Consider the following 57,671-nt stretch of genomic DNA (forward strand, 5'->3'; position numbering starts at 1 on the left):
ATCCCAAAATCCGAAAACCCTGGGAACAAACCAGCCATAAAAGCCAATCTATCGTGATTTCTCCAAAACGAAGCAGTCCGTCGCTAGCAGCGCCGCCGCCCTCGTTCAGTGAGCGGACTTATAAATCCAACCCAACAAACAAGTCAACAGCCCTTTTTCATATTTATAATAAAATCATACAAACTACTGTTTTTATTAGATAAATGTATGCTTTTCGATCATTTCACACGCCACGATAGTTTTAGACCCTACTCACATGCACTACAAACAAAGGAACATACGAACTCTCTAATGTGTCTGCCTTTATTCTGCCCTGACTCCGCCACATCTCAATGGTCAAAGGAGCGTTAATTTCGTCCCGCGCTGATATGTATATATGTAAGAGCTTACGCATTTGACTCGCGGCACTGAAAGTTGCACACCTTCGGCAGTACCTTCTGGAGATTAAATGAAAGACTGGTCGCAACAAGCATGATAGCGGACCGCAACACGATCCGTTCGCTTGGCAATGAGCCTCCAATTCTGGCAGATGGGCGTCGTGCGCCTGATCGCCGGGAGATTTCACTGCGTTGGCTGTCCGGCACATTTCTCACCGGTATCACCTCTTCTATATTGATGGGCGTTGCCTTGTTTGCAGCTCTCGACGGACGCCAGCAATTGGCCATTCCTGCCGAAGCCTTTGCAAAAGCGGATATGAACAGCGCATCAGCAGACGTGACACGTCGCGGCGGCCGTATTCTTGAAAGCAATATTGCAGCGCGCCCGTCTGACCGTTCCGTATTGGAAGTATCCACCGTCATTCATGATGGCGACAAGGAAGTCGTCCGCCGCGTACCATTTGCGCATGTGAAGATCGCACTCGCCTCAAATTATGCGACGCAGGATGATTATCCAGCCTTTGATCCCCTAAATATCTTCGCAGCCAATGGCGCACCGCCGCCGGCGGCAAGCCGCACCGGCACTATTTATGGCTCTGATGTGGAGTCAGAAGTCAGCCTTCGTACCGTGGCATTTCCGTTGAAGAACCCGGATTTTGCTTATGCAGGCACAATGAGCATTGATGAGGTTGAGGAAGCGGTAAGATCAAACGGCTCTATTTTGACCGATGGCAATGAGCAACTCGCTGCGCTCTATTATATCGACCCACGCCGTTTCGACACGTCCGAAAGTGACGTGGACATTACCGCCGGCCTTTCGGCGCGTGTGGTTGAACAGAATATGTCTGTTTCCACACCTCAGACAATTGTCGCCAACCAGCTTGAATATGCCGACGATGTGATCCCGGTTCGTCAAGTCAGCAAAATCGCCGAACTTCTGGGAGCCAATGGCTACAGCAAGGAACAGGCCGACACCGCTGCAAGCAGCCTTGAGCCTTTGATGCGTTCTGCTGAACTGGCCCCTGGTGATGTATTGCGGGTTGGCATTCTGCAAGGTGAAGGCGAAAGTGCCGCCAAAATCGTCCGCGCCAGCGTCTATCGCAAAAATCGGCACGACGTAACCGTGGCGGTCAATGACAAAGGCCAGTTTGTAGAAGCAAGCGAGCCTCCTAAACTAGATGCCGTAGCGAGCGCTTTTGAGAGCAATCCGGCGGCCGCCATGGCAAACCGTGATTTGCCGCGTGTTTATGACGGCATTTACCGCGCCTCACTTGCCTACGGCATGAACAAAGACATGATCGGCCTGATGATCAAGCTGCTAGCCAGCAGCGTCGACTTTCAGGCACAACTGCGTCCAACCGACACGTTGGAAGCTTTCTTCTCCGTACAGGATAAAGAAGGCAAAGCCACCGACGATTCAGAACTGCTGTATGTGAATGCCAAGTTCGGTGACAACGAAACAAGATTCTATCGTTTCCAGAACCCGGAAGATAACAGCGTTGATTACTTCAATGAAGACGGCAAGAGCATCCGTCAGTTCCTGATCAGAAACCCGGTGCCAAACGGTCGTATGACCTCCGGTTTCGGCATGCGCCGTCACCCGGTTTTGCGCTTCAGCCGCATGCACACCGGTACGGACTGGGCAGCTCCGCGCGGCACGCCCATTATTGCCACCGGCAACGGCGTTATCGAGAAAGCCGGATGGGCAAATGGCTACGGTAACCAGACCCTCATTCGCCACGCCAATGGTTATGTCTCGTCTTATAATCACCAGAGCGCCATCGCCAAGGGTGTGAAAGAAGGCGCGCGCGTCACCCAAGGTCAGGTGATTGGTTATGTTGGTTCGACCGGCCTTTCGACTGGCGCCCATCTGCACTACGAACTGATCGTCAATGGCACCAAGGTAGATGCCATGAAGGTTCGTCTTCCCGGCGGAAAATCACTGAGCGGCGATGCACTTGCCAGATTTACCGATGAACGCCAGCGTATCGATGCCTTGCTCGATTCCGAGGGCAAGCCGGAACAGGTCGCCAGCCGCTGAGTTCACATTGTAATCGAACGACAAAACCGGCTGTTCAGCCGGTTTTTTTGTGCGTGGATTTCAAGACCCAAGCTACGGTCGATCTCTATAAACCTGGCCAGCAAAGCCCAATGAAAAAGGCGGCTACATCGCTGTGGCCGCCTTGGTTTCTAGTCAAACATTAAATGCTCGGGCGGCAACCTGGCATGCCGGGCATGCATGGTTCGCCCCGATCATTGGATCCGCCACGTTGGCGGTCCGGATCATATTGGCGACGTGGTTGATCGCCATTGTTGCCACCGGGCCGGCTGTCCTCGCTCCAGCGCGGAGGATCCCGACGATTATCATCTCTCCGGTTATCATCTCTGCGATTGTCGCTACGTTGGTCATCATCGCGCCGGTCATCACGGCGCGGCGGACGCTGACCACTATCCCACTCCTGACCGTAACGCTGTTCCCAACGGCCGTCATTGGGACCACGTGGAGGCGGCGGGCGGTTCCAGTTGCCATCACCGGGACGTGGTGGCGGGCGGTTCCAGTTGCTATCACCGGGACGTGGCGGTGGACGATTCCAGTCACCGTCACCCGGACGTGGCGGTGGTCGGTTCCAATCACCAGGGCGTGGTGGCGGAGGTCTGTTCCAGCCAGGAGGTGGTCCACCCCAATCATTACGAGGTGGGCGCGGACGGCTCCAACGATCGCGATCACGATAAAAATCACGGTCGCGATAATATCGATCCCAGTAAGTACCGACATCGAAGGTGATGATCGGAACGCCCAGATCGCGGTAATAACGTGGTTCGACATACACGCGGTTCTGGCGATATTCCGCCTGAACATAACGGCCCGCTACCCAGCCACGTCCACGGCTGAATGAAACATCGCACCATGGCGTGTCGGAAAGGCAGCCATAAATGACCAAGGGCGCGCCTTCCGGTATCACCACAACCGCGGGATATGCGGTGCTCGGGCCTGAGCGCATGTTGACGTTTGCGGTTGCAAAGCCTCGAGTGGCCGCCTCCGCAAGCGCCGGCATGGCGACAAGCGCCAGAAGCGCAATTGCACCATATAATTTCTTCTTCACGTTCGTTCTCTCCCTGGACAAGGCCCGCCTGCCGATTTCCGGCATCCTTCTTAATCATCGTTGGAACGCAATTTGGATTTTTTGATGATGATAAAATTCTGCTTCCAAACTGCGTGATATCATGCCGCATATGTCTGGAAAATGCCGACTTTTCAGTCTTTTATTACGGCGTTAACGAACTGGGCGTCAGGTTGTTCCAAAGGTATCTCTTGACTTCACTCGTCAATCATCGGACTCCAGTCCACAAACAGCTTGGAGCATTGCAGATGAACGAAACAGCAAAAACGACCATCGACCAGACGGAAGTTGACCGCTTTTCGGCCATGGCCGCAGAATGGTGGAGCCCGACCGGCAAATTCCGTCCGTTGCACAAGTTCAATCCCGTGCGCCTCGAATATATTCGCAACCACGTCTGCGAAGCATTTGGGCGTGACCCTAAATCCCATAAGCCACTCGAGGGACTTCGTATTCTTGATATCGGTTGCGGCGGCGGCCTGCTCTCAGAGCCCGTTGCCCGTATGGGTGCGGACGTTGTTGGCGCGGATCCATCGGAAAAGAATATAGGCATTGCATCGACCCATGCCCGTGAAAGTGGCGTCTCGGTCGACTATCGTGCCGTCACAGCCGAACAGCTTCACGAAGCAGGCGAGACGTTCGATGTGGTGTTGAACATGGAAGTGGTGGAGCATGTCGCGGATGTCGACTTCTTCGTGACAACATGTGCAAGCATGGTACGTCCCGGCGGCCTGATGTTTGCTGCCACCATCAACCGCACGCTCAAGGCGCGCGCCCTCGCCATCTTCGCGGCTGAAAATATTCTGCGTTGGCTGCCGCGCGGCACGCATCAATATGAGAAACTGGTTCGTCCGGAAGAGTTGGAAAAGCCGCTGACCGAAAGCGGCCTGCAGATCATTGACCGCACCGGTGTGTTTTACAATGTGCTGCAAGATCGCTGGAACCTGTCCAGCGATATGGACGTAAACTACATGCTGCTGGCAAAACGCCCCGCATAAGATTTACGAAGTTCAGTTCACATCATCCGGGATGAAGTTTAGTTCACATCATCCGGGATGACAGGCAACGGCGCAATGTCGATGCCTTCTTCGACCAGTGCCTGGGCTTCCTGCAAGGTCGCCTGCCCGATAATGCCGCGTTGGTCTGCCTCACCGTAATGGATTTTGCGGGCTTCCTCGGGGAACCGCTCGCCGACATCTTCCGTATTGGCACGAATTTCCGCCAACGTTTCTTTCACCTTGGCCAGCACCGCTTTTTGCGCTGTATCCATCGCCAGGGTGCGCATTTCATCCTGTTTGCGTGCAGTAGATACAGAAGGCGCCATCAGCGCCTTCGTAACCTGAAGAGAATTGCAAACCGGACATGATACGAGACCACGTTCGACCTGCTGGTCGAAATCGGCACTGCCTGCAAACCAACCTTCAAACTCATGCGCCTTTTCGCAACTAAGCGAGTAACGGATCAAGCCGCCTCACCTCCAGCTGAAGACGCTGCTTTAACTGTGTCCAGTTTGAAATCACGTGCGTTCTTGAGGTTCGGGATTTTTCCACGTGCAGCGGCGGCTGCCGAAGGATCGATCTCCGCATAGATGATTTCCGCACCTGCTCCACCGGCAACGGCCAGAACCTTGCCCCATGGGTCGACGATGATCGAATGACCGAAGGTTTCGCGCTCGTCTTCGTGAACACCGGCTTGTGCCGCGGCAATCACAAAAGCGCCATTTTCAATGGCACGGGCGCGCAAAAGCACTTCCCAATGCGCTTCACCGGTCTGGCGGGTAAAAGCGGCCGGAACCGTCAGCACCTCAGCGCCTGCAACGGCTTCCGTTCTGAACAGTGACGGGAAACGCACGTCGTAACAAATGGCAAAACCGAAGGATGCCAAAGGCAGCGTCGCAACGCGCGCATTAGTACCCGGCTCATAGGCTGCACTCTCACGCCAGCTCTCACCATTGTCGAGATCGACATCAAACATGTGGATCTTGTCATAGGTGCAGATCCTCTGACCATCAGGCGCAAACAGGAAACCACGATTGGCAATCTTGCCATCATCTCTGGCAATGGCCGTTGAGCCGACATGCACGTAAATACCAAGCTCCTTGGCAAGTCTTGCAGCAGTCGTTGCAATGATATCGGTGTCTTCATCTTTCAGGACAGCACGCAACGCAGCGCGATCCTTCTGTATTGCACCGGTCATTTCCGGCGTCTGAACGTAAACAGCGCCATTGGCCGCCGCTTCACGGATCAGCTTTTCCATCTCAACGGCATTTTTCTCCGGATCAACACCGGAGCACATCTGAATTGCGGCAGCCTTGAAAGTCATCTCGCTATCCCGTTCTCAGTTCGCAAGCATCGCGTCGAGTTTGCCATCCCGTTCAAGGGCATGCAAATCGTCACAACCACCGACATGCTGGCCAGCGATGAAGACCTGCGGGAACGTATTACGTCCGGATTTCTCTATCATTTCCTGCCGATATTCTGGCGTTACAGTCGCGTTATACTCCGCATAATCAACGCCCTTCTCATCAAGAAGAGCCTTTGCGCGGGCGCAATAACTGCAAAAATCGCGTGTGTAGATCGTGACAGATGCCATAGGTTTTCCCCAGGTTATGCAACATCATCAATGGAAGGCGTTTCAGCCTGTTCACCCCGTCATATAGGGCCGGAAATAGCCATTGCAAAGGTCAAAACGGTGACATCTGCGGCGCCCGCTTTCTTTAATAGTCGCGATACCGCTGAAACGGTCGCACCGGTGGTATAAACATCATCCACCAGCACCACTCTTTTCCCTGCAACATCCAGTTCGCGTCCCGGCGCAAAGGCAAATGCACCTCGCATATTGTCCTGTCGCCCCTTTGCAGTGAGGCCAACCTGTCGTTTGGTTGGTTTGGTCCTGATAACGGATGAAGACAGAAAAGGCTTTCCTGAAAGGTCCGCCAGATGGCGTGCCAGTTCTGCAGATTGATTGAAGCGCCGTGATATAAATCGTCTCCGGTGCAGTGGCACGGGTATGATGTAGTCACATTGTTCGATCATGCCGTCACTGGCGCGCAGCATCCAGACAGCCATCGTGCTGACAAGATCCAACCGATCGAGATATTTCAGTTGATGAACGAGCTTGCGCGCAGCGCCCTCGTGAATGACAGCTGATCGCAAACGGTCAAAAGGTGGTGGGTTGGCAATCGCTTCGGACGAGAGCATGCCTGGGCCCGGATCACTGGAAAACGGCAGTCCCAGAATTTCGCAGTAGGGACGTTCGATAAATCCAATGCCACTCCAGCACTCACTGCAAAATGCACCGCCTCGCGAGATAATAATGCCGCAACCGGCACATTGTGGAGGATAGACGATATCAACTACCGCCCTGCCCCATTGGCGTAGCAGCCCAAATGGTCCCGATGATAAAAAACGCAACCTGCCCGACCCCATGATGTTGACATTACCTTCGAACGGGTGCCTTTGCGAAGCAAATATTCTGAAGGCCATCCCATGGACATACTTTTCGACCAGCGGCTGATTGAAGCCAATCGCAAACGCGCCCTGCGCACACTGGATGAAAAGGCGCTTTTTCTGCTCGATATCGCCGCCGATGAAATTGCCGAACGGCTTGTTGTCGTTGAGCGGCAGTTTGAGACAGCGGTCGAACTTCATGGTGCGACCGGTATCACCGCACGACGGATCATACAAACCGGCAAGGTCGACACTTTGCGCCGCGTCGAAATCGATACCGCATTTGCCCAAAACGGGGAGACGATAGAGGTCGCGTCGCTGGAGCAGTTTCCTTTGGAAGAGGCCTCAGCCAATCTCATCGTGTCGCCGCTTGGCCTGCACCTTACCAATGACACCCCCGGCGCCTTTATCCAGATCAGACGCGCGTTGAAACCAGACGGCCTTTTCATGGGGGCAATTCCCGGCGCCGGTACCCTTGCCGAATTGCGCGACGTGCTGCTCAGCACAGAGGCCGAGCTAACCGGTGGTGCCAGCCCGCGTGTTATTCCTTTTGCGGATGTGCGTGATGTTGGCGCCCTCTTGCAACGCGCAGGTTTTGCCCTGCCGGTAACCGACACCGAAACCTACACGGTACGTTACGATTCCATCTTCCCGCTGATGCGTGATTTGCGTGCCATGGGCATGGCCAATCCGTTGATGGGCCGCAGCCGTGCGCCGCTCACTCGTCACTTCTTCATGCGGGCTGGCGAGATTTACGCCGAGCGATATTCCGATCCGGACGGTCGCATCCGCGCCACCTTCTCATTCATCTATGTGTCAGGCTGGGCACCCCATGACAGCCAGCAGAAACCGCTTAAGCCAGGCTCGGCAAAAATACGGTTGGCGGATGCCCTGAAAACCAAGGAAATAAAGCTTTGACCTCAGTCATGCCGAGCACGGCAGGGTGAACAAGTTGCAATAACGACAGGAAGAACGGCCTGAGATTTCAGGCCGTCGAACTTGCCAGTGCGTTATAGATGATATCGAATATCTTGCCCAGATTTTCGGTGATCGCCCCAAAGCCCAGAATAATGGCGATAGCGATCACCCCCCCGATCAAGCCGTATTCAATAGCGGTCGATCCCTTACAATCACGCAGCATCTTAAAAAGCTGGCGCATTGATTTTCCTTGTCCGGCAAGCCGAGCCTGCTGCTGCTTGAATGATGTCGTCATTTCGGCGCGCGCAATTGCGGCCGGAACATATGAACAGGGTCATTTCATGCCGATAATGTCGGCACCGGCCTCCCGGCCGCACTGCAGGTACAATCAGCAGCCGCTTTCGTTGCCATAGCCTTCAACAATACAAACCGAACCGGGTGTTTGCTGGAGAATACTGCGCCGAATGGAATAGGTTTTTTTGCCGTCTACCGGAGCAGCAGGCTTGATCGATCCGGTGGTAATCATGTCGAAATTATCAGGAACCTGCGCCAGACGCGGCTCTCTATTCTTGCCAGCCACCATCGGAGTGATGATCAAAGACAGCGCAATGGCTGCCGTACCGAACAGCAGGGCAATGTTCAAAATGCCAGTTTGGCGCGCCTTACGAGAATAAGGCCGACGGACCTCTACGGTCTTCCAGAAATCCTCGTTCATCGTTACGCCTCGTTTACCAATTCTACACAGTGGAATGTGCCAGATGGTGCTAAACGATCTATTAACGGACGATCAATTTTAGAAAGATCTAAAGCAAATCCTGAAGGTAAGGGATAAGCGGTTCGTCGGCGGGTGGCATCGGGTAATCACGCAGTGCATTGACCTTTACCCATTTGACCAGCTGACCTTCGCGACCGTAGGGGATTCCCTCATAACGACGGCATACGAAAAGTGGCATCAGCAGGTGAAATGTCTCGTAGGAATGGCTAGCAAAAGTCAGCGGCGCAAGGCAGGCAACCTTGGTGCGAATGCCCAGTTCCTCTTCCAACTCCCGCACCAGTGTTTCCTCAGGCGTTTCTCCTGCTTCCAGCTTGCCGCCGGGAAACTCCCAAAGGCCTGCAAGAGACTTTCCTTCAGGACGTTGTGCCAGAAGAATACGGTTGTCACTGTCAACGAGCGCGCAAGCCGCAACCAGTACGATCTTCTTTCCCGCTTCGCTCATTGCGCATCGCCTTTTCGCCAGTAAGCATAGGTATAGGCTTCGGTGAAACCGAACTTCTCGTAGAGTGCCAACGCCGGTTCGTTGGTTGAAACCACCTGCAACCAGGCGAGCTTCGCACCGCTCAACCGCGCCCAACGCAGCGCCGAAGTCAGCACCTGCGTCGCGATACCCAAACGACGGCTGTCCTCTGCCACATCCAGGGAGAGAATGCCGGCAAGATCGATGTCCTGTACGCAGATGACGGTCGCCTGCGGTTCGCCCTCGACGTCTTCCTTGATAAACAGACCAAGCGGCGGCACGATCGAGCTGACGATCTCGGCAATAGCCGGACGCAGACCGGCATCATCGCCTGACACCTTGAGGTGAGCCTCAACGAAACGCCCGACATCCTGGCTTGGCAGGTGTGAAATGGTTTCCGGCAATTCCGCGCTGGAAATGTCGGCGGTCATCACCTTGACCTCTTCAAAGGCAGACCAGCCGCTTTTGCTTAGATGTTCGCGCAATTGCGGTGGCATCAGTGGCGTTTCGCGCACCAGAAGCGGCCGTCCGTAATCTTCAAACCGCTTGCGCGCCTTTTCCAGCCGCATATCGGTATTGCCATAATCCGAAGGATCCAGCGGCACGACACAGTTGATCCGCTTGGAAGGATGCGAACCTGTCATGCGCACCTGCCAACTGCCATCGTAAACAACCGACGATGCTGGCCATGCACGGAAGCTGACCGCTTCTAAACGGCGAACCAAAGGAAAATTGACATTATTTTTAGGCTTATCGACAGTCACAAAATCAGCTCCGGTAGTCACCGTTGATCGCCACATATTCCTTGGTCAGATCACAGGTCCAAACCGTAGCGGTGCCATTGCCAAGACCGATATCCACCTTCACGGCAATATCTTCCAGCTTCATGACCGCTGTTGTTTCCGCTTCCGAATAAGCGGGATCACGCTCACCATTGACGGCAACACGAACATTGCCAAACCAGATGGCCAGAAGGTCGCGGTCAGCCATTTCACCGGACTTGCCAACGGCCATCACGACACGGCCCCAATTGGCGTCTTCGCCTGCCACAGCTGTCTTGACCAACGGCGAATTGGCAACCGAAAGTGCAATCTTTTTGGCAGCGGCATCATTTTCCGCGCCGGTGACCGTCACTTCAACCATCTTGCGTGCGCCTTCGCCATCGCGAACGACCTGCAGTGCCAGATCCTTGAGCAGATCATTCAGCGCTTCACGGAAGGACGCAAGGCGGGCATCGTCGCCCTTTTCAACACGAGCCTGGCCATCAGCGGCAGTGGCACCCGTGGCAAACAGCATCAATGTGTCGGACGTCGATGTATCGCTATCAACCGTAACCGAGTTGAAGGTCGGACCAACACCGGCGGACAACAGCGCCTGAAGCGCCTCGGGCGCAATATCGGCATCGGTCACCACAAAGGACAGCATGGTCGCCATGTCAGGCGCAATCATGCCCGCACCCTTAGCGATACCATTGATTGTCACCTTCACGCCGCCAATGTCGGCAGTGCGGGTTGCAACCTTGGGATAAGTGTCCGTGGTCATGATGGCTTCAGCAGCCTGCTTCCAGAAATCACCGGTCGCTTCACTGTGCATCTGGCCAAGAACGCCTGCAAACTTCGTTGCGTCAAGCGGCTCACCAATAACGCCGGTGGAAGCGAGATAAACTTCATTTTCGCCGCATCCAACAGCAGCGGCTGCAGATTGCGCCGTCAGCGTGGTGGCCTGCTTGCCCTTTACACCAGTGAAGGCGTTGGCATTACCGGAATTGACGACCACTGCACGGGCAACGCCATGTGCAAGGTTGGCGCGGCAGAAATCAACTGGCGCAGACGGGCACTTTGACTTGGTGAAAACACCGGCAACACTGGCCGGCTTGTCGAAGACCATCATCAAAACGTCTGTGCGGTTCTTGTATTTTATGCCAGCTGCCGCCGTTGCCATGCGCACACCGCGCAAGGAAGGCATTTCGGGATAGGATTTGGGAGCGAGCGGAGAAACGGCAACGGACATGACGGAACCTGACAGAAACGAGGTGGGACTATGGAAAACGGGGCGGTAATGACCGCCCCGCGAAATATGGATTATGGCTGCGGCTGCGGCTGTGCCGCCTCAGCGTCCTGCGCTTTGTTGACTTCGTCGTAGCCAGTCTTGAGCGCCGGATCCATGATGTCGATCTTCTGCTCGGTCTTAGCCTTTTCAATCAGCGCAACATATTTTTCGCGCATGACCATCTGGCGAACCTGCTGCTCGACCTGATCAAATGGTGGTGGCGGCGCAATACGCTTGTCTTCCAGCTTGATCACGTGGAAGCCGAACTGGCTCTTGACTGGGGTCTTGGTGTAAGCGCCCTTTTCGAGAGCGAAAGCAGCCTGTTCGAATTCTGGCACCATACGGCCCTTGCCGAACCAGCCGAGATCGCCACCCTCATCCTTGTTGGAATCGGTAGACTTTTCCTTGGCGATTTCAGCAAAATCCTTGCCTTCATCAAGTTGCTTGATGACATCCTTGGCCAGGTCTTCAGACTCAACCAGAATATGGCGGGCGTGAACTTCTTCTTCCTGCGGCATCGCTGCGACTTCCTTGTCGTAACGTGCTTTGACTTCTTCAGGCGTTACCGCATCGGAAACGTGCTTGAGGAAGTAAGCATTGTGAAGTTCGCGCTCAGTGATGAAATTGACGCGATTCTTGAAAGCGTCGGTGTCTCTAAGACCTTCCGCATCAGCATCCTTTACCAGCAGCTTCACATCGATGATGGACGACAGAGCTGCAACTTTTTTCTGCTCATCGGGAAACTGGGCAAATTGCGGGTCGAGATTGGCAATTGCCAGATCAAGTTCGGACTGGTGAATTTCCAGATCGCCCACTTTTGCAACAACGGCGTCTTCCTGCGCAAAAGCTGGAAGTTGAAGGCCAAGCGTCGCCACGATTACGGCGGCGGCAATTTTGTTATAGCGCAACATAATAAACCTTTCGGAGACTATGCCGGGTTCCACATGGCACTTCCGGCTGGAAAATGTTCCAAACATTGGATTGTGGCCATTCTGTAACCGGCAGAACCGTTGACATCATTTGCCCCCCCTCTTATCTGTCACGCAACCTCGCGTCCAGATACGTTTCCGGGCGAAAGCCGTCATTTGTTTGTGAAAAGCTCTGACGGTCGCAGCACGAAGCGGAAACGGCACTTCAGAAAGGGCCAGCAAGATGGTCAGTCTAGGCGGCATCGCCCGCAAGTTGTTCGGTTCGGCCAATGAACGCCGTGTCCGTTCGTTTAAAAGCAAGATCGCAGCCATCAACGCGCTGGAAGAAGCCACTAAGGCTCTCTCCGATGAGGCGCTCTCCGCAAAGACCGTCGAGTTCCGCCAGCAGCTTGAAGATGGCAAAAAACTGGAAGACCTGATTATTCCGGCCTTTGCCGTTTGCCGTGAAGCATCGCGCCGCATTCTGGGCATGCGCCCGTTCGATGTGCAGCTGACCGGTGGCATGATCCTCAATGAGGGCGCCATCTCGGAAATGAAGACCGGTGAAGGTAAAACGCTTGTGGCAACACTGGCAGTTTATCTGAACGCGCTTGAGGGCAAGGGCGTACACGTGGTGACGGTGAACGATTACCTCGCCTCACGCGACGCCACCATAATGGGCCGGCTCTATAGCTTCCTTGGACTGACCACCGGCATCGTCGTGCATGGTCTTTCCGACGAAGAGCGTCACGCGGCCTATGCCTGCGATATCACCTACGCGACCAACAACGAGCTTGGTTTCGACTATCTGCGCGACAACATGAAATATGATCGCGCCCAGATGGTTCAGCGCGGCCACCACTATGCCATCGTCGACGAAGTGGACTCGATCCTCGTCGATGAAGCGCGGACGCCGCTGATCATTTCCGGCCCGCTTGATGACCGTTCCGATCTTTACAACACGATCGACGCTTTCATCCCTCTGCTTGATGCTGCCGATTACGAAATCGACGAAAAGCAACGTTCCGCCAACTTCTCCGAAGAAGGCACCGAAAAGCTGGAAAACCTGCTGCGCGCTGCTGGCCTGCTGAAAGGTGAATCGCTTTACGATGTCGAAAACGTTGCAATCGTTCACCACATCAACAACGCGTTGAAGGCTCACAAGCTGTTCACACGCGACAAGGACTACATTGTCCGCAATGATGAGATCGTCATCATTGACGAATTTACCGGACGTATGATGCCAGGCCGCCGTTATTCGGAAGGCCAGCACCAGGCGCTTGAAGCCAAGGAAAAGGTTCAGATCCAGCCGGAAAACCAGACGCTTTCCTCGATCACCTTCCAGAATTACTTCCGTATGTACAAGAAGCTTGCCGGCATGACCGGTACGGCATCGACCGAAGCGGAAGAATTCAGCAACATCTACGGCCTCGATGTTATCGAAGTTCCCACCAACCTGCCGATCCAGCGTATCGACGAGGATGATGAGATCTACCGGACCGGTGAAGAGAAATACAAGGCGATCATCACCGAAATCCGCGCAGCCCATGACCGCAATCAACCGGTTCTGGTTGGCACCACATCGATTGAAAAATCGGAATTGCTTGCCACCATGCTGCGTCAGACTGGTTTCGAGAATTTCCAGGTTCTGAACGCCCGCTATCACGAGCAGGAAGCCTACATCGTGTCGCAGGCCGGCGTTCCCGGCGCTGTCACCATCGCCACCAACATGGCTGGTCGCGGTACCGACATTCAGCTTGGCGGCAACGTCGACATGCGTCTTGAGCGCGAACTCGACGGTATGGAGCCAAGCGCAGAGCGCGACGAAAAAGAAAAGGCGATCCGCGACGAGATCAAGGTCCTCAAGGAAAAGGCACTGGCTGCTGGCGGCCTTTACGTTATTGCGACAGAGCGCCACGAAAGCCGCCGTATCGATAACCAGCTGCGTGGTCGTTCCGGTCGTCAGGGTGACCCGGGCCGTTCGAAGTTCTACCTGTCGCTTCAGGATGACCTGATGCGCATCTTCGGTTCCGAGCGCATGGACAGCATGCTGCAGAAACTCGGCCTGAAGGATGGTGAGGCAATCGTCCACCCTTGGATCAACAAGGCTCTTGAACGCGCCCAGAAGAAGGTTGAAGCCCGCAACTTCGAAACCCGTAAAAACCTGCTGAAATACGACGACGTTCTCAACGATCAGCGTAAGGTGATCTTCGACCAGCGTCTTGAACTGATGGATGCACAGAACATCAGCGAAACGGTTGCCGACATGCGCAGCGAAGTCATCGACATGCTGGTGCAGAAGCACATTCCAGAACATGCTTATGCCGAACAGTGGGATACCGCTGGCCTGAAGGCCGGTGTTGCCCAGTTCCTCAACCTTGATCTGCCTATCGAAGACTGGGCCAAGGAAGAAGGCATTGCTGAAGATGACATTCTCCAGCGCATCACGGAAGCCACCGAAAAATACGCAGCAGACCGTCGTGAGCGTTTCGGCGAAGAGCTGATGACCTATGTCGAACGCTCTATCCTTCTGCAGACCATCGACCACCTGTGGCGCGAACACATCGTCAACCTCGATCACCTGCGCTCCGTCGTAGGTTTCCGCGGTTATGCCCAGCGCGACCCGCTGCAGGAATACAAGGCCGAAGCATTCGAACTGTTCCAGGCACTGCTTGCCAACCTGCGCGAAGCCGTCACTACCCAGCTGATGCGTGTTGAACTGGTCCAGGAACCACCACAGCCTGCCGAACTGCCGGAAATGACCGCTCATCACGCAGACCCGAACACCGGCGAAGACGAGATGAACGAACCGGCTTTTGCTATGGGGCTGGCTTACGTTGCTCCGGAAGATCGTGATCCGAACAACCCCGCAACCTGGGGCAAGATCGGTCGCAACGAGCTTTGCCCTTGCGGCTCCGGCAAGAAGTACAAACATTGCCACGGCGTTTTTGATCAGGCCTGATTGCCTGTTCCGCGACAAAAATCAAAAAGCCTGCAAACCTCGTTTGCAGGCTTTTTTGTTGTCATGGACAGCAAGGACGCTTGCGCAGGATCGGGCGAAAAATCAGTAGGCAGATTTACCAGTTCTTGTTGGTTTTATTTTAATGATTACCCGCTCGCTCATGAGCTGGATGGAAAAATCATGTTCAACTTCAAAACTGCGATTGTAACGGCAGCACTTTGTGCGGCCGCAGCTACGCCTTCGATGGCTGAAGACCTTGTGTTCAAGCTCATCAATGGCACGAACTCTGTGCTGACCCATTTTTATACTTCGCCTGTGGGTGTAGATAACTGGGAAGGCGATGTGTTTGGCAGTCAAGTCCTCAAGCCCGGTGAAAGCGGCACTGTCACCATTACTGACGGTCGCGACGTCTGTGAATACGACATGCGTTTTGAGTTCGAAGGCAGCGCTGACTTGGACACCACGGAAGACACACAGAACCTGTGTGAACTGAGCGAATACACGATCGAAGAATAATTAGTCTGCAACACGACCTTCGGATGTCAGGATGGCGCAAGGGGGGACAGTCATGCGCCATCGGCTGTCGGCGGTATTTTCGCCGCATACAATTTGATTGACGCCTGTCAAAGGCTCTCATAACTGTGCCGCCAGAACCGCCTCTCTTTCTGGACAGTCTTATGAAACCCGGTGCAATCGCCGCATACATTTTCCTCGCTGTCGCGTGGGGTTTGTCATTCCTGTTGATGTTACGCGTTGTCGAAACATTCGGCTGGGTGGGCGCAGTGACAATCCGTTGTTTCATTGCCAGCCTAATGTTACTTTTGATCGCAAAGCTAACCGGCCGTAAACTGAACTTCAGCGCTGGATGGCGTGCCTTTTCCATCGTGGGCGCGACCACTGTTGCTGGTCAGCTTGTCGGCCTGTCCTACGGCACTCCGTTGATTGGGACTGCGATGGCCGCAATCATCGTTGCCACCATTCCCCTGTTCTCCATGTTGATCAGCCAGTTCTGGGGATTGGAGAAAATGACAGCACAGGGGCTGGTCGGGCTGCTACTCGGCGCCGGCGGCATCATCCTGCTGGTTGGTTTTCCAACCGTACCGGTTACACTGTCCTTCGTGCTTGGCTGTGGTGCCTGCCTTGTCGGTTGCATCTGCGCTGCCTTTGGCAGCAACTATGCCAGCCGCAGCCTGAAAGGCACCGGTTCGTGGGAAATCACCATCGGCTCATTTCTGGCCGGCGGCTTTATCACATTGCCGCTGCTGCTCGCCGTCCCCTTCCGCGCGATACCGGGACCCATTGATTTCTTTTATCTTTTCACGCTTGCCATGGTGATGAGTGCGCTGACTTACATCACCTATTTTTGGCTGGTTTCCAAGATCGGAGCCACCAAGGCCATCAGCGTGGAGTTTGCCGTTACCATTATAGCGGTGCTGATTGGTGCGCTGGTGTTGCACGAACCACTTTCAGTTTTGCAGTTGGGTGGTGCCGTTGTCATCATTACCGGATGTATGCTGGTGCTGGGACTTTTCCCGCGCCGCAAACAACCCGTTCCTTTCATGCCGGAAACCTGAAACAGGTCGAAAATAAAGCCTGTCCCGTCCGCAAAAACCTTGACGTGCAAGGTACCGAAAACACATCAATTTTGTGCAGCCAATACCCTTCGTTAACTGGCGCAGGCTAGGCTGCGCATAGCCCGGTGGCTTTGGAAGTATTGCGTGACCATCATGACGGTTCTCTATGCGGCGGAAAAAATCCTGCCCGATAGTCTTCGCTGCAAAGTCGTAGCGGTAAGGCTCGGAACCGCACGAATTTTATCCAGCGAAACCGAAGCAACGCGCGCCCAACGCATGGCGCTGATCGCCTTCCTGATCCGCATCATCAGTGCTGGCATCGCCTTCGTATCGCAGATCATGCTTGCCCGCCTGATGGGTGAATTTGACTACGGCATTTTCGCCTTTGTCTGGGTCATGGTCATTCTGCTCGGCAACATGTCCTGTCTCGGTTTCCACGCCACCGTCATCCGTTTTCTGCCGGGATACAAGGCAGCGGGCGACAACCATCTGATCCGCGGCCTGACCGCCACAGCGCGTATTTTCGCACTCGTCTCTGCAAGTTTGGTGGCCGCAGCCGGTGCTGCCTTCCTGTATTTCTTCGGCGACATGATACCGGACTATTATCTGGTTCCGACCTTTCTGGGCGCCCTGATCCTGCCAATGATCGCACTCGGAGATGTGCTGGATGGCACGGCCAGAGCCAATGGCTGGCCGGTTTCCGCTCTCAGTCCAACCTACATCGTACGCCCGCTCTTGATCCTGATCTATATGCTGATCGCCATACTGGCGGGCGAACCTCACACTGCCACAACGGCAATGGTTGCCGGATTGGCAGCTGCCTACACGACAACTGTTCTGCAACTGCTGCTGATCAGCAAGAGGCTGGATCACACATTTGATCGCGGCAAAAGAACCATTCATTTCAGTCAATGGTTTCGCTTCGCCCTGCCGATTTTCGTCATCGATGGCATCGGTTTCATGATGACCAACGCAGATGTATTGGTGGTCGGCTTTTACCTGCCACCCGATCATGTCGGCATTTATTTCGCCGCCGCCAAAACCATCATTCTGGTGCAATTCGTCTTTTTTGCCGTCAAGGCTGCTGCATCACCGCGTTTTGCAGCCCTGATCGCCGACAATGACCGAGAAGGACTATCCACCTTTGCCGGGCAGTCAGCGCGCTGGACATTCTGGCCGTCGCTCGGTATCGGCGCCTGTGTACTGCTGGCAGGACCTCTGTTACTCTCTCTCTTTGGACCCGCCTTCACCCAGGGTTATAGTTTGATGTTCATTCTGTTTGCAGGTTTCCTGGCCAAGGCCAGTATTGGCCCGGCGGAGGCACTGCTGAACATGACCGGACACCAGAAACTGTGTGTTGGTATTTACGTCGCAACTCTGGTGTGCGGCATCATTCTCTATCTGACCCTGACGCCGCTTTACGGACTGATCGGAGCAGCAATTGCAACGGCAGCAATTACGGTCATCGAAACCGTTCTGTTGCATGTCGCGGTACGCCATACGCTTGGCATTGTGCTGTTTGCTTTCAAGTTTCCATTTGCGCGTGCCGACCGGAAAAAGGCAGCATGATCATGACCCCCAACCAGCGCCCCACCGACATGCAAACGGTTGAGACGCCAGCAGGCGCAAAGGCCAGTGGCATGAGCGATACGGTTGCCCCTTCTGCTGACAAGACCCTGCGGATTGGTCGCGAGGGCCGAGAGTTCTGCATATATCCCGCACAACTGGGCTATGACTTGCAGGAAGAACTCGACTTCCTCACCAACCGCGTGATGGAACCGAACGTCTTTTTCACCGGTCGTCTTCTGGCACCGGCCATGACACGTATCGATGAGCGCGCCGTGCGTTTTGCGCTGATCCGCGACCGCAATGAGCAGCGCAGCCGCATGCGCCTGCTGATGCCGTTCTCAGTCGAAAAGCCTGGTTTTTCGATAGGTCCATCCGTTATTCGTGTCTGGGCCAATCCGTTTGGACCACTTGGCACGCCGCTGGTGGATACCGAAGCCGCGGCCGAAACCATTGACACCCTGCTTGACGCCTTAAGCGATGACCGCGCCGATCTGCCCGACGTTCTTGTTCTGCCAGACCTGCGCCTGGATGGACCGTTTGCGCGTATGCTGAAAGCCATAGCACTCAGCCGCAACCTGCCACTGGCAACCGCTGAACAACATCAACGCCCGATGCTGCAAAGCTATGAGGATGGCGACGCCTATTTGAAAGAAACACTGGCCTCCAATCACCTGCGCGAAATGCGCCGGCAGTGGCGGCTTTTGGAGAAGGTCGGCACGCTGACCTACAATGTGGCCCGCCAGCCAAAGGACATTCGTTTCCGCCTTGAAGAATTTCTGGCATTGGAAGCCAGCGGCTGGAAGGGGCGCAAACGCTCTGCATTGGTGGATGACCGTTACCGCGCCGCATTTGCGCGTGAGGGTATCAACAACCTTGCAGAAAACGATGCGGCCCGTATCCACACTATTGACCTCGACGGACAGTCGATCGCCTCCATGGTGGTACTGATGGCGCAAGGCGAAGCCTACACCTGGAAAACGGCCTACAACGAAAACTACTCAAAATATTCGCCCGGCAAGCTGCTGACCTGGAAGCTGACGGACTGGCACCTCGATGACGCCAATATTTTACGGACCGACAGTTGCGCGGTCGAAGATCACCCCATTATGAGCCGCTTCTGGAAAGAGCGTGAAGAGATGGGAACATTGATCATCGGCTTGACACAGAAAAGCGACCGCGATGTGCGGCAAGTTTCGTCACAGGTCCATATGTATCGCAATACCCGCAGTATTGCGCGTATGTTGCGTCAGCGGATCATGTCGCTGGGCCGGCGCGGCGCCTGATCAACAACACGGCAACTGTCGAAGGACGAATAAATCACCCGCAAAGACATTTGCGGGTGATGGGTTTTAAGTGACGTGAGATCAAGGGGCGGTTTAGCGCGACGCCATCTGGATCATGCGGCAGAGCTGGGTCAGCGCTGCATCATAACCACCGCTACCAAGGATATCGACACAGCGACGTGCCAGCCGGATCTGCTCCGGACGAGACATGTTGTTGTAACCAACTATCGCGCGACGCAGAGCCGGATTTTTGGTGCCGGGATTGTTGACGCCAGGGTTTCCTGGTGTGCCAGGTGTCGTGGTGGTGCCACCAAGACCGAGACCCACACCCAGATTGACACCACCGGTTCCGGCATTCAGCCCCACGTTGGCTTTCAATCCACGGTCGCCGCCAACCGAGGCTTTTGCATTGGCACTGGCAAGGTCGCGACCGCCGACCGTGGCTCCGACATCGGCATTGACGCCATCGCGACCACCAACCGATGCGCTGACATCAGCACCGAGACCACCACTGCTGCGGCCACCAACGGAAGCGCCTGCATTAACGCCATCACGACCGCCAACCGAGGCACCCGCATCCAGCCCGTCTTTCGCATCGACGCTGACGCTCACACCTTTTTCACCACCAACATTGATGTCGAGAGCGTAGGCACCCACAGGCATAAGAAGGCAGGCGGAGACGAGAAGGCTGCTTGTTATTGTTTTCATGATCTTCCTCCAAATGTTGTTAGCCACGATCGGCTACAAACCATTGAAAGCGAAACTACATCAGCAGTTCCTTTAATTCATTTCATTTAATTAGACTTGACTAATGAATAAAATACAAAAGACACAGAACAAGGTATGTGCTGATATGAAACCAGGCGAAATGTCCCGTTTTGAAACAACCCTGTCTTTTTGCCGGGCAGGACACCCTATCGACGGGTGGTTTCAATCCGACCGACGCGGGCAAGCAGGATCACAGGCAATATACCGATGACAACAATGGCCAGCGCTGCAATTGATGCTTCCTCATAGGTACCGCGTGCCGCCTCGCCATAAAGGTGGGTGGCGAAAGTCTCAAAATTCAACGGACGCAGAAGAAGCGTTGCCGGAAGCTCCTTCACGCAGTCGACAAACACCAGCAAACCTGCAGCGGCCAGCGCCGCCCGTGACAGTGGAAAATGCACATGACGGAAGGTGCTACCAGCAGAGCGACCGAGTGTTCGCGACGCGTGATCAAAGGAGTGCGGTATGCGGCTAAAACCGGCATCGACACCGCCAGCAGCAATGGTCAAAAATCGCGCCGTATAGGCAAAGATCAGCGCTCCGCCGCTACCGATCATCAAAAGACCGGTCGAAACGCCAAACCAGCTTTGCGCAGTCGCATCGACGAAGCGATCAAAAGCCCCAAGCGCGATCAACACGCCAATCGCGATCACCGTACCGGGTGCTGCATAACCGATTGTCGACAGACGGTAGCTCCATAGGCTGGTTGCACCGGGCCTTAGCCGCATGGCGTAAACAACGATGATGCCACACAATAACGTTACGGCTGTCGCGACCCCTGCAAACACAAGCGTATTGCCTGCCTCACCGATGAGGCGGGGAGAAAGTCCGCTAAAGCGGAAGCGCTTCCAGGCCTCGATGACCAGATAGATCGCCGGGAACACGAAGCCCATCAGGATCGGCAGGCTTCCAGCGAGAAATGCCAGCCAGCCCTTGAGCCCAGATAGCCGCAGAGGCTGCAGCGGATGATTGCGCTGCGCAGATACGGAATACCGCTGTCTGCGACGCGCCCACCGTTCCAACGCAACAAGAGCAACGACGATGAACAGCATGAACAGGGCGATTTGCGATGCACCCGGCAGATCGGAACGGGTGACCCATGTCGTGTAGACGGACACTGTCAGCGTTCGTACACCCAGGAACTCGGACGCACCGATATCATTCAGCGCTTCCATCAGTGCGAGGCTGATGCCAACCGCTATGGCCGGACGCGCCAATGGCACCGCCACCCGTGCAAAGACACCGGTACGAGACGCGCCAAGGCTACGTGCAGCCTCGATCAGATTACCCGCCTGCGTCATGAACATCGCCCTCACGGGAATGTAGACATAAGGATACAGCACAACGCTGAGCAGGATGATGCAGCCAGTGGTCGAGCGAATATCCGACAGTCGGAACTCGCGCGGACTGGAGTAACCCAATACCCAGCGGATCAATTCCTGCACCGGACCGATCGGGTGCAGGATGTCGAGATAGGCGTAAGCGACGATATAGGTCGGCATGGCCAGCGGCAAAAGCAGCGCCCATTCCAGTATCTTGCGACCTGGAAAATCATGTGCGGCCACCAGCCAGGCGGCAAGTGTTCCAACAACTCCGGCAATGACCCCGACGCCAACGAGCAGAATCAGCGTGTCGGGCAATGCCGTTGCCAGAACCGATGCAGCCAGATGCGCCCACAGACCTTGCGAACCCTGCACCGCTTCAAAAAGCAATGCCAGAACCGGCAGCAGTGCCAAAAGCGCGATCAACACAGCGCCAACCAGCCAGATTTCCAGTTTACGACGTCTGGCCTTGCTTGCGGATTCGACGGCTGGGTTAAGGCTCACGTATCGACCTGCTCTTCAGGTAGGAATTATCATCTTGGCCGAATAGCATTTTAAACGGCCAAAGGCGCCCGTTCAAAACGAGCGCCTCGGTAGCATGTAACAAACTGATTATCAGTTGTCGAAGCCAACCTTTTCAGCCAGTTCGCTGGCCTGTTTGCGGTGGGTAACGATTTCCGAAAGCGTTTTGTTGTCGATCTTCAGTTCGCCGAACGAAGCAATGATCGGGTCGACAGAAGCACCCTGTCTGACCGGATATTCGTAGTTGGCTTCCGCGTAGATTTTCTGGGCTTCTGCGGAGACCAGATACTCAAGCAGCTTTACAGCGTTGTCCTTGTTGGGCGCGTTCTTGGCAACAGCAGCGCCCGATATGTTGACCTGCGTACCGCCGTTCTTGAAGGTTGGCAGAACGACCTTGATCGCTTCGCCCCACTTGATCTGGTCTTCACCACCCTTGCCCGAACGCATCAGGCCAACATAATAGGAGTTGGCAATACCGATATCGCAAATGCCGCCGAGGATATCCTTGGCAACATCACGGTCACCGCCACCAGCCTTGCGAGCGAGGTTGTCCTTGACGCCAGCGAGCCACTTTTCAGTTTCTTCTGCACCGTAATGGGCGACGTAGTCAGCAAACAGGGCCGTGTTGTACGGGTGCTGGCCAGAACGAATGCACACCTTGCCCTTCCACTTGGCATCAGCGAGGTCTTCATAGTTGAAGGACACCAGATCAAGATCCTTGGCAGCGTAGAGAACGCGGGCGCGCATCGAAAGTGCAAACCAGTTGCCGTCGGCGTCACGCAGTTCAGCTGGAACGGCTTCCTTGAGAACGGCGGAATCAACGGCCTGCGTCACACCCTTTTCAACCAGATCAACGAGGTTACCAGCATCAACGGTCATCAGGATGTCTGCAGGAGAGCTGGCGCCCTCGCTCAGAACGCGCTCAGCCAGACCGTCTTTCAGGAATACGGTATTGACCTTGATGCCGCTGTTGGTGGTGAAGGAATCGAGAAGCGGCTGAAGAAGAGCCGGTTCGCGTGTCGTGTAGATGTTCAGTTCAGTTGCCTGAGCTGCACCCGCCATGAACACGCTTGCGAGAAGTGCTGTCTTGAAAGAAATGACTTTGCTCATCTTAATCCCCTGTACTCCTAAGAAAAGTTACAGGCGGTCTGCATCATACATGACAAAGGATGTCAAGTTTATGCACTGGCAAATTCGGAGAAAATACTCACTTTAAGTTGATAGCACACCAAAAACACAGTGGATACCGACGCAAATACAACCCTAGATGAAAACAAGAACCGTTTCCTGCTTCACCTTAAGCTGCACACGATCAACGCCTTGAGGCAGGCGATCCATGCTGCGCACGCGCAGATTTTCACTCATGCCGGGAACCTGGATATTGAGTTGCTCGATCTCGCCAAGGAAGGTTCTGCCGGAAATAAAACCTTCCACCGAGCCGTTCAGCGCACCGTCTGCCGACAGGGAAATGGCACTGGGACGAATATAGGCAACGGCCTGCGCACCCTCGGGAAGTTTTTCAGGCGTCGTAAAGGCACCCAACCCGGTTTCAATCCGGCCATTGCGAATGACGCCATTGACCTTGTTGAAGGCACAGAAGAAATCCGCCGCATAACGGCAATTTGGTCTGTCGTGCAGATCATATCCACTGCCGGTTTGCACGATCTGGCCCTGCTGCATCAGTACCACACGATCACCGGCAGACAGCGCCTCCTCGGGATCATGTGTGACCATGATAGCCGTGGTGCCAAGACCACGTAGCAGTGAAAGCGTTTCTTCGCGCACGCTGTCACGCAGGCCACGGTCGAGATTGGAGAAGGGTTCATCCATCAGCAGAATAGCCGGACGTGGCGCAAGCGCTCTTGCCAGCGCCACGCGTTGCTGTTCACCACCGGAAAGGGTGTGTGGATAACGCGTCGCCAATGCCCGCAGCCCGACATGGTCGATCAGGGAATTGGCACGCTCACGTGCCTCGTCCTTTGGCACGCGGTTGAGGCCAAACATAACATTTCGCTCAACGGTCAAATGCGGGAACAATGCATAATCCTGAAAGACGAAACCGATATTGCGGTTTTCAGGTTCGACAAATGACGACGGCCCGGCAATCTCACGGCCATTCATGATCAGCGTGCCCTGATCAGGAGTTTCAACACCGGCAACAATTCTCAAAAGCGTCGACTTGCCGCAACCGGAACGCCCGACCAGGCAAATGATTTCGCCGCTGTTGACCGTGAGATCGATGTTGTTCAACACATCGGTCGGACCAAACCGTTTACCGATGTTTTTCAACTCAAGTGCAGCGACAGTCATTCACGTTATTCCATGCATACAGGCCGATATTCTTTGTTGATCGCGCAAATCAGGATTAAAGTCAAAACCAACACGCGGGCGAGTGGACACGAAAGCGGATTTTCATCGGAAAATTGTAGTCACCTACCGAAATCGACACACCGAAAAGGTGATATTTGCCACCGCATCTTGCGCCATCCGTCCGCACCGGACCAAAATACGTAATCCGGTCGCGTATTTTTTGACTGTAACAATCGTTACAGTGAGATTGACGTGTACGTTAGAGTTACATACATTTTGATCAGGCAGCTAATTCGGTTGGAGGACCGGAACGGCATGGACAGCAGGTGAGAGCCATTTGCCTCACACAAAACGCTGTGCGATAAGTTACGCTGGGAGGAGCGGCATGAACGACACGTTCAAAACTAAACCTGAAGGTTCTGCAAAGGATAAACCGTGGCTGGCGTCCTATCCGGAAGGTGTGCCTGCGGAAATTCCGCCATCGGCTTATAACTCCTTGCGCGATCTGATGGAGAAGAACTGCGCCGCTTATGCTGGCCGCAAAGTCTTCACCAGCATGGGCAAGTCGATCACCTACGCTGAACTTGAACAGGAAACACGCAAGGTCGCATCCTGGCTGCAGGCGCACGGTTTCCGTAAGGGTGACCGTATTGCGGTAATGATGCCCAATATCCTGCAAAACCCGATTGCTGTTTACGGTATTCTGCGGGCTGGCATGATTGTCGTTAACATCAACCCGCTCTACACCGCCCGTGAACTGACCTATCAGTTGAAGGATTCCGGTGCAAAAGTCCTGTTTGTACTTGAGAACTTTGCCCATACTGCCCAGCAGGCCATCGTCGGCACCGATATTCAAAATGTTGTTGTTGCCTCGATTGGTGACGTGTTCGGCGCCAAGGGTATCCTGATCAATTTCGTGCTGCGCCGAGTCAAGAAGATCGTGCCCAAATGGTCGATCTCCTGTGCGATCCGCTACACGGACATGATGAAGGAAGCCGGCCGCCTGAAAATGGTGCATACCGATATTGCACCGGAAGACGTGGCGTTTCTGCAATATACCGGCGGCACCACAGGAATCTCCAAGGGTGCGGTGCTGACGCACAACAATCTTTTGGCCAACAAGGCGCAGATTTCGCTGTGGCTTGATTCGGCACTGGCTGGCAAACAACGCCCGGAAAGCATGACTTTCCTCTGCGCCCTGCCGCTTTGCCACATCTTTGCATTGACGGTGAACTCGCTGATGGGCGTGGCACTGGGTGCTAACAACGTGCTGATTGCCAATCCGCGTGATATTCCGGCGCTGATCAAGGAAATGCGCCATCATCGTTTCCACGTATTCCCCGGCATCAACACCCTGTTCAATGCACTTTTGAACAATGACGACTTCAAGACGCTTGATTTCTCCGAGCTTCTTCTTGTGCTGGGCGGCGGCATGGCTGTTCAAAGACCCGTGGCGGAACGTTGGATGTCGGTAACCGGCCGCCCTATCAGCGAAGGGTATGGTCTGTCCGAGACATCACCAGTGGCAACCGTCAACCGGCTGGATGTCAATGATTTCACAGGCACCATTGGCCTGCCTATTCCGTCCACCGAAGTGGATATTCGGGACGAAAGCGACAACAGCCTGCCATTTGGCGAGGTTGGCGAAATCTGCATTCGTGGCCCGCAAGTCATGGCCGGCTACTGGCAAAGACCGGATGAAACCGCCAAGGTCATGGCAGCGGATGGTTACTTCCGCTCCGGCGACATGGGCTTCATGGATGAGCGCGGTTACACCAAAATCGTGGACCGCAAGAAGGACATGATCCTGGTGTCCGGCTTCAACGTGTACCCCAATGAAATCGAAGAAGTGGTCGCTTCACATCCCGGCGTGCTGGAATGCGCCGTGGTTGGCATTCCAGATGAACGGTCCGGTGAAGCCGTTAAACTATTCGTAGTCAAAAAAGACCCGAACCTGACGGCAGAAGAACTCAAGGCGTTCTGTGCTGAGAACATGACCAACTACAAACGCCCACGCCAGATCGAGTTCAGAACAGAACTGCCAAAAACCAATGTTGGCAAGATCCTGCGACGCGAACTGCGCAGCTGAAGACGGTATCATTCAGCGACAGAACGATGGTCGGCAAGAACATCGTTCTTTTGTCAAATACGCGCCTTGATTTGGCCTGCTGAAAGGGAATAGTTTCTGCATCCTTCCACGGAACTGAGGAACATTCCATGCAGGCTATCATCGAAAACCTGAAATCTACGGCTGCGGCCACATCCGCAACAGATATCAGGGCCGCTTTCGCCAATGACGCAAAGCGTTTCGACAATTTCAGCGCCCGTTTTGACGATCTGCTGATGGATTATTCCAAATGCGCAGTGAATGCCGAGATTGTTGACCTGCTTGAAAAGCTGGCAACGGCAGGTGGCGTTGCTGAAAAACGCGAAGAAATGTTCTCCGGCAAGGCGATCAACTTCACCGAAGATCGCGCCGTATTGCACACAGCTTTGCGCAACCGTTCCAACACTCCGGTCCTGGTTGACGGCAAGGACGTGATGCCTGATGTCAACGACGTTCTCGCCGCCATGGGCAAGTTCGCCGATGCAATTCGCTTGGGCACACTCAAAGGCGCAACCGGCAAAAAGATCACCGACGTCATCAATATCGGCATTGGTGGTTCGGACCTCGGCCCGGTCATGGCGACATTGTCACTCGCACCATTCCATGATGGTCCACGTGCGCACTTCGTATCCAACATTGATGGCGCGCATATTGCCGACACGCTGAAATCAATTGATCCTGAGACAGCACTGTTCATCGTTGCATCAAAAACATTCACCACCATCGAAACGATGACCAATGCGGCAACGGCACGCAAGTTCATCGCCGACAAACTGGGTGAAGACGCCGTAAAGCACCACTTCTGCGCAGTATCGACCGCATTGGACAAGGTCGCCGCCTTCGGCATCGAAAGTGACCGTATTTTCGGTTTCTGGGATTGGGTCGGCGGACGCTACTCCATTTGGTCGGCAATTGGTCTGCCATTGATGATTGCCATCGGGCCTGAAAACTTCGGCAAGTTCCTTGATGGCGCGCATGCGATGGACAAGCACTTCCGCGAAGCGCCATTCCGTCAAAACCTGCCAATGCTGCTGGGCCTTATCGGTTTTTACCATCGCAATGTGCTGGATTATCCAACCCGCGCCATTCTGCCTTACGACCAGCGGCTTTCGCGCTTTCCTGCCTATTTGCAGCAGCTCGACATGGAATCGAATGGCAAGGGCGTCACGATTGACGGCAAAGCCGTTGAAGGTCAGTCCGGCCCGGTTGTCTGGGGTGAACCCGGCACCAATGGACAGCATGCATTTTATCAGCTGATCCACCAGGGAACGAGCATCATCCCGGCTGAATTCATGATTGCCGCCAACGGCTTCGAGAAAGAATTGCGTCATCAGCACCAGTTGCTGATTTCCAATTGCCTTGCCCAGTCAGAGGCCCTGATGAAGGGTCGCACACTGGCAGAGGCCAAGGCACAGCTGACCTCAAAGGGGATGGACGACAAACAGGCCGATTTCATTGCGCCACATCGCGTCTTTACCGGCAACCGCCCCTCGATCACCTTCGTGTATGACCAACTGACACCATTTGCGCTTGGTCGCCTGATCGCACTCTATGAACACCGCGTTTTCGTGGAAGGCGTGCTGTTCCGTATCAACTCCTTCGACCAGTGGGGCGTGGAGCTTGGCAAGGAACTGGCAACGGGCCTGCTGCCGGTTGTGGAAGGCAAGGAAAAGGCCGATGGCCATGACAGTTCCACACAGGGGCTGGTGAAGGTTTTGGCCGGTCTGGCGAAATAACCAACAACACAAAATAAAAAAGCCGGGATATGCTCCCGGCTTTTTCATGAAAACCAAGCCTGTGTCTGTACGACTGGCTTGAACGTCAAGACCGCGCCAAATTTGGTGTCGCAAGATTGGTGGTACCGGGCTTTCTCAAAAGCAGCACTGACACAGCGGCAATCATGCACATGACACCTGCGATCTGCAAAGCGGGCATATAGGTTCCGAAATCATCCCTGAAATATCCTGCACCGAAGGCGGCGGTCGCAGCGCCAAGCTGGTGGCCAGTAAACACCCAACCAAAAACCAGACCGGCTTTTTCGCGTCCGAAATTCTCAGCCGCCAGCTTGACGGTTGGCGGAACGGTGGCAACCCAGTCCAGACCGTAAAATACCGCAAAGATCGACAGCTCCACCAGACTGAAACCCGAGAAGGAAAGGTAGATCAGCGATAGGCCACGCAGACCATAAAACCAGAACAGCAGGAAACGATTGTCAAAACGGTCCGACAGCCAGCCAGCAAATACCGTACCGAAGAAATCAAAGATGCCGATAACCGCCAGAGTGCCAGCCGCCGTCACCGCCGCCATCCCAAAATCTCCGCAAATCGAAATCCAGTGCGTTTGAATGAGCCCATTGGTCGACAGACCGCAGATGAAGAATGTTCCAAACAACACCCAGAATACCGGGTTTGTAGACACTTCCTTCAACACCAGCAGTGGCGAAACAAGTGTGGCAAGTAGTTTGTGATCCTGCTTGACCCGCGCAGTCACAGTCTCCTCACCATAGGCCGGTAAACCAACATCGGCCGGATAGTCACGCATCAGAAACAGCACGAGTAGCATTGCCAACACGATTACCGTGACAGCCAGCATCAGGGCTGTGCGCCAGCCATAGGCTTCGGTAAGTGCGGCAAGAATGGGTAAAAACACCAGCTGACCGGTTGCGTTGCTGGCAGTCATCAATCCAACAACCAGCCCGCGGCGTTTCGAGAACCAGCGTGTGGCGACCGTTGCACCAAGGACCAGCGCTGTCATGCCTGTGCCGACACCGATGACCACACCCCAGAGTGCGACGAGTTGCCAGACTTCCGTCATCAGAAACGATGTCAGGATGCCAAACAAAATCAGTGTCAGCGCCGTCAACACAACTTGGCGCACTCCAAAGTGGTTCATGAAGGCCGCAGTAAACGGTCCGAGAAGGCCAAAAAGCACCAGACGCACCGCCATGGCAAAAGAGATATCGGCAATGTCCCAGCCAAATTCCTGATGCAGCGGCTGGATCATCACCCCGGCGGAACCCATGGCACCGGCGGTCGCGAGCATGGTCAGAAATGTGGTCGACGCCACCACCCAGCCATAATGAAGATTTTTGCCAGCCATCCAGCCAGCAAGACGTTCGGAAAACATTGCACTTCCCTTTCCTGATCACTGGTGTTGCGTCGAAATACGGGTAGATACCCTTATTTGCGTGCATATACCCGCTTCATGATAAAAATTAGAGAGCTGCCAGCAGCTCCTGTAACTGTCTCGTTCTGTCAGGGCCCAACCGGGCCTCAATATCATCCTGCACGCCGTCCCAGAGCGGCGCACCCTCATTCAGAACCGCCTGCCCTTGCTCGGTGATAGACAACATAGCCTCGCGCTGGTCCTCGCCATGGCCAATTGCCACCAGCCCCATACGCTCCAGTACCTTGGCATTACGGCCGACCGTCGAACGGTCCAGTTCCGCTGCGGCAGCAACATCGGTCAGTGACGCCGGCGCCAGACGCCTGATCTTCCTTAGCAGACTGAACTGGCCGATATTTACCCCAAGCGGAGCCAGCGCCTCGTCATAATAGGACGAGACCTTCCGGGAGGCTTGGCGCAGCAATATGCAGTGACAGTTACTAGTTGACATAACCATGGGTATATACCCGTAAAACTATAATCGCAAGCGCCGGATTGACCAACACAATAGACCGACCGAGATGAGGTCACAACAACTGGCAGAAAGCTGCGATTATCTGATTGAAACACAAAGAAAAAGCCGGGGGATGATCCCGACTTTTCCATGATCCAAATTTTGAGGAGATCAGGCGAGACTGACCTGCGCGCGCGGCTTGACCCCGAGAATGATACCAATGCTGGCGACAGCAAGCACCAGACCACTGATACCGAAAACGCCGGTTGCGCCATTTGTGTCGAAGATAAAGCCGCCAACTGCCGCACCCATGCCGATGGCAAACTGGATGGAGGCAACCAGCAAACCGCCGGCACTTTCCGCTTCATCGGGAATGGTGCGCGCCAGCCATGTCGACCATGACACCGGCACCGCGCCGAACAGGAAACCCCACAGCGCAACAAGCACGGCAGACAGAGGCAGCGGCGGTTGTGTGGTCACAATCACGAATGCGATAGCAGCCATCAACAGTGGCAAGACGGCCAGCGACAGCTTGAGGCTACGCCCGATCAAAGATCCAGCCGTCAGCGTGCCCACAAAATTGGCCAATCCAAAGCCCAGCAACAGCGCCGAGACCATGCCAATATTGGCACCGATATCCATTTCCAGATACGGACGAAGGTAAGTGAAGAACGCAAAGTGTCCGCCAAATACCAGCGTTGCCGCCACCAGACCAAGCGCGATGCCTGGTCTTGCCAACACGGTACCAAGGGTGCGCAGGCTGCTTGTGCCTGAGGGGGCGAGCTTTGGCAGCGTCAGATACTGCATGATAAGGGCAACAACACCCAAACCGGCCGTCAACACGAAAACGAAACGCCAGCCGGCCATTTCACCGACGTAACTGCCAATCGGTGCCGCAACGATGGTTGCAGCAGACACACCGCTGAACACCATGGACAGGGCCCGCGGCACATTACGCGGCGGTACAAGGCGGATGACGATGGCCGTGGACATTGCCCAGAAACCGCCAAGCGCCACGCCCAACAGCAGACGCCCGAGCAAAAGCAGCGTAAAGCCGGGGGCAGCCGCCACCATAAGATTGGAAACAACCAGCAGCGCGGAGAAAAACATCATCAAATGGCGACGGTCAATGCGACGTGCAGCCGATGTGATCAGCAGGCTGGCAATCATGCCAACAACCGCTGTGACGGTAACAGCCTGTCCGGCCGCACCTTCGGTAATACCAAGTTCAGCAGCAATGGGGGTAAGAAGGCTTGCGGGCAGAAACTCTGCCGTCACCAGTCCAAATACACCGAGTGCCATGGAGGCCACGGCACCCCATGCAGGGGTTTCCGGGCCAGCCCCAGCCTGTGTAGGTTCAAAAGTCGGGTTCATCATCTTGTCCTTTGGGAGGGAAGGAATGATCTGAAGATAAACTGGACAGGCCGGACTATCTATGTCACAAAATCCGTCATGCTTGATCGAAAGTCCGAAAATCACAGCTTGCCAGATCCCGATCTCGTCAGTGAACTGCTGATGGGCATGCGACTTGTCGGCCTGAACTACAATCGCATCGAAGTTGCTCCGCCCTTTGGTCTGGCGTTTGGTGAGGTCGAGGGACGAGCACAATTTCACTTTGTGGCACGCGGTCCGGTCTATCTGAGAACACTGTCCGGTAGCCTGCATGAGATGAATACCGGTGACGCCGTTCTGTTGCCACGTGGTGGCGCACATTCCCTGCTGTCCAGCCCGGAAATGCCCTGCCAGAACATCCGTTCCTTCAACACTGCGCCGCTCTGCAATTCCGTCACCGCCATCAAGACCTGCAGCCCCGAGACACCGGTGGCTGAGCGCATCCTTGTTTTCAGCGGTTGCATGGAGTTTGACCTGGGCGGCCTGCACCCGCTTGTCGGATTGATGCCGGAAGTGATGTTTGTTGGCACCTTGATTAATCGTTACCCGGAATTGCTGCCGATGCTGGAGGCGATGGAGCGGGAAACGCGACAGGCCCGTGCCGGCTTTGCAGGCATTCTGGCGCGGCTTGCCGATGTGGTGGCCGCATTCATCGTGCGGGCGTGGGTCGAATGTGGCTGCGGCGATTCCTCCGGTTGGATTGCAGCGTTGCGCGATCCTCGCCTTGGTCGCGTTCTGCTTGCCATTCACAACAATCCCGGCCACGACTGGTCTCTGGCAGAACTTGCCAGCCAGATGGGTGCGTCACGCTCGGTTTTTGCCGAACGTTTTCTCGAAGTGACCGGCATAACACCGCTGCGTTATCTAACCGAGCTTCGCATGCGGCTTGCTTCGCAATGGATTGGCAAGGAACATATGCCGATTGAAACGGCCGCCCTGAAACTCGGTTACGGCTCACAGGCCGCATTCAGCCGTGCCTTCAAACGCATCATTGGCCATCCACCGGGCTCGCTGACCACAAAACACAGTGACCTGCCTCCGCCGCCCCATCATATCGCATAAAAAAACCGCCGGTTTCCCGGCGGTTTTGTCATTCACAGTACCCTCGCTTATTCAGCAGGAACGGCTGTCGGATCAAGCGCGTCTATGCCTTCAACACGGTCATAGGCGTCCTGATCGAGAATGCCTTGGCGTTTTGCAACGATGGTCGGGATAAGTGCCTGACCAGCCACGTTAACGGCAGTACGGCCCATGTCCAGAATAGGATCAACCGCAAGCAGCAGACCAACGCCCTGCAGAGGCAGGCCAAGGGTGGATAGCGTCAGCGTCAACATCACGGTGGCACCAGTCAGGCCAGCAGTTGCAGCGGAACCAAGTACCGAAACAAAGGCAATCAGCACATATTCCTGCACACCAAGCGGGATGCCGTAAAACTGCGCGACAAAGATCGCCGAAATGGCCGGATAGATTGCCGCGCAACCATCCATCTTTGTGGTCGCGCCGAGCGGCACGGCAAAGGCTGCATATTCGCGTGGTACGCCGAGATTACGTTCCGTAACCTGCTCGGTTACCGGCAGAGTGCCAATCGACGAACGGGAAACAAAGGCCAGCTGGATCGCAGGCCATGCACCGGCGAAGAACCGCACGGGGTTCAGCCCGTTTGTCGCCAGCACGATTGGATAGACGACGAAAAGCACGATCGCCAAACCGATGTAGATCGCAGCAGAGTACCAACCAAGCGATGCGAGCGCATCCCAGCCATAAACGGCAACGGCGTTGCCCAGAAGACCGATTGTGCCGATTGGCGTCAGGCGAATGACCCACCACAGAATCTTGCGGGTAATGGCAAGCAGCGAACGGTTGAAGGACAGGAACGGTTCAGCCTTTTCACCCACCTGCAAGGCGGCAATACCAACGGCAATCGAAACCACAAGGATCTGCAAGACGTTAAAGTTGAGCGATGTGGTGGCACCACTGTCATTGATCCGTGTTGATGCCTGCAGGCCTAGCACGTTGGAAGGGATAAGGCCTTTCAAGAAATCAAGCCACGAACCGGTACTGGAAGGTGCCGCGGCAGCCGTTGCGGCAACACCACTGTTGATCCCCGGCTGAATGACCAGACCAAGTACGATACCGATGAGAACCGCGATCAGTGCCGTAATCGCAAACCACAGCAGGGTCTGCCAGACGAGGCGCGCTGCATTGTTGAGTTCACGCAGGTTGGCGATACTGGCCACAATGGCCGTGAAAATCAGCAGAGGCACCAGGGCGCGCAGAAGCTGCACAAAGATGGAGCCAATGGTCGAAAGCGTCTGAACGAGCCAATTCGGGCCAGCATCGGTCGGGCCGATCTGGCGCGCGATGTAGCCGAGGACCAGGCCGATAGCCATGGCGACGAACACCTGAAAGCCGAACGAAGCGTAAAACGGCTTCTGCGCCCGCGAAGCGGATGTTGAACTAGACATTTTGCATTCCATTTGATGGAGATAAGAACAAACGTGGCAGCGGCTGATGAATGCGGCGCTGCGGTCTGCCTATATATTTGGCATTTCGCCTTAAATATCAACAGACACAATTGCGCGAAACCGACGCTTCACGAAAATTCATTCCTCCATACAGGCAATTAGCGGGATGCTTTGGCGGTAGCGTCGGCACAACCGCCTTGCTGATTGTCACGATTGCCCAGATAGTGAGCTTTGTCGACGCAGAATGAACTTCATCGGTACCGTAATGACAACAAGGCAGCAGATGATCAGGACGACGCCAACCCACCCCAACATAGGCAACCGTTCACCGATGATTGCAACTGCGAGCATTGCCGCAATGACCGGCTCGATAAGTGTAATCGTCGTCGCCATACTGGCGGGAATGCGCGCCAGTCCGATGCCGAAACAGATGTAACCAAGGAACATCGGTACGATCGCCATATAGAGGCCAACCGCCGCATTGTTCCACGAGGCGAGAAACGGTCCACCGGTCATAACCAGCACAGGCATCAGCAGTAGGCCACCAATACCGAAGGTCGCCCCCATGGCTGCGGATGACCGAATGCCCTGCAACATCAAACCGCGTGCCGTCCACGAATAAAGCGCATAGGTCAGGCCACCGACCAGACCCAATCCAATCCCGGCAATTGTCGAATGACCGCCGGTGAAGATTTCGGTGGAGGAACTTTCTGCTACGCACAGCAGCAACATGCCGGCAAGGCCGAGCAGCGCACCGCCCAACCAGCGTTTCGACAAACGTGCCCCATCGAAGAGATTTTCTATCACGGCAGACAGTAGTGGCGCCGAGCCAAGAGTAACCACCGTGCCAATCGTAACTCCGGCCAAACGCATCGATCCGTAAAAAGCCAGCGGATAAAGAGCCACCGCCAGCCCACCGAGGAACAGCTTGCGCCAATGCAAAGCCAGATCAGGAATGGAGCGACGGATACTTTTGGTCGCAATCGCGGCCTGTAACAGTCCGCCAATCCCCATGGCGGCAGCACCAATTGCAGCAGCGCTGACCTCTGGGGCGAACGTTGCCGCCGTACCGGTCGTACCCCAGACGACGGAAGCGAATATAACGGCCGCCACACCAATCCTGAAATCTTTTGGCGCAGTATTCATAATGTCTCCAGCAGGTCCGATGCCATGGCACGCGCTTCAATCACCAGCCCGCTGTTGCCTTCCAGCCCGGCGCGGGTAATGGCACCCTCCAGGAGAAAGGCCAGTTGTCGTGCGATCTTGATTGCACGAGGCCTGCCACTGCCAATCAGTTCGGCCAAATGATCGGCAAGCAGCCGTTCGACTTCTTCCTTATGAACACGCACCGCCTGGCGCCCGATGTCGCCAACGGTCAGTTCAGCCGCCGCATTCAGCAGGCCACATCCACGAAATCCACGTTCATAGGCATATTCGGCATGATCCTGATAGGCATCGAACACCGCCAGGATCCGGTCTTTGGGCGAATGCGCCTTGGCCAAACGCTCATCGTACAGGGCAAGCCATTCGGCATGGCGAACTTGCAGATACTGGTTTACCAGATCGGCCTTGGATGCAAAATTGTTGTAGAGGCTTTTCTTGGCAACGCCGGCGCGCTCCACAATGGCGTCAATGCCGGTTCCGGCAATGCCGTTCTCATAAAACAGCACCGCTGCCGCCCGTAAAAGACGTTCACGAGCACTTTCCGGCACGGTTATTTGCACATCGCTCATCAGCAACCTCATTAGTAGGTAGATCGGTCTACCTACTGATTGCAAAAACGTCAAGCTTCATGCGTGCCGTCCGCTATCGCCGACACACCGCTGCCGCCTCAACCGGAAGCATCCGTCAGGAGGGTTTGGCCATCACATCAACCCGCAGAAACAGGGTGACCACACCGATCCCGGCAGCGGTCAGCCAGGACCAGGCATAGAGCGGGGGAAAACCTTCGATGATGAAGGTCAAAATGGGCAGTGCCGCCATCGTCACCATCACAGTATAGGCGTCACAACGTTCGATACCAACCTGCAGAAGATAAAGCGGTGCCAAAACGGCGATCATTGTCACGGCAAGCAGATAGACGGACCATTCAATTGCTGGCAGGCCTGAGCCCAGTGTCATGACAAGGTGATGAGCACAGCACCGATACCGGCGGCCAGACTTGCAAGCAGACCAAGCCAGGCATTCTCACCAATGGAAGCAAAACCACTGCCCTTCACCGCAGCAAGCGCGAGAACACCACATCCAGCTAGCACACCCGCGCAGACCGCAATGCGCTGAACCGACGGTTTCTGACCGGTCAGAGCGAAGGTGATGATCACAGCCAGAACAGGACCGACACCAATTTCCACCGCACCGACAATCGCCGGTTCAATCAACTTCAGAGCATAAAAGAAAGTGAGAAAGGTCAGTGCCGTGCTGGCATTCAACAGAAGGAACGGCCCTCACGCTTTTTGCCCGACGCTACGGCGCGACAAAAGCAGGAAAAACACGGCCAGAAAGATCATCAACCGACTAAAACCGGCACCTGCCACTGACACAAATTTCTCCCCCAATCTACCCTGTGTCCGGGCAACCCTAACTGTAGAACACACATATGTGCTGTGTGCCCCAGGCAGTCATCCGGAGGCACACAGCACATTGCAAAACGCATCAAACGCTCGTTTTAAAGGCCTATTTCTTTGGCCCATGGCGGGTTTGCGCCCGCGCGGGAAACGGTGACAGCGGCAGCCTTGGAGCCGAGCGCCAACGCCTTGGTAATCGCCTCCTCGCTGAGCGTTGCAACCTGCGCCTTGGTCAGCAGTCCCTGCAACTTGAGCGAGGCCAAAATACCAGCATCAAATGTATCACCAGCACCGACCGTGTCGACAACCTCAACCTTCTGGCTTGGCACGAACACCTTGCGATCCCGGGTGTAACCGACAGCGCCTTCAGCACCCTTGGTCACCACCACCAGTTTGGTGCCATCCTTCAGCCAATGCGTGGCCATGGCGTCGAGGTCACCATTTAGACCAAACCACTCGAGGTCTTCATCGGAAAACTTGAGAATATCCGACATCGCAGCCATGCGGGTGATACGAGCCAGGTGTTTTTCCTTGTCCTTGATGAATCCCGGGCGGATATTCGGGTCGAGCGAGATGACGCGGGCGGCATGTTCGCGCTGCATCAGCGCCTCATAGGTGCTGCCGCATGGTTCGGGAATAAGGCTGATCGCACCAAAATGCATGGCCTCGCAGTCATCGCCCAGCGCCGGTAAGTCATCCTGCGACAACATTCTGAGTGCCGTGCCCTCATCATAGAAGGCGTAAGTCGCATGGCCATTGACCAGCTTCACAAAGGCAACGGTGGACGGACGATCCGAAAGTGCACAAAAGCTGTAATCGACATTGGCGGCCTTGAGGCTTTCAATCAGCACGTCACCCAGCATGTCCTTGGCAATGCCACAGAAAAAGCCGGAGGCAACACCAAGCCTTCCAAGCGCGATGGCCGTATTGAACACTGCGCCACCTGCATAAGGGGCATAACCTGCCTCCCCTTGCGTCGTTTGACGTGGCAGCATGTCGATCAAAGCTTCGCCGCAGCACAGGATCATTCGGTCCTCCTCACCCATATGAAAAATGAATCTGAAAATTCTTTGCGCTTTAAATCGATTTAACCGATGTTACGCAGAAAAACCAGATCAGGACGTTGGCAATTCGCTGACACCACCGTTGCGGCCAGACCAGGCCAGCGGCGCATCCAGAAACGCTTCTACCTCAGCCAAAGTATTGTCATCGAACAGCTTGTCAGCCTTGGCAACAGCCAGCACATCGCGCCATGTGGCGATGTAGTGCAGCTTGACATTACCGGCTGCAAAACGCTGTTCCGCTTCCGGGAAAATGCCGTAATAAAAAAGCGCAATGCCATGATCAACGATGCCACCGGCCGCACGGATTGCATCAATGAAGGTAAACATCGAACCACCGGCTGTCGTCAGGTCTTCAATGACCAGAACACGCGAACCTTCAGGCATGTTGCCCTCGATCTGCGCATTACGGCCATGGCCCTTTGGCTTCTTGCGGCAGTAAATCATTGGCAGCGAAAGACGCTCGGACAGGAAAGCGGCAAAGGGAATGCCAGCCGTTTCACCACCGGCAACACAGTCGAACTTTTCAAAACCTGCGTCGCGCATCACAGTTGCCGCGGCAAAGTCCATCGCCGTTGAGCGAATGCGCGGATAGGAAATCAGCTTGCGCATGTCGATGTAAACAGGGCTCGCCATGCCGGACGCGAACTTGTACGGCTGGTCGGCGGAAAAATGCACAGCCTTGATTTCCCAGAGCATTTTGGCGACGATTTCTGCCATGACGGCGCGATCTGTAAAGTTGGCATGGATCATCTGGCTCTCCTTGGGCGTCTTTGGCTTTTCAAAATTTAGTAAATGGGTGTTGCCGCTCAGGCCACATCCCAATGCAATGGGAACATCGGGTCAAACACCGTCACGATGCCGGCACCGGTTTCCCGCTTGGTTGGGAAGGCGACAGGCTCATCACGTTTTACCAGCGTGATCGTCTCATCATTCGGGGCAAGGCCATACCATGCCGGACCGTTGAGAGACGTGAAGGCCTCCAGCTTATCGAGTGCATTGTCCTGTTCAAACACATGCGCGAGGCAGCTCATGGTGTTGATCGAGGTGTAGACGCCGGCGCAACCACAGGCGCATTCCTTCAACGGATCGATATGCGGCGCAGAATCTGTGCCGAGGAAGAAACGTGCGTCGCCGGATGTTGCTGCAGCACGCAGCGCAAGACGATGTTCTTCACGTTTGGCAACCGGCAGGCAGTAATAATGTGGTTTGATACCGCCGACCAGAATAGCGTTGCGATTGATGATCAGGTGATGCGTGGTAATCGAACCAGCGAGATTAGCCTTGGAGGATTTGATGTAATCCACGCCATCTTTTGTGGTGACATGTTCCATCGTCACTTTCAGCTCCGGGAGGCGCTTGCGCAGCGGCTCAAGAACCGTTTCGATAAACACGGCCTCGCGGTCGAAAATATCGACCTCAGGCGTTGTGACTTCACCATGCACGCAAAGCGGTAGACCGATCTTCGCCATACGCTCCAGAACGGGCATGGCCTTGTCCATGTCACGAACGCCGCCGTGGGAATTTGTGGTGGCGCCAGCCGGATAAAGCTTCACGGCGGTGATCAGGCCGCTGTTCTTGCCGGCCTCAACATCGTCCGCCTCGGTGTGTTCGGTCAGGTAAAGCGTCATCAGCGGCTCGAACTTATGGCCAGACGGAATAGCCTTGACGATGCGATCCTTATAGGCCTGCGCATCCTCGGTCGTGACAACAGGCGGCACGAGGTTCGGCATGATGATCGCACGGGCGAAATCCTTCGACGTATCGCCGATCACGCCTTCGAGCATGGCGCCATCGCGCAAATGCAGGTGCCAGTCATCAGGGCGGCGAAGGGTGATCGAATTCATCGTGCGGACCTCGGGTGCTGTATGGAATGCGGCAACCGCTTAACACCTTTTGCACCGGGGATACAGCCGCTGAACAGGTTTCAGCGGCTGTAAATGCATTTTTTCAGCAGTAAGGACCGATCTCAGACCGGCGTTAGATACCGCCTGCCTCTGGTCCCCACACATCGGTCATCGCAAAACCGTCCGCCAGCGGATCAAACGGGTCCAGACCCACTTGGTGCAGGCCGAATGTAAATCCACGACCGGCAATGGTCGGGATGACAGCCGGGCGACCGGCAACTTCAGTCAAGGCGGAAAGTCCAACCTCGAATTCCGAACCAATGATGGAACGCGATGTGTATTCGTCACCGAGTTTGACCTTGCCGCGCGCATAAAGCGTCGCGAGATTGGCCGAGTTGCCGGTTCCGCATGGCGAACGGTCAGCACGCCCCGGCCACATGGTGGTGCAGGTGCGGATGGAGCCATCCGCATCCACATCGCGGAACATCACATAGGCAACACCTGAGATCGCCGGGATTTCAGGATGAACAACCGGCACCGAACGGTTGACGATGTCTTTCAGCACCATGCCCGCCGCCACCAGCTTGGCTGCATTGGCCTTGTCGATGGTCAAGCCGATCTGCCGCACATCCACCAGTGCATAAAAAATGCCGCCATAAGCGATATCCATCGTCACCGGGCCCCACTCCGCCGTGTCGATGCTGACATCAAGCTCGTGAACAAAAGACGGCACCATGGTCAGCTTGACCTTTTCACAGCGTCCGTCCCGGCAGGTGGCGGTTGCTTTGACGAGGCCAGCAGCCGTTTCAAGAATGATCACCGTTTCCGGCTCTTTCATCTCCACCATGCCGCTTTCCAGCAGCGCCGTTGTGGCGCAGATGGAGTTCGACCCGGAACTGGCATGAGCCTGGTCCGGCTGCAGGATAACAAATGCCGCATGGGCGTCCGGATGTTTCGGTGGCAGCAACAGATTGACCGACCCCATCGGCGTGCCCCGCGGTTCAAGCGTCAGGAAGCGTCGAAGCTCGGTACCTTTCGGATCGGTATTCACCCAGTGAAGCTGTTCAGCAATGCTGTTGCCAGGGATTTTCGGCGCGCCACCAACGACGACGCGACCGATTTCGCCTTCACAATGCACATCGAGAAGCTGAAGTGTGCGTTTCCAACGCATGATATTCTCTCCGAAAATCAACCACGGCGAACAATGCCGCCATTCACATGATGCGACCTAGTCTTAAGCAATACTCAACTGCATGCAGTTTGTATATTGAATAATTTTGTTTACCGGCAACAGTTTTACGGAGATCAGCGACGGTTACAGACGGCACGATCGCGATTGACGGAAAGATCGCAATTAACACCTGACGAACCCAATGCCGACTCGTTGACCACACTACCGGCCGTATCCCCGACCGAACCAATTGTGTTGCCAAGCGAACGACCGAAACGTTCAACCTGCTGACCATAATTGTCGCGGGTGCGCGGATCGAACACCGCAATCGGCGCGCTGACCACCACGCTGGCCGCCGTGCCAACGGTTTGCGCCGCCCCAATTCCAACGGCGCCAATTGCCTCGCCAAGGCCAACATCAGAGTCCGTTACTGTCTGTCCGGCAATCAACCGGTCGCCAATCAACCGCACCACTTCGGGGCTTTCGGCAAATTTACCGTGATTGAGATTGTCTCCTGACTTCAGCTTGGTGAGATCGAGAACCGTAATGCCGGCCTTTTCAAGCTGCGAGGCATAAGGCTCTACCGTCGGATCAATCTGTCCCAGACGGTCGACATTGCCAGAGATGCGGCGAGACAGGGTTAAGGCCCGGTCGTCCTGCGAAACGAACAGCGTGAACTTCGGCGGCGTCGTACCAAGTGCCGTGTACTGACGGCTGAACACGTCCACATCCAGATCAGGTGCGGCAAGAATGACATTTTTGATCTTCGGATTCACACGACCATTACGAATGGCCATCTGCCGCAGCGATTCCACCGCAAGCCAGGTACCCATGGAGTGCGCCATCACGGTGATCTCACCAACCGACTTGTCTTTAGCAAGACGGGTCAGCATTTCCTCCAACGCGTCACGGGAATAGTTGGTGCTTTCCTTGTCGTAATTATAATCGAAGATGCTGGCGCGTGATGGCCACGTAAACACCACTGGCACCACGTCCGTACCGGAATCATGCACGATCTGCGCAAAGCGATAGACCGATTCTTCGTAGCGGTTGTTGAAACCATGCACGAAGACCAGCACACGGCGGTCCTTGGAAAGGTGCTTCTTCACCCAGGAAAAACCGGATGCCTCACCGATAACCGGCTCAACTGAAACCGTGGTGAAATCCTTAAGCGGGTTGGCCGGCAATTTTTTTGGCCACTGTACCTGCCCGACCTTGCGGTTGGCTTGGGGTGGGATGGATACGGTCACAGCGTCGATCTTGAGGCCGGTGCCACGCTCTCCGCCAAACAGGATTGCGGTATTATCAGAGGGAGCACGGGTCGTCGCAACGAGAAGATTGACTTCAGACGTGCCCGGTACTGTCGTTCCGGTTGGGGTCATCACGCCGATTGGACGCCCACCACAGCCGGTCAACACGGCAAATACCATAAACACTGCCGCACATTTTGTGCGCATTCCAAAGGGCATAGATTCATTCTCCCCGAACGATGGAGCCTTCGTCAAAACAGCATCCGGCCGGGTCCCTTCTATAGCAAAGCCCAAAGAAGCGGAATTGCTTTTTACAATCCCGCCTTTTTTGGTGATCAGGCAGAAGGCAACATGGTGCCCTTTTCCCGCAGTGCCATGTGCCAGGAGAAGGCTTCTTCGAGGATATGCGGTGTATGTCCGCCACGTTTTACAGCCCGCTCATAATAATCTGCCAACTGGTCGCGGTAGAGCGGATGCACGCAATTGCGAATAATCACCGGCGCACGCTCACGCGGCGCAAGTCCACGCAAGTCAGCAATGCCTACTTCCGTCACCAGAATATCCACATCATGTTCGGTGTGGTCGACATGGCTCACCATCGGCACAACGCTGGAAATCGAACCATTCTTGGCAATAGACTTGGTGACAAAGATCGACATGTACGCGTTGCGGGCAAAGTCCCCGGAACCACCAATGCCGTTCATCATATTGGTGCCGCCGACATGGGTGGAGTTCACATTGCCGTAAATGTCGAATTCCAATGCCGTGTTGATGCCAATAATCCCCAGACGGCGAATAACCTCCGGGTGGTTGCTAACCTCCTGCGGACGCAGGATCAACCGGGACTTATAGTCCATCAGGCGCGGCATAACCTTTTCGTTCATCTCGCCTGAAAGAGTGATCGATGAGCCGGATGCGAAGGTCAGCTTGCCACTGTCGAACAATTCAAAGGTCGAGTCCTGCAGAACCTCGGAATACATTTTCAGGTCATGGAACGGCGTGTCGATAAAGCCGTGCATCACCGCGTTGGCAATGGTACCGATACCGGCCTGCAGCGGCTGCAGCTCATAGCCCATGCGACCCTGCTTCACCTCGTTGAGCAGGAAGTCCGAAAGATGGGAGGCAATCGCCTTGGTATCGTCATCTGGTGGCAGAACGGTCGAGAAGCTGTCTTCCTTTTCGGTCACCACAATAGCGGCAATCTTTTCCGGCGGAACCGGAATATAGGGCAGACCAACGCGGCTATCCGGCGTCACCACCGGAATGGGCATGCGGGTAGGCCGACGTGCCGGAATGAAAATGTCATGCAGCCCTTCCAGAATGACCGACTGCGACAGGTTGATTTCAACAATAATCTTGTCTGCCAGAATGGCAAAACTTGCCGAGTTACCAACCGATGTGGTTGGCACGATGCCGCCTTCGGAAGTAATTGCCACCGCCTCGATTATGGCAACATCAACGCCGTGGATCTGGCCCGAACGCAGTTGCTCAACGGTTTCCGATAGGTGCTGATCGATGAACATCACCTCGCCGGCATTGATGGCCTTGCGCAGCGCCGGATCGGATTGGAAAGGCATGCGCCGCGCCAGCATATGGGCTTCGACCATGGTCTTGTCGAGATCATTGCCAAGCGATGCACCGGTCATCAGCGTAATGGAGAGTGGGCTTTTCTTCGCCCGTTCCGCCAGTGCCAGCGGCACGGCCTTGGCCTCGCCAGCACGGGTAAAGCCACTCATGCCAACGGTCATGCCGTCCTTGATGAGCAAAGCAGCCTCGTCCGCACTGACCACCCTGTCGAGGAGGCTGGCATTGCGAATACGATCCTGAAGCATGAAACTCTCCTAAAAAAACGCATTGTTCGCCATCATCGGGATGGCGATATATTGCACCGCAGCAGACATCGCGCATAGTTCGCACCAGCGCAACTTGGCAATAAGTATGGGATAGTTTTGGCCACTCAGAACTGATCCATGTCAAAAAACAAGCAAGATCGCAGATAATAGCTGCGCCATTAAAACCACGCTATGACGTTAAGACTTCGGACAGGGCTAATCTACAAAGACGCGCACGCTGGACGCACGCCCATCCGCGTCAATGACAGTCAGCGTCGAATACCCGGCACCGTCCGGCAGCCATTGGCTGGTGCGCTTGCGCGACAGGTCGCGAATGGGCTTGCCATTTGCCAGCCAACGGAATGGTGCGCGCCCGCCCTGCATCTTCAAAACCAGCGGCGACATGTCACCGCCCTGCCCCGACAGTTCCACCTTTGCCCCCTCTGGTGGGTAGACGATATGCGGCGCAGCTTCACGGGTTGAAGCGGTCACAAGCCCGCTTGATGTCACACTGAAACGACGTTGCGCAGCAGGCAGATCCTGTGCGGCCAGCCGCACCGCACCTGTAGGTGCCGATGGCAAGGGTGTGATCGCCACGCCAGATTTTTCAAAGGCTTCAAACAGAATAGGTGCAGCAGAGGCATATCCCGCAATGCCCGGCACGGCGCCGTTATCGGCACGGCCCACCCAGACACCAATGACGTGGCGGCCGTCATAACCCACCGACCACGCGTCACGATATCCGTAACTGGTTCCGGTTTTGTAAGCGATGCCGCGCTGTTTCATGCCAAGCGGTGGCAGAACACTGGCCAGTATATCGCTGACATTCCACACCGCGACGGTATCCAGCATGGTCGATGTCTGTTGCGGCTGGGGCTGCGATCGAACACCGTCGCCGAGAGCGACTGGCACACCACGATTGGCAAGCGCGGCATAAAGCTGAACCAGATCAACCAACGAAACCCCGGCTCCACCAAGCGCAATGGCAAGACCCGGCGCCTCGCCTGCTGGCAGCGACAATGACACGCCCGCCCGTCGGAAGCGCACCATCAGAGCAGCCGGGCTAACCGCATCTAGCAACTTCACCGCAGGCACATTGAGAGAAAGCTGCAATGCTTGGCGGATGCTGACGTCACCCTGATAACTCATGTCGAAATTACGCGGACGATAGCCGTAGAAATCGGACGGCCGGTCTTCAATCAGCGTTTCCTGCGCTGCCACACCATCCTCAAACGCAAGGCCGTAGATAAACGGCTTGAGTGTCGAGCCAGGAGAACGCACTGCCCGCGTCATATCCACCCAGCCACGCCGCGCCGTGTCGGTATAATCGGAAGAACCGATTTCGGCGAGAATGTCTCCAGTGCGGCTGTCAGCCATCACGATCGCCACCGAGACTTTTGGCCCGAGCTTTTCAGCTGCACGTTTTGCCAGCGCCTCCAGCTCTCTTTGAACAGGCAGCGACAAAGTGGTTGAGATCTCGCCGGCATCAGGTGCCTTGCGTCTGGCAACCTCCGCCAGATGCGGTGCAAAGGCCGGCAGCTCCATCCGTCTTGAGGGTACCATTGAAAGCGATGCGCGGGCGGCTTCACCGTCGCCTACCACATCGGCAACGGCAAGGCGCAACAACACCCGCTCCCGGGCGGCCTTTGCTGCCTCAGGAAAACGGTCTGGTCGTCGCCTTTCAGGCAGTTGCGGCAATGACACCAACAAAGCAGCTTCTGCCGTTGAGAGGCGTTTCGGCTCCTTGCCAAACCATGCGAGACTTGCAGCACGCACCCCCTCGAGATTGCCGCCATAGGGTGCAAGATTGAGGTAGAGGTCAAGGATTTCCGCCTTGCCCAGACGTCGTTCGATCTGTACCGCGCGCGCTGCCTGCAAGAATTTCGCAGAAAAGGAGCGGTCCGTCCGCGGCTCGATCAATCGCGCCACCTGCATGGACAGTGTGGAAGCACCGGAGACGATCCGCCCATTCGACACCAACTGCCAGCCCGCCCGAAGCAACGCCCATGGGTCAATACCGGCATGTTGCCAGAAACGCTGGTCCTCGTAGGCAACAAGCATTTTCAAAAACTGCGGGTCAACATCACCAGCCGTTGTCTTCAGCCGCCAGCGCCCGTCAGGCGTCGCAAAGGCGCGCAGCAACTGGCCATTTGCGCCCTTCACTTCCAATGAGCGGCTAAACGCGGCATCAAGCGGCGGCGGATAGGCCTTATCGAGAGCATCCAGCGTATAGGCGGCACCGATGGTCAGAACACTGACCAGGGCAACCGCTATAGCTGTCTTTTTCCACCGCATGCTTTTGAACCGCACCATGGCGAAAGCCTTATTCGGCCTTCACCACCGACATGCGGCCGGTTGCTGTGCGGGCGGAGAACTGCGGACGATACATGTCTTCCACATTGGCCGCCGGATGATCGTAGGTACCGGGTGTGACCGCACGCACCACATAGGCCAGTGAAATTTCCGAATTGTCACCTGCCGAGCGATCAAATGCCGCCACGAAACGATCGCTGCGGAATTCGGTATGGGCCGCCTCCACTTCGCCAATCCATTCGAAATTGGAAAGCTGCGCGCTATCCACAAGGCTTGGATTGTCGATTTCAAAACCGGCTGGCAACAGGTCGGTAATCAGGATGCGCGACTGCCAGTCATGCTGCGGTGTGACATTCAGCACCACCACATAACGTTCGTTCTGCATGGCCTCGCTGATGTTCACCTCTTCACCATCAAGCGAATAATAGGCACGGGAAATCGTGAACCCATCGCCACCTGCCGCAAGCGGCGAGGCCGGCGCGGCAACCGTGGTGACCGTTGCCGTGACTGGATCGGAAGAGGCATTCGAGATGGTCAGCGGCTTGTGCAGCAACTCGTCGCCCGTCATCTGTTTGCCAAATCCACCGGTCGACATTTCGCCGTTCACATCAAGGCGAATGTCCTTGTCTTCGCCCTTAAGCGCGCGGGCAGCCAGCAGCATCCACGCCTGTTCCTGCGTGCTGGTGTAGGTCTTGTTTTCCCATTCCTTGGCAACACTGCTGGCCAGTTGCGGCACAACAGGCGGCACCGGACGGCTTTCTGCCGCCAGTGCCAGAGAGGCCGCACCATCACGCAGTGCCGAACCATAATCGGCGCGGGCAAGGCTGACATTGGCGGAGTTAGCCGCCATGCCAAGTGAGGATGCAAAGACCGACTGCGAGCGATTATTATCGCCATAAAGCGAAAGTGCTGCTCCGATCTGTGCCTTGGCCAGAGGTGTCGGGAATTCGCCAAGCGCAGTATCTGCAAAGTAGCGCAGGTCGTTAATCGCGGCCTTCTTGTTGCGGGCCAGCACATAAAGTGCATAAGCGATTTCATTGCCACGATCCCGGACATTGTTGTCAATCGCCAGGCCGTTTTGCAGGTTGGTCAAAGCCTGAACCATCGCCTGCTCCGGAACCTCATAGGACTGTTCGCGGGCACGGGTCAGGAAGTCGGTGATATAGGCATCCAGCCAAAGATCACCATAGCCGGGCGACCAGAGGCCGAAACTGCCCGAACTCGACTGGAAAGACAGCACGCGGAAAATCGCATCCTGTACGCGCTTCTTGATCTCAGGGTCTTGCGAAAGAGCAGTGTCGCTTGTCATTTCAGACAGATAGAGCAGCGGCAATGCACGGCTGGTCGTTTGCTCGGCACATCCGTAAGGATATTTGTCGAGCATCATCACCAGTGCCGGAACATCGAAAGCTGCCGAGCGGCTGACATTGACCGCAACCGATGCACCAAGCAGCATGCTGTCAGCCAGCAGATCACCGTTCACAGTCAGGCTGCTATTGGGAGCAATACGAATGTTGCGTCGTGTGGTCACCGGCAGGGCAGCTGGCCGCACCGGAATGTTCAACTCCTGTTCAAGGGCTGCACCCGTCGCATCGGCCAACCGTATCGTCACTTCGGCATTGCCGGGCATTTCGCCTGTTAATGGCAAGGTCAGATCCGCTTTCCCACCCGTCGCCAAAGTCAGGGTCTGCTGCACCAGCCCTTCACCCACTGTGGCAGCGGTGTTGCTGGAGACCGTCAGTGTGTAATCGCCAGCGCGACCATCAGTATTGGCAATATCCAGCCGCAACTGGGCCTCGTCACCGGGGCTCAGGAATTTAGGCGCACTGGCGGTAATCACCACCGGGTCACGAATGACGACATCAGACACCGCATGCCCAACCCCGGTCTTGGAATAGGCCACAGCCATAACCCGGGCAGTGCCGTTAAACTGCGGAATATCAAAGGTGATAACGGCTTTGCCTTCACCATCCAGTTTTACCGGGCCGGCAAAAAATGCCACCAGCTTTTCCGTTGGAGGGCTGCCCTGCAGGGCAACCTGCCCGCCGTCACCGCCGGTGCGCAACCGGCCTGTCGCACCCAGCGAACCGTCAATCAATCGTCCATATATGTCACGGATTTCAAGTCCCAGACTTCGCTGGCCAAAATACCAGTCATCCGGCTTTGGCGGCTGGTAACGTGTCAGGTTCAAGATCCCGACATCGACAGCAGCAACCATTACATAGGCGTCTTCATCAGCACCGGCACCCGTCACCTGTACGGGGATTTCCAGCGGCTGACGAGGCAGCGTCTTTTCCGGCAGGGTCAGCGAGACATTCAGCTTGCGCTCAGCCGGATCAACGGCCAGCCATTTGATACCGATGGCACGCATCGGCATGCGGCTTTCCTGCGCATCACCAGGGCGGAAGAGTGTGGCGGTCACATAGGCACCCGCACCCCATTCCTCGGTTACAGGAATCTCCACTTCACCGCCGTTTTCGCCAATCGAGACATTCTGGACGGCAATCAACGCCTCCGAACCGGCAGTGACCATCAGTTCACCGGCAAATTTGGAAGAAATCTGCAGCTTGGCAGTTTCGCCAACCGTGTAGCGTTCCTTGTCCAGTGCTATTTCCAGGCCATCAGGCGTTTCCGTCGAGCTTGCCTCCACGAACCAGCCAGCGTCAAACTCAACGCTGGACGTCGGGCCATCATTCTGGGCAGTTTCCACTTCCAAACGATAACGACCCCAATTGACAGGCACGGAAATCTGCCCGCCATTGGCGTCAACGGACACCGTTCCGGTTTCCATCTGACGGGTAAACACGACCGGCTCATAACGCCAGGAATTACCCTGACGATACCACTGGTAGTTCCGTTCAACCTTGATCAGCTTCCATGTCAGGCCGCTCATAGCCTGTTTTGCACCGTCTGCCGAAACGCCAATGATGTGGAACCGACCAACCGAATTCTCAGCAAGATCACCGGAAAATTCTGGCTTGATACCAATCATCGAACCTTCAGACTTGACCGGCAAAGTCAGGCTGCGCTCGACGGCACGGCCACCAGCCTCACGCATCCGCACAATCACATTGGCATTGAGAAGCTGCGTGGTCGACGGAATTTCACTCAACGTCACCGGGAAGGTCGCCTTGCCATCATCATCCAGCACTGGAAGTTCTTCCAGCGGCATGCGGCTTTCTTCCTGACTTTCCTCGTCAGCAAGACCGAAGAAATAACCGGGAAAAGCATCGCTGCTGCGGGTCGGTTTGAGGGCAACTTCGCCTTCAAGTTCAAGTCCTGCGGCTGGCGCACCGTAAAGATAACGACCATCGACAGTAACATCAGCTTCCGCACCGGGCACGATTTCCTTCACCGAGCTGGAAAGCTCGAACTCGGTCCGATCAGGCACAAAATCGTCCACCAAGAACGATGTGTCGCTCAGCGATGACGCCTTTGGATCGGTATAGACCCGCATTGTCCAGGTGCCACGCATTGCGGTGGCCTGCGTTTCAAACTGCAGCGCATGTCCGCCAAGCTCCCGGCCATCGCTGACCACGCGGCGATCCTCAACGCCGTCAGGGCGCGAGAACACGAAGGTTAGCGGCAGATTTTCAATGGCATTGCCTTCAATGTCACGGGCAAGCGCAACAGCATTGACGGTTTCGCCAGCGCGGTAAATTCCGCGCTCCGTCCAGCTCATCACATCGATAGCACCGGGGGCTGCGCGTCCTGTCACACCGCGATCGGAAAGATCAAAACCGGCGCGCGTCATATCAAGGAAAACGTAATCGCCGTCGCCATTGCGGGCGGTAATGACTGCCGGTGCCTGTGCTGCCGTTCCACGGATCAGACCGGCGGCAAAGGTCGCGCGACCTTCTGCGTCACTCGTTGCGGTCGCCAGAACTTCGTTGTTCTTGGCCAGCAATTGCAGTTCCACGCCTTCCAATGGCTTGGCGGTGCTGAGTGTACGCACGAAGACATTCAGGCCATCCGTTCCGGCATAGGTCGTTATGCCGGTATCCGACACCAGGAACCATTGCGTTGCGCGTGAATCCCAGTTTTCCGGCGCAGTGCCAGGCGGCACAGCCGTCAGAACATAGATGCCAGGCTTACGCTCAGGCAGCGCTTCATCCACCGGGAAGCTGGTAACCACATCCTTATTCAACTCAGGCTGAATAACGATATCGCCCTGCCATACCAGTTCACCGATTTCATTTTCGATACGGTCTGAACTATAGCCGTCCATCTGGGTGAGAAACTGCGAATTGGCCAGCAATGGCGCAATGTTGCGATCACCGACGCGATAAAGTTTCAGAGATGCGCTTTCGATGTTGACGGACACCAGCGGCACACCACGGCGTGCAGTGCCCGGCAATACGAAACTGTCACCGGTAAAACGCACCGAGGCCGAACGGTCACGAACGTAAATGTCGAGATCGACCTGCTTTTCCAGCGGCTCTTCCACGGAGGATGGCAAACCCGCACGCAAAGCAAGTTTGTAGCGCTGGCCATGGGTCAAACCTTCCACGCAAATTTCGCTGCCCTTGGCTTCCATAGCCTTTGGCGACGTACCATCCAGCGTCACGAAAGGCGCATAATCGACGCCGGCCTTCACCAGCGGTTCGGAGAACTGCACGCAGGCACGCGGCGATGCACTATCGGTATCAACGGTGTTGCCGATAACCCGGAAGCCCTGACGGGTGCGCAGGTCGGCGTAGGCAGCGCGAATGGCTCCATCATCGACGAGTGCAAGACGTGCCTTGTAGGTGTTGAGGGCAGCACGGTAATTCTGCGTTTTTTCAAATGCTCGCGCTAACGCATCCAGTGCGTCGGTTCTGGCGCTTGAGGTACGGCTCAGCTCATAGGCATTGAGCGCAGCAGACGCAGCCTGTCCGGCAATCGAATAATTGTTATCGACGTGGGCAGCGGTCGCAGAAAATTGCGCCCACACCGTGCCGTTGTCAGGTTTCAGTGACAGGGCAGCCTTAAAGAAATCAACCGCTTGCGGAATATTTCCCGCGCCGCTTTGCATATTGGCATTGCCAAGCAGGGCATCAAAACCCATTGCCTCCTGTTCGTCCGTCGCCGTCAGGCTGGACTTGAGGCGCCGTGCCTCCTGAACCAGATCGTCGGAAATAAACGACAATCGCTTGGGCGCACCGATATCCGGCTCATTGGACACTTCCACGACTTTGCCAGCCACAGCGCCCGGGAAAGCGTTCAACTGGTTGAAGTCCGATTTGAGGAAGCACCATTGCACCTTGGGATTATAGGTGAAGGCCTTGCAGGACGCGTCATCAAGGCACGTCGTCTTGCACTCATCTAGAGAAACATTTTGCTCGGTACGCAGGTCAAAACCGAAATAATCGCCATTTTGCGTGGTGACTATTTTACGGTCTGCCTGTTGAGCATTGGAGGGCAGCGTTGCAAAAACCGTTGCAGCAACCACGAAGGAACCGCGAAGCAAGGCGCGCAAGGACATCTGTTCTCTCCCCGACAGATTTTTATATTCGATTGTGTTCAAATTCCTTTTGGCTTGTCAACGCAGCCAAAACAAGCCTCAGAATTTATGGCTGAAATCCATAACGCCGACATGACGATATTATGCGGCTGCTGGAAGGCTAATCTTCCAGTTTGCGGGCTTCAGAAACCAGCATGATCGGAATTCCGTCGCGAATGGGATAGGCAAGGCGCCCGCTCTCGGAAACCAACTCGTTTTTCTCGCGGCTATAGGACAGCGTGCCCTTGGTCAGCGGGCAGACGAGAAGCTCAAGCATCTTCGGGTCAACCCGGCTCATTTTTTCATGCATGCAACATCACCTTCATTGCAAAACATTACCGCCATCGCTTCGCCCTTGTGCCAGTACAATTTCGGTAATCGCAATCAGTGTTTCCGCGCGTGAACGAAGATCCGGCGCCTCAAGCAGTGCCTGCTTTTCCGCAGGCCCGAAAGGTGACATCATCGACAGGGAGTTGACCAAAATACGGTTTCCGGCCCGCTCGACACTTTCCCAGTCGGCTTCCAACTGGTTGGCATCCAGAAAATCACGAAACACTCGCAACAAACTATCCCGGTCAACGGCGCTCTCGTCATCGTCTCCGGTGAGGTCCGTCAGCAAAGGCGCGTGTTTGAAAACCCGGTAGGGTTTGGAGCAGGCCACTTCGTCGATCAGCCGGAAACGGCACACGCCCGTCAGGGTCACCAGATAACGACCGTCACCGCTTTCGGTAAACGACGTGATACGGCCAAGGCAGCCGATCTGGCTTAAAACGGGCATATTGGGGTCGTAATTATTCGCCTCTGTCAGCGATGGTTGCACCATGCCGATCAACCGTTCCGCCGCCATCGCCGCATCAAACATCGTCAGATAACGCGGTTCAAAAATGTTCAGCGGAAGATTGCCACCGGGCAGCAAAAGTGCGCCGGACAACGGAAAAACCGGAACGGTGGCGGGCAGATCACTGCCCTTCACATATCTCGCATTTCCCACTTGCATCAGGATCATCCCTCAGCGTGAAAGCCACAACAGGCCAGATTTACTACAGCACCAAATGTGGTGTTTTTGCGCAAAAACGCAAGCCTTTGTCAGCGATCAGACCTGGTTTAGGAGAATAGAACGGCAGAAAGTTTACGCCGTGCTGCAACCGTTGCCGGGTCCTTGAAGCCCCATGCATCGAAAAACTCGAGCAGCAGACGGCGCGCGCCATCATCATCAAAAGTACGGTCCTTGCGCATCACCAGCAGCAGGTGATCTGCGGCCTCGTCACGCTTGCCCTGCACATTGAGGATCTTTGCCAGTTTCAGCCGTGCTTCGTGGTTGTCAGCGTTCAGTGCAAGCTCATGTTCCAGCGCTGTCGGGTCGCCCAGCTTGCGGGCTTCTTCATACTGCGCCAGTTTTTTCTGAACGGCCTGAATACCTGCATCTTCGGCAATTTCCGGCGGCAGCGACGACAGCAACTGGCTGGCGCGGTCCTGTTGGCCAACCGCAATCATGCAGTCGGCGATACCGGCGATCGCACCGGCATTGTCAGGTGCAGCTTGCATTACAGCGCCAAAAAGCTGGGCCGCCTGATCGTACTGACCATCCGCAAACAACTGGCGTGCTTCAGCCAATGCAGCTTCAATCTCGGCTGCAGCGTCATCGCCTGCCGGTCCAGCAATCTTGCCGATGAACTCGCGGATCTGACTCTCAGGCACGGCACCCATGAAGCCATCTACCGGGCGACCATCCGCAAAGGCGACGATTGCCGGTATGGACTGAATGCCAAGCTGTCCGGGAATGGACGGATGATCATCGATGTTCAGCTTGACCAGCTTCACGCGGCCGGCCGATTCGTTGATGACCTTTTCCAGCACCGGTGTTAGCTGTTTGCACGGTCCGCACCACGGCGCCCAGAAATCCACCAGAACAGGCTGGCGACGTGACTCTTCAAGCACATCCTTGGTAAAACCTGCCGTGGTCGTGTCCTTGATGAAACCGCCCTCACCAGCACCGTTAGCGGCACCATACTGGGCCGATGCGCTCATTTGCGCACCAAAAGAACCGCCATAGGGGTTGTCCATTCCGCTCATCGTCGTCTCCAGTTCTTGAAGCCAGCACAGGCCGCACTGTCGTGCGCCAAAGCATTATCGTGGCAAAGATCGTATGTCACTCGCTCACTTTCAAGACAAGCGGCGTGTGACCTGTTGCCTCGAGAAAACGCAACACGTCTTTGGAGGTTAAAGTTGTGGTTGCATCATTGGAAAGCGGATGGCCGTTAATCAGCTCGTTTTCCATCAGTGCTTCATCCAGCACAAAGGTCACTACATTGCCGGTATCGTTTATCGCACCAAACACCGTGACCGAACCCGGTACCACGCCCAGATACTCCAGCATCTTTTCCGGTTTGCCGAAAGAGACCTTACTCGCCGCACCAATCGCCTTATGCACGGTCTTCAAATCAACCACCGCATTTTCTTCGACGGTCAGCACAAAATACTGGTCCTTCTTGTCCTTTACGAACAGATTTTTGGTGTGGCCACCAGGAATGAGGTCACGCAAAGACTGCGATTCGGCCACGGTAAACACCGGTTCATGGCTCGTTGTCTTATGGGAAATGCCCAGATTATCGAAGAATTCGAACAGGGCTTCTGGCGTTTTAGGGGCCGGATTTGTCATGTCATCGCTTCTCTGCTGTCACTCGATCTGAAATAGCCGTCAGAGGGTTTTAAGCGGCAAAATCAAGTCGCGCAATGGCGACCACAAAACAAACCCCTAAAATTTCCATTTATTTTCAATAACTTGAAAGGTGAATGCGTTTTTTCTCACTCTTTTTGTCATTTCCCTGTTGCATTTGAAAATCGATTGAGCGATATAGCCCCCGTCGCCGCAACGCAGCGACCCACGGCTCAGCGACTACCCCGGGCCTTGGATTTTTGAGCGGGTGTAGCTCAGGGGTAGAGCACAACCTTGCCAAGGTTGGGGTCGAGGGTTCAAATCCCTTCGCCCGCTCCAAATCTCCGAAAAGGAGATAAATGCTCAAAACCGCCGCAAGGCGGTTTTTGCATTTCAGTCCTATTGTTTTTCAATTTCTTTGAAGCCTTCCCACAGATTATGCGCCTTCAACGGCAGAAAACTAAATGCATCACGAAATGTATTGAGTATTGCATTTGAAAATCGATTGAGCGATATAGCCGTCGTCGCCGCAACGCAGCGACCCACGGCTCAGCAACTACCCCGGGCCCTGGATTTTTGAGCGGGTGTAGCTCAGGGGTAGAGCACAACCTTGCCAAGGTTGGGGTCGAGGGTTCAAATCCCTTCGCCCGCTCCAAATCTCCTAAAAGGAGATAAATTCTCAAAACCGCCGCAAGGCGGTTTTTGCATTTCTGGCCTATTGTTTGTCAGTTTCCTTGACACCATCCCACTGAATATGTGCCTTCAGCGGCAGGTGGTCAGAAGCAACGCGTGCCAGTGCCGAATCATGCACAGTTACCGAACCAATCAATTCTTTGCGGTTGGCGATGATTCGATCCAGCGCAAGCACCGGCAGGTTGGAAGGAAAGCTCGGCACCGCCGGCGGCAAAAAACCAAATGCATCACGAAATGTATTGAGTGACGATCCTTTTCCAAGCCGCCACTCATTAAGATCGCCCATCAAAATGGTTGGCAGTCCCTCACGTTCGCCCAACAGTTCCAGCAATGCCCTCGCCTGTTGCGCTCTCGAATGCCGCAAAAGCCCGAAATGCGCAGCAATCACCCGCAGCGCGCCACCACGCTTCAATTCAAGTTCAGTGACCAGCGCACCGCGTGGCTCAAGACCGGGCAGTTTTACCGTGTGCACATCCCGGACTTTGCCTTCCTTGAACAGCAGCACGTTACCGTGCCAGCCATGCGCCTTGCCTGCCGGTGCAATGGGCACGGCGACCAGGCCATTTTCGCGCTCCAGCCTCGCCAGATCGAGCAGGCCACGTCGTTCGCCGAAGCGGGTATCGGCTTCTTGCAGGGCAATAATGTCGGCGCCGATTTCCTGAATGACGCGACTGGTTCGCTCAGGGTCAAAACGGCCGTCCCGGCCAACGCATTTATGAACATTATAAGAGGCGATCACCGGCTGTGACGTGTCCATCAACACGCCATGCTCCTGACGGCGCCGCCGATTCTTGATGGATGCCATTAGTGCGGCTTGCAGGCTCTCCGTCTTGGTCTTTTCCCTGATACGATTCACGAAATGCCATTCTCCCGCAATTACAGATAAGGTGAGGCCAACCACAGAACCCGCTCGGTAAAGCGGACCAGAAACGGACGTGCACGTAACGCATCAAGGCTGACCGCGGTTGCGTTCTGGCGAGCCGTCTCAATGCGTTCAGCGATCTGGCGGGCGAAGGCTTCATCCAGCACTTCGATATCGATCTCAAAATTCAACCGCAGCGAACGCGGGTCAAGGTTCGAAGAACCGACATAGGACCAGCGATCATCAATCACCATCAGCTTGGAGTGGTTGAAGGCACCTTCCGCCCGCCAGATACGGCAATAGTTCCTCAAAAGCTGGTCAAACTGCGCCGTCATGGCATGGTCCACCAGCTTGAGATTGTTGCTGGCCGGCACAATCACATCCACCTGCACGCCGCGGCGCGCCGCCGTGATGATCGACGAGATCAATTCACGGTCAGGCAGGAAATAGGGTGACATGATCAGGATAGAGGAACGTGCGACTGAGAACGCCCCCATCAGCATCTTGTGGCTGGTTTCGATACTTTTATCCGGACCCGATGACGCAATACGCGCCATCAACGGTGAGCCCGGTTCGGCATCCGGCAGCACGATATCCCAAACAGGGCCGTCGAGAAGCTCGTCAGTGGTAAAACGCCAGTCCTCGGCAGCAATGGTAAACAGGTCGGCGACGATTGGTCCCGTTACCTTGAAATGTGTGTCGAGCGCGAAATCCTTGCCGGCAAATTCTCCGGTGAAACCTTCTCGTATGTTCATGCCGCCGGTAAAACAGAACTGCCCATCGACAACCAGGATCTTGCGGTGCGTGCGCAAATTGGCATAGGGCAGCCTCAATCCCATCACCACCTGACCGTTGAACACGTCAGTGGTAACACCCTCTCGCTGCAGATGACCGACGATACTTGGCACGGAATAACGGGCACCCACGGCATCCACCAGCACCCGCACCTCAACGCCGCGTTTTTTTGCCTGTGACAGCGCCTCGACAAACCGCAGGCCAATACGGTCATGGTCGAAAATATAGGTTTCCAGAATGACGCTACGCTGCGCGGCATGGATGGCATCCAGCATCGCCTTATAGGCCGCGTCACCAGTTTCCAGCGGCGTTATGCTGTTGCCGGACGTCATCGCATGGCGGGTCACGCGGTCGGCCAGCGTCTTCATTGCCGCAAAGCGACGTCCAAACAGCCGGGTGACAGTCTCGCCATCGACGTCATATTGCACAACGCGGTCCATGATACCGCCCTGCACCAGGGAGCGATGCTGAATGATGGAGCTGCGCCTTATGCGATTGATGCCGACAATAAAATAGATGACTGCACCAACGATAGGCGACAGAACGATCACACCGACCCACCCGACGGCGGAGCGAACCTCTTCTTTGGTCATCGTGGCGTGGACGGCAGCGATCGTTCCCAGGACCACGGAAAGAACGGCAAGAATATGCGGCCAATAGGTCACGAACAGATCGAGCATGCATTAAATATAATACGGTTGTTGCGGCACGCAATGCGTGCCGCAATCAAAGGCTGTACTATCGCCGGAAATCCGTCGCCCGTCTTTCAGGGCAGTTTAGCGCGATGACATTTCGCGGATCGGCGGCTCAGACCCTTCCGGCAGTGGGCTGATATAGGGCTTCCCTTTACGGCGCCTGACCAGATCAGCCCGTGCAGCCTCACGCAACTGTTCACTTTCCAGCGCAGCCAGTCCTGTAGCCGCCATGACCTTAGCCACTGCCACCATGCCCTTGTGGGCCGCCGGGCTCTTGCCCTGCGCGACGAGTTGCCAGGTGTGGAACTGTGTGCCGATGGCGCAGGTTGGACCATCCGCCTGCACGGTTGGTACTACCCAGCTGACATCGCCTACATCGGTCGAGCCGGTGCTTAATGTCGCGCGATCATGCGAAGGCACGACAAAATCCGTCAGCGGAATATCCCGCTCCGGCAAGCTGAATGCGCGCCAGGTCGCTGCAATATCGTCGGGTGACAGCGCC

Annotated in this window: 50 protein-coding genes and 2 tRNA genes (1 of these 52 running past the window's edge); 14 read left to right on the top strand and 38 right to left on the bottom strand. The window is 55.5% G+C overall.

What is annotated here, in order from left to right:
• Together IB237_RS26235 and IB237_RS24775 are read left to right on the top strand one after the other, a co-directional pair.
• The coding region (locus IB237_RS26235; protein ID WP_210324097.1) for a hypothetical protein at positions 1 to 203 on the top strand (203 nt) is incomplete at its 5' end.
• A gap of 268 nt (positions 204 to 471) precedes the next feature.
• Positions 472 to 2,418: a M23 family metallopeptidase gene (locus IB237_RS24775; RefSeq protein WP_192491425.1), complete on the top strand. Its 1,947-nt coding sequence runs from the start codon at positions 472 to 474 to the stop codon at positions 2,416 to 2,418.
• A 160-nt stretch (positions 2,419 to 2,578) separates the two neighbouring features.
• On the opposite strand, the gene IB237_RS24780 is transcribed toward IB237_RS24775, so the two are convergent.
• A complete protein-coding gene (locus IB237_RS24780; protein WP_371815405.1) occupies positions 2,579 to 3,481 on the bottom strand; it encodes an SH3 domain-containing protein in 903 nt (300 codons plus the stop codon).
• Between the two features lie 266 nt (positions 3,482 to 3,747).
• Between IB237_RS24780 and ubiG the strand changes: the two genes are divergently transcribed.
• A complete protein-coding gene (gene ubiG / locus IB237_RS24785) occupies positions 3,748 to 4,494 on the top strand; it encodes a bifunctional 2-polyprenyl-6-hydroxyphenol methylase/3-demethylubiquinol 3-O-methyltransferase UbiG (protein WP_192491426.1) in 747 nt (248 codons plus the stop codon).
• A 38-nt stretch (positions 4,495 to 4,532) separates the two neighbouring features.
• Here ubiG and IB237_RS24790 read toward each other — a convergent pair whose 3' ends face one another.
• From IB237_RS24790 to IB237_RS24805, 4 genes are read right to left on the bottom strand one after another with little or no spacing between them, the layout of a single operon-like run.
• Entirely contained in the window at positions 4,533 to 4,961 is a 429-nt protein-coding gene (locus tag IB237_RS24790) for a DUF1178 family protein (RefSeq protein WP_192491427.1), read from the bottom strand.
• Positions 4,958 to 5,818: a carbon-nitrogen hydrolase family protein gene (locus IB237_RS24795; RefSeq protein WP_192491428.1), complete on the bottom strand. Its 861-nt coding sequence runs from the start codon at positions 5,816 to 5,818 to the stop codon at positions 4,958 to 4,960. The genes IB237_RS24790 and IB237_RS24795 overlap by 4 nt, the downstream gene beginning before the upstream one ends.
• Positions 5,819 to 5,833: 15 nt before the next feature.
• Complete coding sequence (grxC, locus tag IB237_RS24800) at positions 5,834 to 6,088, bottom strand: glutaredoxin 3 (protein ID WP_192491429.1); 255 nt, start codon at positions 6,086 to 6,088, stop codon at positions 5,834 to 5,836.
• Between the two features lie 59 nt (positions 6,089 to 6,147).
• Positions 6,148 to 6,924, bottom strand: a complete 777-nt coding sequence (locus IB237_RS24805; RefSeq protein ID WP_192491430.1) for a ComF family protein — start codon at positions 6,922 to 6,924, stop codon at positions 6,148 to 6,150.
• A gap of 60 nt (positions 6,925 to 6,984) precedes the next feature.
• Between IB237_RS24805 and IB237_RS24810 the strand changes: the two genes are divergently transcribed.
• On the top strand, positions 6,985 to 7,863 hold the full coding sequence (locus tag IB237_RS24810) for a methyltransferase domain-containing protein (RefSeq protein ID WP_192491431.1): 879 nt from the start codon (positions 6,985 to 6,987) through the stop codon (positions 7,861 to 7,863).
• A gap of 67 nt (positions 7,864 to 7,930) precedes the next feature.
• Here the strand turns inward: IB237_RS24810 and IB237_RS24815 are convergent, their stop codons facing one another.
• From IB237_RS24815 to IB237_RS24840, 6 genes are all read right to left on the bottom strand, one after another.
• The gene (locus IB237_RS24815; protein WP_192491432.1) at positions 7,931 to 8,104 is read right to left on the bottom strand and encodes a Flp family type IVb pilin; all 174 of its coding nucleotides are present in this window, start codon (positions 8,102 to 8,104) and stop codon (positions 7,931 to 7,933) included.
• Between the two features lie 147 nt (positions 8,105 to 8,251).
• Positions 8,252 to 8,578, bottom strand: coding sequence for a hypothetical protein (locus IB237_RS24820; protein ID WP_192491433.1), 327 nt, complete (start codon positions 8,576 to 8,578; stop codon positions 8,252 to 8,254).
• Positions 8,579 to 8,666: 88 nt separating this feature from the next.
• Positions 8,667 to 9,080, bottom strand: a complete 414-nt coding sequence (gene mutT / locus IB237_RS24825; RefSeq protein WP_192491434.1) for an 8-oxo-dGTP diphosphatase MutT — start codon at positions 9,078 to 9,080, stop codon at positions 8,667 to 8,669.
• Complete coding sequence (locus tag IB237_RS24830) at positions 9,077 to 9,862, bottom strand: GNAT family N-acetyltransferase (RefSeq protein ID WP_371815406.1); 786 nt, start codon at positions 9,860 to 9,862, stop codon at positions 9,077 to 9,079. The genes mutT and IB237_RS24830 overlap by 4 nt, the downstream gene beginning before the upstream one ends.
• Before the next feature lie 4 nt (positions 9,863 to 9,866).
• Positions 9,867 to 11,108 carry a bifunctional glutamate N-acetyltransferase/amino-acid acetyltransferase ArgJ gene (gene argJ / locus IB237_RS24835; RefSeq protein ID WP_192491436.1) on the bottom strand — a complete coding sequence of 414 codons (1,242 nt, stop codon included), beginning with the start codon at positions 11,106 to 11,108 and terminating at the stop codon, positions 9,867 to 9,869.
• Positions 11,109 to 11,179: 71 nt separating this feature from the next.
• Positions 11,180 to 12,058, bottom strand: coding sequence for a peptidylprolyl isomerase (locus IB237_RS24840; RefSeq protein ID WP_192491437.1), 879 nt, complete (start codon positions 12,056 to 12,058; stop codon positions 11,180 to 11,182).
• Between the two features lie 241 nt (positions 12,059 to 12,299).
• Between IB237_RS24840 and secA the strand changes: the two genes are divergently transcribed.
• The 5 genes from secA (at position 12,300) to IB237_RS24865 (ending at position 19,443) form a co-directional block, all read left to right on the top strand.
• Entirely contained in the window at positions 12,300 to 15,017 is a 2,718-nt protein-coding gene (gene secA / locus IB237_RS24845) for a preprotein translocase subunit SecA (RefSeq protein WP_192491438.1), read from the top strand.
• Positions 15,018 to 15,197: 180 nt separating this feature from the next.
• Positions 15,198 to 15,533 (top strand): hypothetical protein, encoded by a 336-nt coding sequence (locus IB237_RS24850; RefSeq protein ID WP_192491439.1) that lies wholly within the window; start codon positions 15,198 to 15,200, stop codon positions 15,531 to 15,533.
• A gap of 161 nt (positions 15,534 to 15,694) precedes the next feature.
• The gene (locus IB237_RS24855; RefSeq protein ID WP_192491440.1) at positions 15,695 to 16,591 is read left to right on the top strand and encodes a DMT family transporter; all 897 of its coding nucleotides are present in this window, start codon (positions 15,695 to 15,697) and stop codon (positions 16,589 to 16,591) included.
• A gap of 153 nt (positions 16,592 to 16,744) precedes the next feature.
• On the top strand, positions 16,745 to 18,160 hold the full coding sequence (locus IB237_RS24860) for a lipopolysaccharide biosynthesis protein (protein WP_192491560.1): 1,416 nt from the start codon (positions 16,745 to 16,747) through the stop codon (positions 18,158 to 18,160).
• Positions 18,161 to 18,189: 29 nt separating this feature from the next.
• Entirely contained in the window at positions 18,190 to 19,443 is a 1,254-nt protein-coding gene (locus tag IB237_RS24865; protein ID WP_192491561.1) for a GNAT family N-acetyltransferase, read from the top strand.
• Positions 19,444 to 19,536: 93 nt separating this feature from the next.
• Here IB237_RS24865 and IB237_RS24870 read toward each other — a convergent pair whose 3' ends face one another.
• From IB237_RS24870 to IB237_RS24885, 4 genes are all read right to left on the bottom strand, one after another.
• Positions 19,537 to 20,151 (bottom strand): hypothetical protein, encoded by a 615-nt coding sequence (locus tag IB237_RS24870; protein ID WP_192491441.1) that lies wholly within the window; start codon positions 20,149 to 20,151, stop codon positions 19,537 to 19,539.
• A 206-nt stretch (positions 20,152 to 20,357) separates the two neighbouring features.
• Entirely contained in the window at positions 20,358 to 22,037 is a 1,680-nt protein-coding gene (locus tag IB237_RS24875; protein ID WP_371815407.1) for an ABC transporter permease, read from the bottom strand.
• A 111-nt stretch (positions 22,038 to 22,148) separates the two neighbouring features.
• The gene (locus IB237_RS24880) at positions 22,149 to 23,165 is read right to left on the bottom strand and encodes an extracellular solute-binding protein (RefSeq protein WP_192491442.1); all 1,017 of its coding nucleotides are present in this window, start codon (positions 23,163 to 23,165) and stop codon (positions 22,149 to 22,151) included.
• Positions 23,166 to 23,318: 153 nt separating this feature from the next.
• Positions 23,319 to 24,365, bottom strand: a complete 1,047-nt coding sequence (locus IB237_RS24885) for an ABC transporter ATP-binding protein (RefSeq protein WP_192491443.1) — start codon at positions 24,363 to 24,365, stop codon at positions 23,319 to 23,321.
• A 385-nt stretch (positions 24,366 to 24,750) separates the two neighbouring features.
• Here IB237_RS24885 and IB237_RS24890 point away from each other — a divergent pair, with 385 nt between their 5' ends.
• Positions 24,751 to 26,454 carry a long-chain-fatty-acid--CoA ligase gene (locus tag IB237_RS24890; protein WP_192491444.1) on the top strand — a complete coding sequence of 568 codons (1,704 nt, stop codon included), beginning with the start codon at positions 24,751 to 24,753 and terminating at the stop codon, positions 26,452 to 26,454.
• A 128-nt stretch (positions 26,455 to 26,582) separates the two neighbouring features.
• A complete protein-coding gene (gene pgi / locus IB237_RS24895) occupies positions 26,583 to 28,208 on the top strand; it encodes a glucose-6-phosphate isomerase (RefSeq protein WP_192491445.1) in 1,626 nt (541 codons plus the stop codon).
• An 85-nt stretch (positions 28,209 to 28,293) separates the two neighbouring features.
• Here the strand turns inward: pgi and IB237_RS24900 are convergent, their stop codons facing one another.
• The 3 genes from IB237_RS24900 to IB237_RS24910 form a co-directional block, all read right to left on the bottom strand.
• Positions 28,294 to 29,598 carry an MFS transporter gene (locus IB237_RS24900; RefSeq protein WP_192491446.1) on the bottom strand — a complete coding sequence of 435 codons (1,305 nt, stop codon included), beginning with the start codon at positions 29,596 to 29,598 and terminating at the stop codon, positions 28,294 to 28,296.
• Between the two features lie 88 nt (positions 29,599 to 29,686).
• Positions 29,687 to 30,088: a MarR family winged helix-turn-helix transcriptional regulator gene (locus tag IB237_RS24905; RefSeq protein ID WP_192491563.1), complete on the bottom strand. Its 402-nt coding sequence runs from the start codon at positions 30,086 to 30,088 to the stop codon at positions 29,687 to 29,689.
• Positions 30,089 to 30,262: 174 nt separating this feature from the next.
• Entirely contained in the window at positions 30,263 to 31,465 is a 1,203-nt protein-coding gene (locus tag IB237_RS24910) for an MFS transporter (RefSeq protein ID WP_192491447.1), read from the bottom strand.
• Between the two features lie 78 nt (positions 31,466 to 31,543).
• On the opposite strand from IB237_RS24910, the gene IB237_RS24915 reads away from it, so the two are divergent.
• Positions 31,544 to 32,545: an AraC family transcriptional regulator gene (locus IB237_RS24915; RefSeq protein WP_192491448.1), complete on the top strand. Its 1,002-nt coding sequence runs from the start codon at positions 31,544 to 31,546 to the stop codon at positions 32,543 to 32,545.
• 47 nt (positions 32,546 to 32,592) lie between these two features.
• Here IB237_RS24915 and IB237_RS24920 read toward each other — a convergent pair whose 3' ends face one another.
• From IB237_RS24920 to IB237_RS24995, 17 genes are all read right to left on the bottom strand, one after another.
• A complete protein-coding gene (locus IB237_RS24920; protein ID WP_192491449.1) occupies positions 32,593 to 33,948 on the bottom strand; it encodes a dicarboxylate/amino acid:cation symporter in 1,356 nt (451 codons plus the stop codon).
• Between the two features lie 207 nt (positions 33,949 to 34,155).
• Positions 34,156 to 35,094: a DMT family transporter gene (locus IB237_RS24925; protein ID WP_192491450.1), complete on the bottom strand. Its 939-nt coding sequence runs from the start codon at positions 35,092 to 35,094 to the stop codon at positions 34,156 to 34,158.
• A complete protein-coding gene (locus IB237_RS24930) occupies positions 35,091 to 35,681 on the bottom strand; it encodes a TetR/AcrR family transcriptional regulator (protein ID WP_192491451.1) in 591 nt (196 codons plus the stop codon). Before IB237_RS24930 ends, IB237_RS24925 begins: the two co-directional genes overlap by 4 nt.
• Positions 35,682 to 35,796: 115 nt before the next feature.
• Positions 35,797 to 36,069, bottom strand: coding sequence for a hypothetical protein (locus tag IB237_RS26360; RefSeq protein WP_246788297.1), 273 nt, complete (start codon positions 36,067 to 36,069; stop codon positions 35,797 to 35,799).
• Positions 36,066 to 36,377 (bottom strand): hypothetical protein, encoded by a 312-nt coding sequence (locus IB237_RS26365; protein WP_246788299.1) that lies wholly within the window; start codon positions 36,375 to 36,377, stop codon positions 36,066 to 36,068. The genes IB237_RS26360 and IB237_RS26365 overlap by 4 nt, the downstream gene beginning before the upstream one ends.
• 236 nt (positions 36,378 to 36,613) lie before the next feature.
• On the bottom strand, positions 36,614 to 37,540 hold the full coding sequence (locus IB237_RS24940; RefSeq protein WP_192491452.1) for a carbohydrate kinase: 927 nt from the start codon (positions 37,538 to 37,540) through the stop codon (positions 36,614 to 36,616).
• Between the two features lie 87 nt (positions 37,541 to 37,627).
• The gene (locus IB237_RS24945; RefSeq protein WP_192491453.1) at positions 37,628 to 38,326 is read right to left on the bottom strand and encodes an orotate phosphoribosyltransferase; all 699 of its coding nucleotides are present in this window, start codon (positions 38,324 to 38,326) and stop codon (positions 37,628 to 37,630) included.
• Positions 38,327 to 38,382: 56 nt separating this feature from the next.
• Positions 38,383 to 39,420, bottom strand: a complete 1,038-nt coding sequence (gene pyrC, locus IB237_RS24950; RefSeq protein ID WP_192491454.1) for a dihydroorotase — start codon at positions 39,418 to 39,420, stop codon at positions 38,383 to 38,385.
• Positions 39,421 to 39,553: 133 nt separating this feature from the next.
• Positions 39,554 to 40,591, bottom strand: coding sequence for a 4-hydroxyproline epimerase (locus IB237_RS24955; RefSeq protein ID WP_192491455.1), 1,038 nt, complete (start codon positions 40,589 to 40,591; stop codon positions 39,554 to 39,556).
• Between the two features lie 134 nt (positions 40,592 to 40,725).
• The gene (locus tag IB237_RS24960; protein WP_192491564.1) at positions 40,726 to 42,048 is read right to left on the bottom strand and encodes an alpha/beta hydrolase; all 1,323 of its coding nucleotides are present in this window, start codon (positions 42,046 to 42,048) and stop codon (positions 40,726 to 40,728) included.
• A gap of 128 nt (positions 42,049 to 42,176) precedes the next feature.
• Positions 42,177 to 43,673 (bottom strand): acetyl-CoA hydrolase/transferase family protein, encoded by a 1,497-nt coding sequence (locus IB237_RS24965; RefSeq protein WP_192491456.1) that lies wholly within the window; start codon positions 43,671 to 43,673, stop codon positions 42,177 to 42,179.
• A gap of 216 nt (positions 43,674 to 43,889) precedes the next feature.
• On the bottom strand, positions 43,890 to 45,968 hold the full coding sequence (gene pbpC / locus IB237_RS24970) for a penicillin-binding protein 1C (RefSeq protein ID WP_192491565.1): 2,079 nt from the start codon (positions 45,966 to 45,968) through the stop codon (positions 43,890 to 43,892).
• A gap of 28 nt (positions 45,969 to 45,996) precedes the next feature.
• The gene (locus IB237_RS24975; RefSeq protein WP_192491457.1) at positions 45,997 to 51,450 is read right to left on the bottom strand and encodes an alpha-2-macroglobulin family protein; all 5,454 of its coding nucleotides are present in this window, start codon (positions 51,448 to 51,450) and stop codon (positions 45,997 to 45,999) included.
• 139 nt (positions 51,451 to 51,589) lie between these two features.
• Positions 51,590 to 51,778, bottom strand: a complete 189-nt coding sequence (locus tag IB237_RS24980) for a Trm112 family protein (protein WP_192491458.1) — start codon at positions 51,776 to 51,778, stop codon at positions 51,590 to 51,592.
• 12 nt (positions 51,779 to 51,790) lie between these two features.
• A complete protein-coding gene (locus IB237_RS24985) occupies positions 51,791 to 52,465 on the bottom strand; it encodes an LON peptidase substrate-binding domain-containing protein (RefSeq protein WP_192491459.1) in 675 nt (224 codons plus the stop codon).
• A gap of 107 nt (positions 52,466 to 52,572) precedes the next feature.
• Positions 52,573 to 53,541 carry a thioredoxin gene (gene trxA, locus IB237_RS24990; protein ID WP_192491460.1) on the bottom strand — a complete coding sequence of 323 codons (969 nt, stop codon included), beginning with the start codon at positions 53,539 to 53,541 and terminating at the stop codon, positions 52,573 to 52,575.
• A gap of 76 nt (positions 53,542 to 53,617) precedes the next feature.
• A complete protein-coding gene (locus tag IB237_RS24995) occupies positions 53,618 to 54,127 on the bottom strand; it encodes a prolyl-tRNA synthetase associated domain-containing protein (protein WP_192491461.1) in 510 nt (169 codons plus the stop codon).
• A gap of 261 nt (positions 54,128 to 54,388) precedes the next feature.
• Here IB237_RS24995 and IB237_RS25000 point away from each other — a divergent pair.
• Both IB237_RS25000 and IB237_RS25005 read left to right on the top strand, forming a co-directional pair.
• Positions 54,389 to 54,463, top strand: a tRNA-Gly gene (locus IB237_RS25000).
• 241 nt (positions 54,464 to 54,704) lie between these two features.
• Positions 54,705 to 54,779: transfer RNA gene (locus IB237_RS25005), tRNA-Gly, on the top strand.
• A gap of 60 nt (positions 54,780 to 54,839) precedes the next feature.
• Here the strand turns inward: IB237_RS25005 and IB237_RS25010 are convergent.
• From IB237_RS25010 to IB237_RS25020, 3 genes are all read right to left on the bottom strand, one after another.
• Positions 54,840 to 55,622: an endonuclease/exonuclease/phosphatase family protein gene (locus IB237_RS25010; RefSeq protein ID WP_192491566.1), complete on the bottom strand. Its 783-nt coding sequence runs from the start codon at positions 55,620 to 55,622 to the stop codon at positions 54,840 to 54,842.
• A gap of 71 nt (positions 55,623 to 55,693) precedes the next feature.
• The gene (locus IB237_RS25015) at positions 55,694 to 57,154 is read right to left on the bottom strand and encodes a phospholipase D-like domain-containing protein (protein WP_192491462.1); all 1,461 of its coding nucleotides are present in this window, start codon (positions 57,152 to 57,154) and stop codon (positions 55,694 to 55,696) included.
• 96 nt (positions 57,155 to 57,250) lie between these two features.
• Positions 57,251 to 57,671, bottom strand: the final stretch of a protein-coding gene (locus IB237_RS25020) for a M20 family metallopeptidase (RefSeq protein WP_192491463.1). Its footprint extends 1,013 nt past the window's final position; 421 of the gene's 1,434 nt are visible here — the last part of the coding sequence; its start codon lies beyond the right edge, outside the window; its stop codon occupies positions 57,251 to 57,253.

Source organism: Agrobacterium sp. AGB01 (assembly GCF_014851585.1).
GTDB lineage: Bacteria > Pseudomonadota > Alphaproteobacteria > Rhizobiales > Rhizobiaceae > Agrobacterium.

Excerpts from the sequence above, each read along its gene's own strand:
- IB237_RS24775 (WP_192491425.1), top strand. The coding sequence starts at position 472 with ATGATAGCGGACCGCAACACGATCCGTTCGCTTGGCAATGAGCCTCCA.
- ubiG (WP_192491426.1), top strand. The coding sequence starts at position 3,748 with ATGAACGAAACAGCAAAAACGACCATCGACCAGACGGAAGTTGACCGC.
- IB237_RS24795 (WP_192491428.1), bottom strand. The coding sequence starts at position 5,818 with ATGACTTTCAAGGCTGCCGCAATTCAGATGTGCTCCGGTGTTGATCCG.
- grxC (WP_192491429.1), bottom strand. The coding sequence starts at position 6,088 with ATGGCATCTGTCACGATCTACACACGCGATTTTTGCAGTTATTGCGCC.
- IB237_RS24805 (WP_192491430.1), bottom strand. The coding sequence starts at position 6,924 with ATGGGGTCGGGCAGGTTGCGTTTTTTATCATCGGGACCATTTGGGCTG.
- IB237_RS24810 (WP_192491431.1), top strand. The coding sequence starts at position 6,985 with ATGGACATACTTTTCGACCAGCGGCTGATTGAAGCCAATCGCAAACGC.
- IB237_RS24815 (WP_192491432.1), bottom strand. The coding sequence starts at position 8,104 with ATGCGCCAGCTTTTTAAGATGCTGCGTGATTGTAAGGGATCGACCGCT.
- IB237_RS24820 (WP_192491433.1), bottom strand. The coding sequence starts at position 8,578 with ATGAACGAGGATTTCTGGAAGACCGTAGAGGTCCGTCGGCCTTATTCT.
- mutT (WP_192491434.1), bottom strand. The coding sequence starts at position 9,080 with ATGAGCGAAGCGGGAAAGAAGATCGTACTGGTTGCGGCTTGCGCGCTC.
- argJ (WP_192491436.1), bottom strand. The coding sequence starts at position 11,108 with ATGTCCGTTGCCGTTTCTCCGCTCGCTCCCAAATCCTATCCCGAAATG.
- IB237_RS24840 (WP_192491437.1), bottom strand. The coding sequence starts at position 12,058 with ATGTTGCGCTATAACAAAATTGCCGCCGCCGTAATCGTGGCGACGCTT.
- secA (WP_192491438.1), top strand. The coding sequence starts at position 12,300 with ATGGTCAGTCTAGGCGGCATCGCCCGCAAGTTGTTCGGTTCGGCCAAT.
- IB237_RS24850 (WP_192491439.1), top strand. The coding sequence starts at position 15,198 with ATGTTCAACTTCAAAACTGCGATTGTAACGGCAGCACTTTGTGCGGCC.
- IB237_RS24855 (WP_192491440.1), top strand. The coding sequence starts at position 15,695 with ATGAAACCCGGTGCAATCGCCGCATACATTTTCCTCGCTGTCGCGTGG.
- IB237_RS24860 (WP_192491560.1), top strand. The coding sequence starts at position 16,745 with ATGACGGTTCTCTATGCGGCGGAAAAAATCCTGCCCGATAGTCTTCGC.
- IB237_RS24865 (WP_192491561.1), top strand. The coding sequence starts at position 18,190 with ATGCAAACGGTTGAGACGCCAGCAGGCGCAAAGGCCAGTGGCATGAGC.
- IB237_RS24870 (WP_192491441.1), bottom strand. The coding sequence starts at position 20,151 with ATGAAAACAATAACAAGCAGCCTTCTCGTCTCCGCCTGCCTTCTTATG.
- IB237_RS24880 (WP_192491442.1), bottom strand. The coding sequence starts at position 23,165 with ATGAGCAAAGTCATTTCTTTCAAGACAGCACTTCTCGCAAGCGTGTTC.
- IB237_RS24885 (WP_192491443.1), bottom strand. The coding sequence starts at position 24,365 with ATGACTGTCGCTGCACTTGAGTTGAAAAACATCGGTAAACGGTTTGGT.
- IB237_RS24890 (WP_192491444.1), top strand. The coding sequence starts at position 24,751 with ATGAACGACACGTTCAAAACTAAACCTGAAGGTTCTGCAAAGGATAAA.
- pgi (WP_192491445.1), top strand. The coding sequence starts at position 26,583 with ATGCAGGCTATCATCGAAAACCTGAAATCTACGGCTGCGGCCACATCC.
- IB237_RS24900 (WP_192491446.1), bottom strand. The coding sequence starts at position 29,598 with ATGTTTTCCGAACGTCTTGCTGGCTGGATGGCTGGCAAAAATCTTCAT.
- IB237_RS24905 (WP_192491563.1), bottom strand. The coding sequence starts at position 30,088 with ATGTCAACTAGTAACTGTCACTGCATATTGCTGCGCCAAGCCTCCCGG.
- IB237_RS24910 (WP_192491447.1), bottom strand. The coding sequence starts at position 31,465 with ATGAACCCGACTTTTGAACCTACACAGGCTGGGGCTGGCCCGGAAACC.
- IB237_RS24915 (WP_192491448.1), top strand. The coding sequence starts at position 31,544 with ATGCTTGATCGAAAGTCCGAAAATCACAGCTTGCCAGATCCCGATCTC.
- IB237_RS24920 (WP_192491449.1), bottom strand. The coding sequence starts at position 33,948 with ATGTCTAGTTCAACATCCGCTTCGCGGGCGCAGAAGCCGTTTTACGCT.
- IB237_RS24925 (WP_192491450.1), bottom strand. The coding sequence starts at position 35,094 with ATGAATACTGCGCCAAAAGATTTCAGGATTGGTGTGGCGGCCGTTATA.
- IB237_RS24930 (WP_192491451.1), bottom strand. The coding sequence starts at position 35,681 with ATGAGCGATGTGCAAATAACCGTGCCGGAAAGTGCTCGTGAACGTCTT.
- IB237_RS26360 (WP_246788297.1), bottom strand. The coding sequence starts at position 36,069 with ATGACACTGGGCTCAGGCCTGCCAGCAATTGAATGGTCCGTCTATCTG.
- IB237_RS24940 (WP_192491452.1), bottom strand. The coding sequence starts at position 37,540 with ATGATCCTGTGCTGCGGCGAAGCTTTGATCGACATGCTGCCACGTCAA.
- IB237_RS24945 (WP_192491453.1), bottom strand. The coding sequence starts at position 38,326 with ATGATCCATGCCAACTTTACAGATCGCGCCGTCATGGCAGAAATCGTC.
- pyrC (WP_192491454.1), bottom strand. The coding sequence starts at position 39,420 with ATGAATTCGATCACCCTTCGCCGCCCTGATGACTGGCACCTGCATTTG.
- IB237_RS24955 (WP_192491455.1), bottom strand. The coding sequence starts at position 40,591 with ATGCGTTGGAAACGCACACTTCAGCTTCTCGATGTGCATTGTGAAGGC.
- IB237_RS24960 (WP_192491564.1), bottom strand. The coding sequence starts at position 42,048 with ATGCGCACAAAATGTGCGGCAGTGTTTATGGTATTTGCCGTGTTGACC.
- IB237_RS24965 (WP_192491456.1), bottom strand. The coding sequence starts at position 43,673 with ATGCTTCAGGATCGTATTCGCAATGCCAGCCTCCTCGACAGGGTGGTC.
- pbpC (WP_192491565.1), bottom strand. The coding sequence starts at position 45,968 with ATGCGGTGGAAAAAGACAGCTATAGCGGTTGCCCTGGTCAGTGTTCTG.
- IB237_RS24975 (WP_192491457.1), bottom strand. The coding sequence starts at position 51,450 with ATGTCCTTGCGCGCCTTGCTTCGCGGTTCCTTCGTGGTTGCTGCAACG.
- IB237_RS24980 (WP_192491458.1), bottom strand. The coding sequence starts at position 51,778 with ATGCATGAAAAAATGAGCCGGGTTGACCCGAAGATGCTTGAGCTTCTC.
- IB237_RS24985 (WP_192491459.1), bottom strand. The coding sequence starts at position 52,465 with ATGCAAGTGGGAAATGCGAGATATGTGAAGGGCAGTGATCTGCCCGCC.
- trxA (WP_192491460.1), bottom strand. The coding sequence starts at position 53,541 with ATGAGCGGAATGGACAACCCCTATGGCGGTTCTTTTGGTGCGCAAATG.
- IB237_RS24995 (WP_192491461.1), bottom strand. The coding sequence starts at position 54,127 with ATGACAAATCCGGCCCCTAAAACGCCAGAAGCCCTGTTCGAATTCTTC.
- IB237_RS25010 (WP_192491566.1), bottom strand. The coding sequence starts at position 55,622 with ATGGCATCCATCAAGAATCGGCGGCGCCGTCAGGAGCATGGCGTGTTG.
- IB237_RS25015 (WP_192491462.1), bottom strand. The coding sequence starts at position 57,154 with ATGCTCGATCTGTTCGTGACCTATTGGCCGCATATTCTTGCCGTTCTT.